Source organism: Bacillus sp. D48C (genome assembly GCF_053345735.1).
Genome location: NZ_JBKFAQ010000001.1, coordinates 420,466 through 478,136 on the forward strand (window position 1 = coordinate 420,466; position 57,671 = coordinate 478,136).

The following is a 57,671-nucleotide window of genomic DNA, read 5'->3' on the forward strand; positions in this document are numbered from 1 at the left end:
ATTGATTTATTAAGAGAAGCAAGAAAGCAAAAAGTAGAGCCGTTTGCATTTACATGGTTAAGTGTAGTTGGTATAGGATGTATTATTGCTGCATATGTACTTAGCTTCCAAGTAACGTTTCTGAATTTCATCATCCTCTTTTTACCGGTGGTAGGACTGACAATTGGCGGAACGTATTTACTATTTACACAAGGTAGTACAGTTGTATTAAAAGCATTACAAAAAAGAAAGCAATCTTTCTATACGTATCCAAATATGTTTGTTCTTAGCAACCTTATTTATAAAATGAAAGATAATGCTCGTTTTCTATTTGTAATTTCTATTATTACGGCGATTGTATCCTCGGCAGTTGGCACGCTTTACGTATATTTTGAAAATTTGAGTGCGAAAACGGTAGAACTTACACCACATGCTATCTCATATGAGGAAAAGGGGTTAAATACATATAGCCTTATTAATGAAGAAAAGGTACAGGAGCTTGTGAAGAGACACGGGTTTGAAGATGCGCGAAAAGTAACATACATAAAACTACCAGCAACACAGAAAATAACGTTGTTTAATAGTGAACATGAAGTACCGATGACGATTATTTCAGAAAAAGAATATAATGCGGAAGTGCGTAAACAAAAGAGAGAGCAACCTTCAGAAATTCATAATGCAATGGGTAGTGCAACGATGGTTATGGTTGATATGTCAAATGAACTGATGAAGATAGATCGTACGAAACCGTATGAATTTACAATTAACGGACAAAAGCAGTCTGTTCAATTAAATGCCCCAACGCAGTATTCTGTTTTTAATGATAGTGAATATCTCGTTGTAAATGATCAAGATTTTGAGAAATATGCAAAACTCGTACCAGATGAAGAAAAGAGGAAATATTACGGTTATTATATTGAGGATTGGAAAAGTACAGAAGATCTTGTATTAGATTTGAAAAATGAAATTGCACCAGAAAAGCAAGGAGAATTGAGAAATTCAGTGTTTGCGTATAAGGATATAAGAGAAGGTGGAGCAATTACAATGTTCATCGGTTTCTTCGTAGCAGTACTGTTCTTCTTCTTCGCTTGTAGTATGACATACTTTAAATGGTTTAACGATAAAGAACAAGATCGTATTCAATTTAAATCGTTAAAGAGAATCGGTATGACAGATAAAGAAATTCGCAAAATTGCGATTCGACAAATGGGAGTTATCTTCTTTATCCCAATTTTAATCGGTTCCATTCATAGTGGAGTTGCTCTTCATACGTTAGGGAAAATGCTTTATATTGATTTGTGGAAATCAGGTGCGCTTGTAATTGGAGCATACATTTTAGCTTCTGCCATTTACTTTATGATCGCGCAAAGAGGATATTTAAAACACGTAAAAAGCTAGGGGAATCTCTAGCTTTTTGCCTATGTAGTAAGTTACAGGAGGACGATAGATGAACATTCGGCAACTAGCGCTGCAAAATATAAAAGGAAATTGGCGTAATTATAAAGTGTTTTTCTTAAGTAGTTGTTTTGCAATATTTGCTTCTTACGCATATATGTCTGTCATTGTGCATCCATATATGCAAGAGACGATGTGGTATCAAAACGTACGCTGGGGACTTATCATATGTAATGTTATAATCATTTCTTTTTTCGTCATATTTATTTTGTACTCTACTTCTATTTTCATAGAAGCACGTAAGAAAGAATTAGGGTTATATATGTTAATGGGAGCAACGAAGTCTAACGTAATAGGAGTGATTATGACCGAGCAAATTTTAATTGGGGTCTTCGCGAATATTTTCGGTATTGGGCTTGGTATGATATTTTTAAAACTCTTTTTTATGGTATTTAGTATGTTACTGGGGCTTCCGAAAGAACTGCCTGTCATATTTGACGTAAGGGCGATTGGTGTAACATTTATTACATATATAGTCGTTTTTATTCTATTATCTTTTATAAGTGCTTTACGTATATGGAATATAAAAATCATTCGGTTATTGAAAGAATTTCGAACAGATAAAAAAGAGAAGAAAACATCAAAGTGGCTCTGTTTATTCGGTTTTGCTTGTTTAGTGGGCGGGTATGCGTTGGCGCTACAAGTGACGATGGCTACGATAGCGATATACTTTTTCCCTGTGTCTATACTTGTCTTTTTTGGAACGTACTTTTCTTTCGCGCATGGTGCTACCCAAGTGTTAGAAATGATAAAGCGAAATAAAAAGATTATGTATACATATCCGTATTTATTTATAGTGAATCAATTGTCACATCGAATGAAGGAAAATGGTCGCTTTTTCTTTCTGATGTCTATGGCAACGACGTTTGTAGTTACAGCAACAGGTACGGTGTTCTTATATTTTTCTAGCATGCAAGATATGTGGCGAACTGGAGGGATACACTCGTTTTCGTACATAGAAAAAGGTATTTCTACTCATGAAGTCTTTGAAGAAGGTGCGGTTGAAAAATTACTGCATCAATATGAGTATGATGATTTTCAATATATGAGTTTTATTGGAGTGTATGCATCCTTTCAGTCTAATAAGGGAGAAACAACAATAGCACCGCTTATAAAAGAAAGTGAATATAACCAAGAAGCGAGGAAACAAAAACAGAAAACGTATCGTCCTAAAAAAGGTACAGTGACACTCGTTTATTATAATAAATACAATAATTCGAATGTATATAATCAAAAAGAGATTCAATTGCGAGTAATGAATCAACCATATCAATTCGTATTTAACGGTCAGAAAGAAGGTGTTCAATTTAACCATCATCCCTCGTACATTAATGGTCTGTTCTTCGTTATGAATGATGAAGATTTTGACAGTATAGCAAATCAGGTTCCTGATTCTGAAAAAATGATATATAGAGGCTACACATTACCAAATATCGAAAAGACGAAGAAATTAAATGAAGATTTACGGAAACATATGAAACAAGATAATAATGCATTTCGAAGCAATATGGAGTTATATGTAAATATGAAAGAAGGCGGCGATATTACTCTATTTGTAGGCTCATTTATTAGTATATTATTTTTTCTTACTTCATGTAGTATCGTGTATTTTAAATGGTTCCATAATATTGCATCGGACCGAAAGCAGTATGGTGCACTCTCTAAACTTGGAATGACGAAGGAAGAAGTATGGAAAATTTCTCGTTGGCAATTATGTATGCTATTTTTTGCGCCAATTATAGTAGGGAGTATGCATAGTGCAGTTGCGTTATATACGTTTCATAATACGCTTTTTATGGATGGATCATTAAGAAAAGTAGGTTTGTTCATTCTGTTTTATATCGCAGCATGTATCATTTATTTCTTCTTCGCTCAAAGAGAATATAAGAAACATTTAGACTAGCGAAAGCTAGTCTTTTTTTAATATTCGAAATTTGCATAGAAGAATATAAAAAAGTATGGTATAACAGTAAGAAAACGAAAAAGAGGGGAAAAGACGATGATTCGAGTAGGATATTTAGGACCAGAAGCAACATTTACAAATATGGCGGTGAGTCGTTTTTTTCCGGAAGCAGAGCATGTACCGTATCGAACGATTCCAGATTGTATAGATGCAGCTGCAAATGAAAATGTAGACTTCGCAGTTGTACCGTTAGAAAATGCAATAGAAGGTTCAGTGAATATAACGGTTGATTACCTTGTACATGAGCAGCCGCTTTCCATTGTAGGAGAAATTACAGTACCAATTCAGCAGCATTTACTTGTACATCCGCAGTATGCAGAAGTGTGGGATGAAGTATATGCGGTGCATTCTCATCCGCATGCCATTGCACAGTGCCATAAATTTTTAAATGAAGAATTAAAAGGAGTAACTGTTCGAGATATGACATCCACAAGTGCCGCTGCGCAATATGTGAAAGAACATCCTGAAGAGAAAATTGCCGCTATTGCAAATGAAGCAGCTGCAGAAAAATATGGATTAACAATTGTGAGGCGTAGCATTCATACGCATAAAAATAATCACACACGTTTCCTAGTACTCCATAAGAAAAAGAAAGCAGTACTCCCGAATAACGGAGAGAACCGCGGAGAGAAAACGACGCTTATGATAACGTTACCTGCAGATTATGCAGGTGCCCTATATCAAGTGTTATCAGCTTTCGCATGGAGAAAATTAAACTTATCAAAAATCGAATCGCGTCCGATGAAAACAGGTCTTGGAAATTACTTTTTCTTAATCGATGTCGATAAAGCGTATGATGACGTATTATTGCCAGGCGTAACTATGGAACTTGAAGCACTCGGTTTTTCTGTTACTGTGCTGGGGAGTTATTCTTCTTATTGGTTGTAAAGGGAGCTGTTGTTAAACTTGTTTGAAATGAAAAGTTGTTTATCGGTTTGAGGCAGAGTAAGCTATCGATTCTATTGGAGTAAGTGATGTAATTAAGCTAGCAAAATAAAGAAGCCGTCCTAAAAGATATTTTAGGACGGCTTTCTGTTAGGAATAGGTCACTCTTTTGTCGTGTTTTTAGTACGCATCATTACAACTATTATAATAATAGGATTCATCATTGTTCGAATTACCGCAGCAAATACAATTCGTTTGTTGTATTAATAGATTAAGTGTAGATGGAGCTACAGTATCTGAGAAAGTAATACTCAAAACATCTTCTACTAAAAATGTTTTAATATCTCCTGGTGTTAAGGTAAATGTAAGTGGAGAGCGATGGTTTAATCTTGCAATTGTTAATCTAATCGTTGTTGCAAATGCAGGACTGAAACTAAATTTAATAAGTGTCTTATTATGATTTTTAGTGAAGTTTTCAAATACAGTTCGAGGAATTCCAGTTGTTATATCAAGATCTTGAGGGGTATCTTCCGTACCGAAAATAGTATAGTTCTGTATAAAACAGTTAGTTGAATCTGAATTTGAAGAATTACATGGATGATCATTTTTCTTATAATATTTTTTTCCATTTTTTAAGAAGTAATCTGCCATAACTAATCACTCCCTTCATATATAAGGGTTAAAGGTTGTCCATATATAATATGAAATATATTTTTATATGTTTGGACGTGAAGGAAGAGAAAATAAAAATACTCCCATTAGATAAACAGATTTTTATTTTTTATCTGTCTACCTAATGGGGAGCATATCAGAACTTAATACTGTTTTACCTGGTGGGATTCTTTATTTTAACTTCACAAGACGCTCTTCTAACTGACCACGCCAAATATCAGCTAGTTCTGGAACAGCAAGAATTTTTTCTATGCCATCTTTATCTTTTCTATTATGAAAATAGATTTCGTTAGAGAACAACACAGAAATATTGCTCGGTTGACGTTCTAGTAATGTAATTTTAGAATCTTTACGTACAGTACCTTCTTGAAGAACACGGCATAGGTAGCCAGTAAATCCAGTTGCTACAATGCGCGGCAAAATGCCAGGAATACCGAGGCGTTTTGAAATAGTGCTACAAGGTACTCTTGCTTGTGTCACTTGAATGATTGCTTCACCTAGTTGATATGTATCTCCGATGCAAACATCACGCTCTAACATATTTGTTACGGTAATGTTTTCGCCAAATGTGGAAGCTGGAAGCGTAGTTTGAAATTCCTCTTCCCATAGTGCGTAATGCTCGTGTGGGTATACACAAACAGCTCGATCAGGACCGCCATGATGTTTTAAATCTGCTACGTCATCGCCGAGGAATCCATCTTTTGAGAGGAAAGCTTCTTCTGTAAGTTCCTTACATATACCAGTAATCATTTCTTTATCTTCGCTATATTTCATTTGTTTCGGTTTGCCAATGCTAAAGTGAACGAGTTTAATTCCCATAAGTGATCTCCTTTACGATTGATTACAATATTATAGCATTAAAAAAGCACAGAGAATTATAAAAACTCTGTGCTTTACATTAATAAACGAGAAATCCTGCTTTATCCAGTGCCTTGCAAGCAGCATCTAACTTTTCTTTAGAATCGGCCTCAATTGTATGTAAGTGAATACCATCTGTTAGTTGCGAAAGGTAAGAAGCATTTGTGTTTTCTATTTTTTGTAAATATTGTTCTACATCAAAGCGATTACTTACCATAATAGATGCTGTTAAATCGCCGTATACAGGATGCTCAACTTTTACGTCTTTAATCGTAACACCGTGATCAACAAGCATTGTAAGTTCTTGACGTACTTCTGCTGGTTTGTGCTGGCATACGATTACGCGTTCAAAAGCTTGTTGTTTCTCTTGTGGCTTTAAATATAAATAGCCTTGAGCAGTCGCAATAATTGGTTCGTTTCGTGCTTTAAGTAAGGAAATATCTTGCACGATAACTTGCCTACTTACGTTTGTCTTCTTCGATAGTTCATTTCCAGATAACGGCTCATTTGCAGCGAGAAGCCACTGGAGGATAAGCTGTCGTCTTTCTTCACCTAAAATCTTTTTTTGTTCATTTTGTTTCATTATGATTTAACACCTCTATAAAATTGATTTCCAATTGTGTGTAGTGCATGAATAGTAGTATCAATTTGATCTTTCGTTGTTTGTTGTCCGAAAGAGAAGCGGACATATTGTTTGGCCTCTTCATACGTTTTTCCAATTGCAAGCATGGTTTTCGAAGGTTCTTGTTTACCGACTTGGCAAGCACTTCCGGTGGAAATGGCAATACCATGACGATTACATTCTAGCATAGTATATTGACCTTCTATTCCTTTTATTGTAACCCCAACAATATGTGGTAAACAAGAAGTAGAATGACCTTCTACTTCAATTTCTAGCGGAAGTGTTTGTATTTGCTCTAAAAAGTAGGATCGTAACTCTTTAAAACGTAAACTTTCTTCCCATTGAGTTTTTAATATATTTTCAGCAGCTGTTAAAAAAGATGCGATGCCGGGAACGTTAACTGTACCTGGGCGAAATCCTTTTTCGTGAGAAGTTCCTGGAAATACTTGTTCCCAGCGAGATTGCGGATTTATGTAGCAAGCGCCGACACCTTTTGGTCCGTATATTTTATGTGCTGAAACAGAAAGACTATCAATCCCCATCTCAAAAACATGGATAGGCAGTTTACCAAACGTTTGCACACAATCCGTATGAAATAAAACATTATATTTTTTCAAAATTGCCCCGATTTCTGTAATGTTTTGAACGGTTCCGATTTCAGAGTTTCCATGCTGTATACTTGCTAGCACAGTATCTTCTGTAATAGATGCCTCTAAATCTACTAAACAAATGAGTCCGCTTTTATCAACAGGAATTTCAGTGATCGTATAGCCTTTTGATTTTAGAGATTGAAAATAACTTCGAATGGATGCATGTTCCATAGGTGTCGTAATAATATGCTTCTTATTTCGGGCATTTAGAAGTGATTGGATTGCAAGATAGTTTGATTCTGAGCCACCGCTTGTGAAGAATACTCCTTGTTCTTTTCCACCAATCATTTCCGCGAATGTTTTTCGGCAAACTTGTAATAAAGAAGAAGCCGTTCCTCCAATGTCATGTAAACTTTGTTCATTTCCGAAGTATTGAGAAGCTGCTTTCATATATGTTTGTAACGCTTCCTCGCTCATAGGTGTAGTAGCTGCATAGTCAAGATATATCATCATGTAAGTTCCTCTCTCTAGTAAGAGTTACATTTCTTTTACTTTTTAAATGGTAGTGAAAATAAGAATTATAAAAAAACTCTTGTCATTATTTTAAAACTATGTAAATATAGGTGTCAAGACAGTTGAAAAGTGTAAAGTAGGAGGCAACAATTATGCCAAGTGCAGATGTCTTAATTATTGGAAGTGGCGTTGCGGCACTTCGTGTTGCAAAAGAGATTTGTCACGAAAAGAATGTGATTATTATCACAAAGGAGACGAAACGTAATAATAATACACATTTAGCTCAAGGTGGAATTGCCGCAGCGGTAGCTACATATGACAATCCTAATGATCATTTTGAAGATACGTTAGTAGCAGGGTGTCATTATAATAATGAAGAAGTGGTCCGTTATTTAGTCGAGGAAGGGCCGAAAGAAATTAATAACCTTATTGAAAGAGGAATGAAATTTGATGGAGATGAAACAGGTCCTCATCTTGGAAAAGAAGGAGCGCATCGAAAACGTCGTATTTTACATGCAGGTGGCGATGCAACAGGAAAGAATTTATTAGAGCATCTTATTCAAGAAGTAGCTCCATACGTTACGGTAGTGGAACAGGAAATGGTGCTCGATTTTATTATAGAAAAAGATAAATGTGTTGGGGCTTTAACTCGTAACAATAAAGGAGAACTGAAACGTTACAATGCAGATTATACGGTGTTAGCTTCAGGCGGTATTGGCGGTTTATACGCCTTTACTTCTAATGATGAGACAATTACAGGCGATGGACTTGCAATGGTGTACCGTGCAGGCGGAGAGCTTGTAGATTTAGAGTTTATACAATTTCATCCGACGATGTTATACGCGGGTGGGCGTTGTTCCGGCCTCGTGTCCGAAGCTGTTCGCGGAGAAGGAGCTGTTCTTATAAATGGAAAAGGGCAGCGTTTTATGATGGATATACATTCCGAACAGGATCTAGCGCCTCGTGATGTAGTCGCAAGGGCTATTCATGAACAGCTACTTGTGGGTGAAAAAGTGTACTTAAACATCGAAATGATTCAAAACTTTGAACAACGCTTTCCGACCGTGTCATCGATATGTAAAACAAATGGAGTCGATATAAATAAAAAACTTATTCCAGTCGTGCCCGGTACTCATTTTCACATGGGCGGCGTGAAAACGAACTGTGATGGAGAGACGTCTATTCCGAACCTATACGCAGTCGGTGAAGTAGCTTGTAATGGGGTTCATGGTGCAAATAGATTAGCGAGTAATTCATTATTAGAAGGTCTTGTGTTTGGAAAAAGAATCGGACGACACATTTTATCTAGAGAGACAAAAGAAAAGGTGAGCATGCTAGCCGAAAAGGAAGCGAAGTTTATCGTTCTGAATCATTTACCGACGAAAGAAGAAATACAAAAATGCATGATGAAATATGTTGGGATTGTGCGAACAGAGCAAAGTTTATCTTATGCGAAGAGATGGCTTAGTAAGTACGGTGTTCGAAATATGATATTACAACATGATGTTCTTACGAATGAAGAGATAACACTTATTAATATGTTAACGGTTTGTGAGCTTATAGTTGTGTCAGCTCTGCAAAGAGAAGAAAGTATTGGTGGGCATTACCGGAGTGATTATCCAGATAGAAATGTAGGAAAGAAAGAGATTGTTCGAGTAAAGAGAAAACTACAACTTGTGTGATGAGGGGAAGAGGGGCTTTATGAACACGATAAAAGTGAAAGAAGCATTAAATCGATTTTTTTTAGAAGATATAGGAGAAAGAGATGTAACATCTCAGCTTATTTTTCCAGATAACTTGCTTTCAAAAGGAACGTTTCTTTCGAAGGATACAGGGGTCTTTGCAGGACGTTTAGTAATTGAATCGGGATTTAAATTAATAGATGAGAGAATTGAAGTAGAGCTTCATAAAAAAGATGGGGATCTTGTAGAAAAAGGCGAAATCATTGCAACTGTGCAAGGTCCAATTGCATCGTTATTAACAGCAGAGCGCGTTATATTAAATGTTATCCAGCGTATGAGCGGAATAGCGACGATGACGCGTAAAGCGGTTCTTGCTTTAGATAGCAGCCATACACGTATTTGTGATACGCGAAAAACAATGCCGGGGCTACGTATGTTTGATAAGTATGCAGTCGTGTGCGGAGGAGGATTTAATCACCGTTTCGGTTTATATGATGGTGTCATGATCAAAGACAATCATATTGCCTTTGCGGGTTCTATTACGAAAGCTGTTACATCGCTGAAAGAAAAATTAGGACATATGGTGAAAGTAGAAGTGGAAACAGAAACGGAGGAGCAAGTGAGAGAGGCTGTAGCGGCTGGTGCGGATATTATTATGTTTGATAACCGTACGCCAGATGAGATTAGAGAGTTTTCAAAGATTGTACCAAGTGCCATCGTTACGGAAGCATCAGGAGGCATTACAATTGAAGATTTATCGAAATACGGAAAAACAGGGGTAGATTATATTTCACTTGGAGCGTTAACACATTCAGTGAAAGCACTTGATATTAGTTTCAATATTGAAGGATAAGGAAAGTGGCTTAGAGGGGGGAGAAAGGAATATGAGTATTTTAGAAAAAGTGCAACCAATTGAAACGATGTTACCGGAGCGTTATCACAAGATGTCAAAAGAAGATATGGAAAAGCGTGTTCATGAAATTAAAGAAAAAATGGGAAAAATGTTATTCATTCCAGGACATCATTACCAAAAAGATGAAGTGGTACAATTTTCAGATGCAGCAGGGGATTCACTTCAGCTTGCGCAAGTTGCAGCGAGCAATAAAGACGCAAAGTATATTGTGTTTTGCGGGGTGCACTTTATGGCGGAAACAGCAGATATGTTAACGACAGATGATCAAATCGTTATTTTGCCAGATATGCGTGCAGGATGTTCGATGGCAGATATGGCAGATATTGAACAAACAGAAAGAGCGTGGAAAGAGCTCACGAAATTATTTGGAGATACGATGATTCCGTTAACGTATGTGAACTCTACAGCTGCAATTAAAGCGTTTTGTGGTCGTAACGGAGGAGCAACAGTAACTTCTTCTAATGCAAAGCAAATGGTATCTTGGGCGTTTACTCAAAAAGAACGTCTCGTCTTTTTACCGGATCAACATTTAGGAAGAAATACAGCGTACGACTTAGGTATCCCGTTAGATAAAATGGCAGTATGGGATCCGCATACTGATTCTTTAGAGTACGATGGAGATATAGAAGAAATTCAAGTGATTTTATGGAAAGGTCATTGTTCAGTTCATCAAAACTTTACAGTGAAAAACATAGAGAATGTACGAAAAAATCATCCGGATATGAATATTATTGTACATCCAGAATGTTGCTATGAAGTTGTAGCTGCTTCAGATTATGCAGGGTCAACGAAATATATTATTGATATGATTGAATCAGCGCCATCTGGTAGCAAATGGGCGATTGGTACAGAAATGAATTTAGTGAATCGAATTATTCAGCAACATCCAGATAAAGAAATTGTTTCGCTTAATCCATTTATGTGTCCATGTTTAACGATGAACCGAATTGATCTGCCTCACTTATTATGGGCACTTGAAACGATAGAAAGAGGAGAAGAAATTAATGTTATTAGTGTAGATAAACAAGTAACGGCAGAAGCGGTTCTTGCATTAAATCGTATGTTAGAGCGTGTGTAAAGCAACGGTATTCCCGTTGCTTTTTTTCATGCACATAATCATAACGAGAACGAAATGGGCATACATTGTTGTGAAGAAATCATTGCGATTTTTTTATGCTTATTCCACTTCAAATGATATTGAAAATCGAAGAAGTGATGAAAGTGAAAAGAAGTTAACGTTATTTAGAAAGAGTTACTTCATGAGATTTGTTACTTATAGATAAGTTATACAGGAGGGGGAAAATTTGAAAATTCATATCGTGCAAAAAGGGGATACCCTTTGGAAAATTGCGAAAAAGTACGGAGTGGATTTTGATACGCTGAAACAAACAAATACACAACTTAGTAATCCTGATCTAATCATGCCAGGTATGAAAATTAAAGTGCCATCAAAGAGTGTTCATATGAAACAACAGGCTGGAGCAGGCTCAGCGCCTCCAAAGCAATACGTAAAAGAAGTGCAGCAAAAAGAATTTGCAGCAACACCAACTCCGCTTGGAATAGAAGATGAAGAAGAAGTTACGTATCAATCAGCACCAATTACACAGCAGCCAGCTATGCAACAAACACAAAAAGAAGTGCAAGTAAAACCGCAGAAGGAGATGCAAGTAAAGCCGCAAAAAGAAGTACAGGTGAAACCACAGAAGGAGATGCAGGTAAAGCCGCAAAAAGAGATGCAAAAAGAACAGCCAATTCAAAAAGAAAAACCAGTTGAAAAACCGTCTGTTATTCAAAAACCACCTGTGATAGAAAAACAAAAACCGGCGGAAAAAGAAAACACGAAGTTTTCGGTAAATGTATTACCGCAGCCGCCACAACCACCAATAAAACCAAAAAAGGAATATAAAATTTCAGATGTAATAAAAAAAGGAAGCGAGTTAATTGCTCCTCAAATTAGTAAAATGAAACCTAACAATATCATTTCTCCGCAAACGAAAAAAAACAATATAGTATCGCCGCAAGTGAAGAAAGAGAATGTAGGGAATATAATATCGCCGCAAGTGAAAAAAGAAAATGTAGGGAATATAATATCACCGCAAGTGAAGAAAGAAAATGTAGGGAATATAGTGTCACCGCAAGTGAAAAAAGAAAATGTAGGGAATATAGTGTCACCACAAGTGAAGAAAGAGAATGTAGGGAATATAATATCGCCGCAAGTGAAGAAAGAGAATGTAGGGAATATAGTGTCACCACAAGTGAAGAAAGAAAACGTAGGGAATATAGTATCACCAAATGTATCGAAAGAAAATGTAGTTATTCCACAAGTCATACCGCCAAATATTCAAATGCCAAATATAATGCCAATTATGGATAACAACCAACCACCAAATATGATGCCGATTATGGATAACAACCAACCACCGAATATGATGCCAATTATGGATAATAATCAAATGCCGAATATGATGCCAATTATGGATAATAATCAAATGCCGAATATGATGCCAATTATGGATAATAATCAAATGCCGAATATAATGCCAATTATGGATAACAACCAACCACCGAATATGATGCCAATTATGGATAATAATCAAATGCCGAATATGATGCCAATCATGGATAACAATCAACCACCAAATATGATGCCAATTATGGATAATAATCAAATGCCGAATATGATGCCAATTATGGATAATAATCAAATGCCGAATATGATGCCAATCATGGATAACAATCAAATGCCGAATATGATGCCAATTATGGATAACAATCAACCACCGAATATGATGCCATATCAAATGCCGTATCAACAGCCTATGATGCCGCCGAATCCATATTATCAACAACCAAATCCATATCAAATGCCATATCAGCAAGGGGCGCCGTTTGGACCGCAATATACGTCTATGCCAAACACGAATATGATGCCAATGGATAATAATATGCCGCCGCTTGTGCAGGGTGAGGAAGATTGTGGATGCGGAGGAGAAAGTAGACTATATAGTCCACAACCAGGCGGTCCGCAATATGCGAATCCTTTATATTATCAACCAACTCAATCTGCATATGCACCACAGCCAGGAACGATGTATTATCAACCAGATCCACCAAATGTATTTGGAGAGCCCATTTCAGAAGAAGAGGCCGAAGAAGAAGTTTAAAAAGGCGGGAGTATTTCCGCCTTTTTTGCATGCGTGTTAATTAAGGAAATGAAGGGTTTTTATGAAGTGCTAGAAAATTCCCAGTGAAATATTAACAGTGTAAAAACCCTCTCTGTTACTCATCATAAGAGGGAGCTTTTCAGAAGAGAAGCTCATTCTAACAGAGGGGGTTTTTGTATTGAATACGAAAGTAAAAGTGATTGCTGCTTCTTTGTTAGTTACCAGTGCATTAGCTGCATGTGGTACACCAAAAGATAACAATGCAATGGATGGACGTAACTACAATTACGAGCGTACATCTTATAATGATACACACCAGTATCGTGATAATGTAACGCGTAATGATCGCTATACAGATTATGTAACATATAGAAATGGTCGTAACGATACAGGATATAACAATTATTACCGAGATGTAAATTACAACGGTCAAATTGCTAATCCACATCCAACACGTAATATTACAATGAATAATTCATACATTAACAATGATGGTAAAACAGCAGAAAAAATTACAAATCGTGTGAAACGTATGAATAACGTGGACCGTGTGTCTACAGTTGTATATGGAAACGATGTGGCGATTGCGGTAAAACCGCGTAATACAGTGACAAATGAAACGGCGATGGCGAACGAAATTCGTCAAGCTGTTGTAAATGAAGTTGGAAACAGAAATGTCTATGTTTCTGTAAGAAATGATATGTTTACTCGTGTCGATGCAATGAGCACACGCCTACGTAACGGTACAGTTACAAACGATTTTAATCGTGATATAGGAAATATGTTCCGAGACATTCGTTACGGTTTAACTGGTACTATGCGATAGCAAAACAAAAGAGGAAGGGATAGCCCTTCCTCTTCATTCATCGTTGTCTTGTAAACGACGTTTTTTAATAAAATAACTAACGGAGTAAGAAACTAAAAAGCATATGAGGAAAACACTACCTGTTAGAATAGCTTTAAATAGAGGTCTTTCAGGAATGAAAATGAGATAAATAATAGTAATAATAATTCCAATAAGAAGAGAGCGTAAAACAAGCTTGTAATAAGGGGTTAATTTTATTTCCTTTTCGCCTTCTTCTACATCGATTGAAACACTTAACTGTAAATAAGCAAGTAAAATACTCGTAAGCATAAATAATAGCCATAATGGAGATTTCGTAATTTGATCAATTCCTTCAGTGAATCCGATATAGCCTAAAATCTCAACTACCCCAATGTATTGAAAAAGAAAGGCCATACGTATGTTTTTTAACGTTTGAAGAATGAGACGTTCATCCTTTATTTTTTCACAATATTCATCCCCTACTTATTATGATTTCGCTTTTATATCTATTGTAATATATATTACAATTATCAATTTATAATTTACATAAAATAATTTGGATGAAAGAGGAAATAAGATATTTTTATAAACATGTTGCACTTATACTTTATTAATGTTATATTAACAAAGCGATGAGCTAATTTACGTAAGACGAGAGATATGCTTAAGTGCTAAACACGCGAATGTGGTCGCCTGGTCTCTCGCCGTAAACGCATCAAGACGCCTGCTTTGCAGGCGTCTTTCATTTTATATAAAAGTAAATGATACATGCAGATGAGGTAAATGCCTATCTGCATTTTTTATTTTTTCGAAAGAAATGTAATATGGATAAAACCCCCATTTCCGGAAAAACTACTAATGAAAGTTTGATTTTGCCTAGAAGAGGTGAACGGAAATGAAATGGATACTGATTGCGGTGCAAGCTTTCGTTATGATGTTTTGTTTCGTTTATGAAACGAATGTGAAGGCGGAAGGGCCAGTACCAGAAGTAACGAAAAAAGAACCCGAAGTTACAATTTTATTAGAGCGTATGTATGTTGATGGAGAAGTAAGTGAGGAAATACTTACAGAAAAAGTGGTGGATTTAGAAAAGTTTTTACAGCAGTATAAAGAATGGCAGCTCGTTGATCGTGATGATGTACAAATTGTATTGCAAAAGAAAGTTGATGATATTTCTCCGTTATTAAAAACGAGCGGTTATTTTGGCGTGTCAGAGGAAGGGATATTACAAATTTTCAAAGGTGTACCGAAAAGTGATAATGCGATTCACTCCTTCTTCCAAATTGATATGAAAAAGCTTGAGAGTTATGAGCGTGCGAAATTGAAGCGTGGTATTCGGATTAAATCAAAAGAAGGTTTTGTGAGAACGATTGAAAAAATGAAGCAATACGCAGTGCAAAATAAGAAAAAAAGCAGCTCATGGTGAGCTGCTTTTTCTTACTTATTCTTAGCTAAAATTTCTTTTGCGATTTCATCGATTAGCATATCTTTTCCGATTGGATTGAATGCTTTCGTATTGAAGATTTCGTTTGATACTTCATATACATGATTGTTTTTCACAGCTTTATTGTCTTTCCAAACGGCACTGTTTTTGTAGTCTTCGTAAACTTTATCAGCTTCGCCGCCAAAGTTTACAATAAACATTTGATCAGGTTGGAATGCAACAAGACCTTCTAGCGATACTTGCGCCATTGTTTGTTTTAAATCTGTACCTTTTGTTGCTGGAAGTTTTAAGTCATTAAAGATGATGTCACCGTATCCGAAGCTGCCGTATACGCGGAAGTTTTGTGGTGTAACTGCAACGAACATAAAGTTCTCATCTTTTGTTTTCTCTTTAATTTTTTTAGATAAAGAGTCTGCTTTCTTATCGTAGTCTGCAATCCATTTGTCTGCTTTCTTCTCTTCGCCAAATAGCTTACCTACTTCTTTAAATTTACCACGCCAGTCTTCTAAGTTTGTTTCTAGAACAACTGTAGGTGCAACCTTTTCTAGTTGATCATAAATTTTTAATTGACGGTTGTTTAAAATAATTAAGTCTGGTTTTAAAGCAGTAACAGCTTCTAAATCAACTTTAGGTGCCCAGTACCAACCTACTGCTTTTACTCCATCTAACTTATCTGTTAAGTGATTTTGGATTTTATCTTTATATGTATTTGCTGTACCAACAGGTTTGTGTCCAAGAAGTAATAGTTCTTCTGTTGATCCAGATAAGTCAACAATTCTCTTTGGATTTACTGGAATTGTTGCTTCACCTTTAGCATGTTTTACAACTTTTGTTTTCGGTTGTTCTTTTGCTTTCGATTCTTCTTTTTGAGAAGAGCAGCCAACGATAGAAAGAACAACAAGCATAATAGTAAATAAAATAAATAGCTTACGTTTCATCCTGATGTAACCCCTTTAATTAGTATTGATAATCATTATCGACCTCTGTATATTAAGGTGCTTTAACCTTTCTGTCAATGGAAAATAACAGAAGTTTCAAGTGGAGAACATTTGTTGGGGCAGTCTCGCTTTTCTATCATTAAATATGTTAAAATGGAATACATGATTTAAGAGGGAGAGATCGTATTTTGTTTGAATATGTTACAGGTTACGTGGAGTATGTAGGGCCGGAATATGTCGTAATTGATCATAATGGAATTGGTTATCAAATTTTCACACCGAATCCGTATGTATTTCAAAGAAGTAAGCAAGAAATCCGTGTCTATACATATCATTATGTGAGAGAAGATATTATGGCACTTTACGGGTTTAAAACACGTGAAGAGCGTTTATTATTTACAAAGTTGTTAGGCGTGTCTGGCATTGGGCCAAAAGGCGCTCTTGCAATTTTAGCTTCTGGTCAAACAGGACAGGTCGTTCAAGCGATTGAGCATGAAGATGAGAAGTTTTTAGTGAAATTCCCAGGCGTCGGAAAGAAAACAGCACGCCAAATGATTTTAGATTTAAAAGGAAAACTAGCAGATGTCGTACCAGATGCATTTGTTGATTTATTCTCAGACACAGAACGTTTTGATGAGAAGAAAGGTACATCAGCTGAGCTTGATGAGGCACTGGAAGCTCTGCGCGCACTTGGATACGCAGAACGCGAAGTTTCTCGCGTTGTACCAGAGTTATTAAAAGAATCATTAACGACGGATCAGTATATTAAAAAGGCACTTAGTCTTTTACTAAATGGTAAGAGGTGAGTATAATGGACGAACGTCTCCTTTCAGGGGAATCTGCATATGAAGATTCGGATTTAGAATATTCATTACGGCCACAGACGCTCCGTCAGTATATTGGCCAAGATAAAGCGAAACATAATTTAGAAGTATTTATTGAAGCGGCGAAAATGCGTGAAGAAACGTTAGATCATGTGCTTTTATATGGACCACCAGGTCTTGGTAAAACGACGCTTGCGAATATTATTGCTAATGAAATGGGCGTTAATGTTAGAACAACTTCAGGTCCGGCAATTGAAAGACCAGGAGATTTAGCTGCTGTATTAACAGCGCTTCAGCCAGGAGATGTATTATTTATTGATGAAATTCATCGTTTGCATAGATCAATTGAAGAAGTATTGTATCCTGCAATGGAAGACTTTTGCCTTGATATCGTAATTGGAAAAGGGCCTTCAGCACGTTCTGTACGCCTAGATTTACCGCCATTTACATTAGTTGGAGCAACGACACGCGCCGGAGCATTATCAGCGCCGCTTCGTGACCGATTCGGTGTACTTTCAAGGTTAGAGTATTACACAGTAGATCAGCTTTCTGCGATTGTTGAACGTACAGCAGAAGTATTCGAAGTTGAAATTGATTCGTTAGCTGCACTAGAAATTGCAAGGCGTGCTCGTGGTACACCTCGTATTGCAAATCGTCTTTTAAGACGTGTACGTGATTTCGCGCAAGTTCGTGGTAACGGAACGGTTACGATGGAAATTACACAAATGGCATTAGAGCTACTGCAAGTAGATAAATTAGGTTTAGATCATATTGATCATAAATTACTGCTTGGTATTATTGAGAAATTCCGTGGTGGTCCAGTTGGATTAGAAACGGTTTCAGCAACAATTGGAGAAGAATCTCATACGATTGAAGATGTGTATGAGCCGTATTTATTACAAATTGGCTTTTTACAACGAACGCCAAGGGGCCGAATTGTAACGCCGCTTGCGTATGAACATTTCGGAATGGAGATACCAAAAGTATGACGGAGATGCCAAAGCTGCTTATTACAGCGGGGATCTTACTCATTGTTGTTGGATTAGCTTGGAAGTTCATTGGAAGGCTTCCAGGCGATATTTTTGTTAAAAAAGGAAACGTTACCTTTTATTTTCCTATCATTACATGTATTGTGTTAAGTATTGTATTATCTTTTATTATGTATATAATAAATCGATTCAAATAAGAAATAGGTGGATATAGCTATGGATATAAATCTGTTTGATTTTCATTTACCAGAAGAACTTATTGCACAAGTCCCGTTAGAAGATCGTGAAACATCAAGATTAATGGTGTTAGACCGTGAAACAGGTGATATTGAGCATAAACATTTTACGGACATTCTTTCCTACTTACATGAGGGGGATTGTTTAGTTTTAAATGAAACGAAAGTTATGCCTGCTCGTTTGCATGGTGTGAAAGAAGATACAGGCGCACACATTGAAGTACTTCTTTTAAAACAAGAAGAGGGCGATAAGTGGGAAACGCTTGTAAAGCCAGCGAAACGTGTAAAAGAAGGAACTGTTATCTCTTTTGGCGAAGGGAAATTAAAAGCAACTTGCACAGGAACTGCAGATCAAGGTGGACGTCAGCTTGAATTTTCATATGACGGCATCTTCTATGAAATTTTAGATGAACTTGGGGAAATGCCACTTCCTCCATATATTAAAGAGACGCTAGAAGATCGCGATCGCTATCAAACAGTATATGCGAAAGAAATTGGTTCAGCAGCAGCGCCGACTGCGGGACTTCACTTTACAGAAGAGTTACTTGAGAAGTTAAAGCAAAAAGGCGTTCAGTTAGCATTCATTACACTTCACGTAGGACTTGGAACATTTAGACCAGTTTCTGCAGATACGATTGAAGAACACCATATGCACGCAGAATATTACCATATGTCTGAAGAGACAGCGGCATTATTAAATCGTGTAAAAGAGAATGGTGGACGTATTATTACTGTAGGTACGACATCAACTCGTACGTTAGAAACAATTGCAACAGATCATAACGGTAAGCTTTGCGCCGCTTCTGGATGGACAGATATTTTCATGTATCCGGGATATGAATTTAAAGCAATTGATGGTTTAATTACAAACTTCCACTTGCCGAAATCAACATTAATCATGCTTGTAAGTGCATTTGCAAATAGAGATAATGTACTTCATGCTTACAATGAAGCAGTAAAAGAAAAATATCGTTTCTTTAGCTTCGGTGATGCAATGTTCGTTGCATCTCACGCTAAAATGAGAAACAAATAAAAGGAGTAAGTTATGACAGCAATTCGTTATGAATTTATTAAGACATGTAAACAAACGGGTGCCCGTTTAGGTCGTGTGCATACACCGCACGGTTCATTTGATACACCAACATTTATGCCAGTTGGTACACTTGCGACAGTTAAGACAATGTCACCAGAAGAATTAAAAGCAATGGATTCTGGCATTATTTTAAGTAATACGTATCATTTATGGCTACGTCCAGGTCATGAAATTATTCGTGAAGCAGGCGGCTTGCATAAATTTATGAACTGGGATCGTGCAATCTTAACAGACTCTGGTGGTTTCCAAGTATTCAGTTTAAGTGACTTCCGTCGTATTGAAGAGGAAGGCGTTCACTTCCGTAACCACTTAAATGGAGATAAATTATTCTTATCACCAGAAAAAGCGATGGAAATTCAAAATGCATTAGGTTCAGATATTATGATGGCATTTGATGAGTGTCCACCATTCCCAGCTACTTTTGAATATATGAAGAAGTCTGTAGAACGTACAAGCCGTTGGGCAGAACGTTGCTTAAAAGCGCATGAACGTCCACAAGATCAAGGTTTATTCGGTATTGTACAGGGCGGGGAGTACGAAGAGCTTCGTCGTCAAAGTGCAAAAGACCTTGTTTCAATGGACTTCCCTGGTTACGCTGTAGGTGGTTTATCTGTAGGTGAGCCGAAAGATATTATGAACCGTGTACTTGAGTTTACAACACCACTTCTTCCAGATAATAAGCCACGTTACTTAATGGGAGTAGGTTCTCCTGACTCATTAATCGATGGTGCAATTCGTGGTATTGATATGTTTGACTGCGTACTTCCAACTCGTATCGCTCGAAATGGTACATGTATGACAAGTGAAGGTCGTCTAGTTGTAAAAAATGCGAAATTTGCAAGAGACTTCGGTCCGCTTGATCCAAATTGTGATTGCTATACATGTAAAAATTACTCTCGTGCGTACATTCGTCACTTAATGAAATGTGATGAAACGTTCGGAATTCGTTTAACGTCTTATCACAACCTTCATTTTCTGTTAAACTTAATGGAGCAGGTGAGACAAGCTATTCGTGAAGACCGTCTTGGCGATTTCCGCGAAGAATTCTTTGAACAGTATGGCTTTAATAAACCGAATGCTAAAAACTTCTAATACATAATTTAAAAGGAGGAACAAAAGATGAATGCAGGTATGATGAATATCGTTATGATTGTTGCGATGTTTGCGATTTTCTATTTCTTATTAATTCGCCCGCAACAAAAGCGTCAAAAAGCAGTTGCTCAAATGCAAAACGAATTAGCAAAAGGTGATGCTATCATAACAATTGGTGGCTTACACGGTACAATCGAATCAGTAGATGACACGAAAATTGTTATTAAATCTGGTGGTTCACACTTAACTTTCGATCGCAATGCGATTCGTGAAGTTGTGAAAAACTAATGTGGAAGGCCCTGCATGAAATGTGCAGGGCCTTTTTTAGTTACTTTGCTTTGACATATTTACACCGAAAATACCACCGAGTGTACTCGCCCCCATTAATGCTAATTGATAAAGTAATTGTGAGTTCGATAAAGTTTGAGAAAAGCCTAAATAGTTAACTAGAAAAACGAGTATAGTGAACGTGAGACCTGTTGTGAGACCTACCAGCCACCCTTTCCCCTGTGCTTTGTTGCCAGCAATAAAACCAGACATAAGCATAGATAAAAGAGCGAGTATAAAAATAGTAACGGCTAATGTCCCTTCGTTTATATTCGTAAACTTTAATAAAAGAGCCATAATCATGCTAGTAAGAGATGCGAGAATTAATAGTGTAGTAATACCGAATCCGATTGCAGTGGATAATTTTTTCGTTCCATCCATTTATACATTCCCCCTTTTTAATACAAGCATATTTTCCTTTTGTCTAAGTTAGACTAGTTTCTTTTTTATAGGGGAGTCTATACGTAAAAAAGGAGATGTAGAAATGGAATGGATATCAATAATTGGACGGACAATGCTTTTGTATACCATCATCTTAATTATTTTTCGTCTTATGGGTAAACGTGAGATAGGAGAGCTAAGTGTATTAGATTTAGTCGTATTTATTATGCTTGGAGAAATGGCTGTAGTAGCAATTGAAAATACCGATAAATCACTTTGGCATCAATTAATTCCGATGACTTTTCTTATGTGCATCCAAATTATTTTGTCAGTCATTTCCCTAAAGTATCAACGCTTTCGGCATTTAATAGAAGGTGAGCCGGCTATTCTTGTAAACGCGGGGAAGATTGATGAAAAGAAGATGAGAAAGCAACGTTATAATATAGATGATTTAATGATGCAATTAAGGGAGCAAGGAGTTGGAGATATTCGGGATGTAGAATATGCTATTTTGGAACCGTCTGGGAAGTTATCTGTCTTTCAAAAACAAAAAAATAAACAGGATGTATTGCAGTTTACTCTTCCTCTTATTATTGATGGAGAAATTCAATCTAGTCATTTACAAATGATTGAACATACAGATGAATGGCTTATTGAGAAATTAAAAAACTTAGGTTATAACGATGTGACACAAATTTTATACTGTAGTTTTCAAAACGGAAAATTTTTTGTTGATGTAAAAGAAAATTAGAGATTTATTCTTTGAAAGAGTAAGAATGATTAGTTTAACTAATAATCAGTGGAGATTACCCCACTGATTAAAGTTTCAACTTATTTCAAAAATGAAAGTTTACGAATGATAGGGAGACGACTTAACTCTTCTTTTCGAATGAGTTTGAAGGTGAAGAGAAGTACGATATAAACAATTGTTGTTAAAGTGATTTCCCATAATGTTTGTATGCCGAGGGAATGAGAGAAAATAATATATTTATGAATATAAAAACCGAAGGCGCCTGCGATACCGATGGCAAGTCCGCCGAAAATATAGTCTTTTGCGTAAATGGTAAATGTAATCTTTTTTAAAACAGTAGCGTAGTGAAGAAATGTTACTGTTACAATATTTGCAGCGATAGCGAGAGCAACTCCCATCATTTGAAATTCTGGCCTTGAGGCTAGTACAAAAATAACAATTAATTTCACGGTGGCGCCAATAAATGTATTCATCATTGCAGCTCTTGCTAAGTTTAAAGCTTGCAAAACAGAGGTCAGTGGACTTTGGAAATAATGAAATAAAAAGCAAGGTGCAAGAAGTTGAATGAATGCTGTTGCGCTGTCTGATCCGTACATAAGAGTTAAAACAGGAGAAGCGAATACATATAATATAACGACAGACCATCCCCCGGTAATTAATGAAATTCGAAGTGCTTGTTGTAAGCGGTGCTCCACTAATTTATGTTGTCTTTTTGCCATCGCTTCACTAATAGAAGGGACGAGCGCTGTAGAAAGAGCGTATGTAATAAAGGCGGGTAGTGATAGGAGCGGGAATGCATAACCGTTTAACATGCCGTATTGCTGGGTTGCAACAGAAGCAGCGACACCAGCGATTGCTAAGCTTTGCATAACGACAATAGGTTCAAAAAAATATGAAACGGAGCCGATTAAACGACTTCCTGTAGTGGGAAGAGCTATATCCATAAGGGAATAAAATGTTCCTTTGCTCTCCTTTACAGTAGTGAAAAATCCAGAGCGTATTGATAAATGTTTTTCGCGCTGAAATAACGTGAGTAAAAATAATAAGGATGCAACTTCACCGAGAACAGCTGATAACATAGCACCGGCTGCAGCATATTCTACGCCGTAAGGTAAAAATAATTGAATGCATATAGCGATAATGGTAATGCGGACAACTTGTTCTAGAACTTGTGCATAAGCGCTAGGTTTCATATTTTGTTTCCCTTGAAAGTAACCGCGCAAAACAGAAGAAATGGCAATAACAGGAACGACGGGCAAAATGGCTATTAATGGATAGTACGTTCTTTCGTCGGTTAATAATGTTTTTGCTAAAATAGGTGTGAGGAACATAATTCCGATTGTTAATATGATACTAATAACGGATGTAACAGCTAGTGATACAGTTAATATTTTTTTAACTCTTTGTTTATCGTTCACAGCTTCCGCTTCTGCTACAAATTTTGCGATTGCGACAGGAAGACCGATTTGTGTTAATGTAATTGCTAAAATGAATGTAGGAACGGCCATCATATAAAGACCAACGCCTTCTTCACCTAAAATACGTGCCATTACTATACGATTGATGAAACCGAGTATTTTTGTAATAAATCCGGCTATCATTAAAATAAATGCGCCTTTTAAAAAGCTTTGTCTCGTCATGTTCTTCTCCTACCTTCTCAAAATCAATGGAATGATTTACAATAATTTATATGCACGTACGAGACAAGAATGACAAGCATTTAAGAGAGTGAACTATGATAGCGCTCTTGAAAGTAGTTATTGCTGTCCATTAGAGCGGGATTAAAGCGACTTTTTCGTGCTGAAATAAGAAGGAGATGTTATAGATGTTAGATAAAGAGGCTTTGGTAGAATCATACCGCGGACAGTTACAAGTCGTTTTAGAAAGTAAAGTAGAAGAGTTTCACATGTTCGGTTACGACCGAGTGACAGATGATGATATTTGGAAGTTTCTCAAAGTGAAAAAGTGGAAAAAGATAGACAGTGATGTTAGATTATATGAATTGGTAAATGATGTATTAAGAGTAAGTGCTAATGAGTATATGACATATTTAACTGTTGAAGCGTACCAAGCGCCACTTTGGTCATTTGATGAGTACGAAAATAAATAACCGACTGCAATTGGTTTGTTCTTCCTTTTGCAGTATAATGATATGTATTGATAAAGAGGAAATAATTATGTCTAAGATTATATATAAAGGAGGTAGTGAAGAGGAAAATAAATGATGAAAGTCTAGGTAGTGTAAAAGCTTACCTATACAGCTAGTGATGAACTAGCAAAAATTATAGAAAGGAAGTCTACTAACTAGGCGTATGCACACGTATAAAAGTGAATCGTAAGAGATTTATTTAAAGTGTTAGTAGCAGAAAGAGGGTACATATGGCAAAGCGTGGTACGAGAATTGCCGCCTTTTTCCTCATCGTCTTATTAATCGGTGGAGTAATTGGTGCGGCGGGAAAAGACATAGCAAAAGGAATTAGTCTAGGACTAGACCTTCGCGGTGGTTTTGAAATTCTGTATGAAGTAAAACCAGCCAAAAAAGGTGATAAAATCGATCGAGACGTACTTGTAAGTACAGTAGGTGCTCTTGAAAATCGTGTCAATGTTCTCGGTGTAAGTGAGCCGAACATTCAAATCGAAGGGCAAGATCGAATTCGTGTACAGCTTGCTGGTGTACAAGATCAGCAAAAAGCACGTGAAATGTTATCAACACAAGCGAAATTAACATTCCGTGATGTGGATGATAACCTTCTTATGGATGGAACGGATTTAAAAGGCGGCGGAGCGAAGCAAACATTTGATGAGCAAGGCCGTGCGAGCGTAGGTCTTACACTGAAAAGCGCTGAAAAATTCCGTGCAGTAACTGAAAAAATTTCTAAAATGCCACCACCAACGAATTTAATGGTAATTTGGCTTGACTTTGAAGAAGGAAAAGATTCGTATAAAGCAGAATCTGCAAAACCGAATCCGAAGTTCTTATCAGCGGCAACAGTAAGCCAAGTATTTAACCAAGCTGAAGTATCTATCGTAGGTGGAAACTTCACAGTTGAAAGTGCGAAACAACTTTCATCTTTATTAAATGCAGGTGCACTTCCTGTTGATTTAAAAGAAATGTATTCAACATCTGTTGGAGCGAAATTTGGTCAACAAGCATTAGATCAAACAATTTTCGCTAGTGCGATTGGTATCGCTCTTATTTTCTTATTTATGCTTGTGTATTACCGTTTACCAGGGCTTGTAGCTGTAATTATGTTAGGTCTATACATTTTCGTTACATTACTTGTCTTTAACTGGATGCATGCAGTTCTTACGTTGCCAGGTATTGCGGCGTTAGTGCTCGGGGTAGGTATCGCAGTTGATGCGAATATTATTACTTACGAGAGATTGAAAGAAGAGCTGAAAATTGGTAAGTCCATGATGTCAGCATTCCGAGCTGGTAACCATCGTTCATTAGCAACAATTCTAGATGCGAACGTTACGACTCTTGCAGCTGCAGGTGTGTTATTTGTATATGGTACAAGCTCAGTCCAAGGGTTTGCAACAAGTTTAATTGTAAGTATTTTAGTCGGTTTCATTACGAACGTATTCGGTACTCGTTTCTTACTAGGTTTACTTGTAAAGAGCCGTTACTTTGATAAAAAACCAGGATATTTTGGTGTGAAACAAAAGGATATTATTCCTTTAACAAAAGGTGTAGTACATCCACCAACGAAATTTGATCGTATTAACTTCGTAAATATCGGTCATAAATTCCTTATCTTCTCAATTGTAGTTGTAATTGCAGGTGCAATTATCCTGCCAATTTTCAAGTTGAATCTTGGTATTGACTTTGCAAGTGGTACACGTATGGACTTGCAATCAAAACAAGCAGTTACTGTGGCTGATGTTCATAAAGATTTTAAAGAGTTGAACATTGATGTGAAGGAAGAAAATATTGTACCGACTGGAGATGACAATAAAGGTTTCGCAGTTCGTACATTAGGTGTTTTATCAAAAGATGAAATTGCGAAAACAAAAACATTCTTCCATGATAAATATGGTACGGATCCAAACATAAGTACAGTTTCACCGACAATCGGTAAAGAGATTGCACGAAATGCATTTATCGCTGTACTAATTGCTTCTGCAGTTATCATTTTATACGTAAGTATTCGATTCCGATTTACGTATGCGTTATCTGCAGTGCTTGCGTTACTACATGACGCATTCGTTATGGTTGTTATGTTTAGTATTTTCCAATTGGAGGTAGACTTAACGTTTATCGCTGCAGTACTAACAATCATCGGTTATTCTATTAATGACTCGATTGTTACATTTGATAGAAACCGTGAATTATACAAACAGAAAAAACGAGTGCGCGATATAAAAGACCTAGAAGAAATCGTAAATGCAAGTATTCGCCAAACGCTTGGTCGTTCGATTAACACCGTATTAACAGTGTTACTCCCAGTAATTGCACTGCTTATCTTCGGTAGTGAGTCACTACGTAACTTCTCGTTTGCGTTGCTTGTTGGATTAATTGTAGGTACGTACTCTTCTGTTTTCGTTGCCTCTCAAATTTGGTTAATGCTTGAAAACCGTCGTTTGAAAAGAGGTAAAAACAAGAAGAAGGTTGAGAAAGTAGAATCTGAACCGCAAGTATAGAAAAGATGATGTCTCTTTATGAGGCATCTCTTTTTTCGTTTGTGGATACAATAAGATAGCAACTTTTTGATGGGAAGAAGATGGAAGAAAGTGGTGGTGTTATCGCTGTTTTTGTTAAAATAAAAAGATAGGTTAAGAAAAGAAGGGATTTTAATTATGGAAAAAGATGAACGTTTTAAACAGGCCGAGTTTGGTGCTATTGTCGGGATCGTTGGTAATATTATATTAGCAATTGTAAAGGCGGTAATTGGTTATATTGGGAACAGTAAAGCACTGTTAGCAGATGCGGTGCATTCTGCATCAGATGTAATTGGTTCGCTAGCTGTACTTTTTGGATTGCGAGCGGCAAAGCAGCCACCTGATGAAGATCATCCGTATGGTCATGGTAAAGCGGAATCGATTTCAGCGATTATTGTTGCGGTATTATTATTTATTGTGGGACTCGAGATAGCGATTTCGTCTATAAAAGCTTTTTCGCAGGAACTAGAACCACCGAAAGGAATTACGATTTTTGCTGTTGTTCTTTCGATTATCGTGAAAGAAGGAATGTTCCAATATAAATTCCGATTAGGGAAGAGGGTAAATAGTGATGCAATTATTGCAAATGCATATGAGCACCGTTCGGATGTATTTTCTTCAATTGCAGCTTTAATCGGTATTTGTGCAGCTATAATCGGTGGTAAGCTTGGTATAGACTGGCTTGTATACGCTGATCCGATTGCAGGATTAGCTGTTTCACTTCTTGTTGTAAAAATGGCATGGAGCATTGGAGCGGAAGCAATTCATGCAACGCTTGACCATGTTCTTCATGAGGAGGATGTTATTCCGCTTAGAGAAGCAGTTCTTCAAGTAGATGGTGTGAAAAAAATTGGTTCTTTATATGCACGGGAGCATGGTCATTATGTTATTGTCGATATTAAAGTGTCTGTAGATCCATACATTACTGTAGAAGAAGGACACCGCATTGGAAAACATGTGAAAGAAATACTTATGAAACAAGAGAATGTACAAAATGTATTCGTGCATATAAATCCGTATTCTCCAAATTAAACATCATTAACATTTTTGTATATAGATATTGCATCGTAGTTTGCATTATATTGTCACCCCTTAATCTGTCTTGTATAATAAACAGGTTAAGGGGTGATTTCGTGTTACAACCGAAGACGCGTTGGAAAGAAAAAGAATATAATGACGAGCGAGTGAGTGAATTAGCAAGTAAATTACAGTTATCGCCACTTGTCGTTTCATTATTCCTCGGTAGAGGACTAGATACAGAAGATAAGATTTTAGATTTTTTAAATACAGAAAATCAAGAATTTCATGATCCATTTTTATTAGAAGGAATGGATAGAACGGTAGAACGTGTAAATAAGGCGATTCAAAATGGAGAGCAAATATTAATATTTGGTGATTACGATGCGGACGGAGTAAGTAGTACGACGGTTTTATATCTTGCTCTTCAAGAATTAGGTGCAGAAGTAGAATTTTACATTCCAAATCGTTTTACAGAAGGGTATGGACCGAACGAAGAAGCGTTTCGTTGGGCGCATAGCGCAGGGTTCTCACTGATTATTACTGTTGACACTGGCATCGCAGCAGTACATGAAGCGAATGTAGCAAAGGAGCTTGGAATAGATCTAATTATTACAGATCACCATGAGCCACCGCCAGAATTGCCAGAAGCACTTGCGATTATACATCCGAAATTAGAAGGTGGCCTATATCCGTTTCACTATTTAGCTGGTGTAGGTGTTGCGTTTAAAGTTGCGCATGCACTATTAGGCCGTGTACCAGAACATTTATTAGAGATTGCAGTAATCGGTACAGTAGCCGATTTAGTTTCACTTCATGGTGAAAATAGGTTGCTAGTGAAACGCGGTTTAAAACATATGCGTATGACGAAAAATATTGGTTTGAAGGCATTGTTTAAAGTTGCTAACGTTTCGCAAAGTGAAATTACAGAAGAGAGTATTGGCTTCTCAATTGCACCGCGTATTAATGCGGTCGGGCGTTTAGAAGATGCAACGCCGGCTGTACACCTTTTATTATCAGATGATCCTGAGGAAGCGAAAGAGTTGGCCGAAGAAATTGATGAGCTGAACAAACTGCGAAAAGATATTGTAAAGCAAATTACCGAAGAGGCTATCGCTGAAGTTGAAAATAACTTTCCGCCAGAAGAAAACAAAGTATTAGTACTTGCAAAAGAAGGTTGGAATCCAGGTGTAATTGGGATTGTCGCTTCTAAATTAGTTGAACGTTTTTATCGTCCGACTATTGTATTATGCATTGATCCTATAAAAGAAACAGCAAAAGGCTCAGCGCGTAGTATTGCAGGATTTGATTTGTTTGCAAATTTATCAGATTGTAGAGAGTTATTGCCACACTTCGGAGGGCATCCGATGGCAGCTGGGATGACGCTACATATGAATGATGTAGATGAATTACGCCGTCGCTTAAATGAACAGGCAGATGCAATTTTAACAGAAGAAGATTTTATTCCAATTACAGCAGTTGATGTTTTTTGTAAAGTGGAGGATGTAACGCTAGCGGCAATTGAAGATATGCAGAAGTTAGCACCATTTGGTGTTGGAAATCCGAAACCACGTATTGCAGTGAAAGATGCAGAGTTAGAAAGTATTCGCGCAATCGGATCAGATGGCTCTCATTTAAAAATGGCTCTTCGTGATGGACAAGCAACACTGGATACAATTGGATTCGGTTTCGGTGCATATGCGAAAGAAATCTCTCCAGTTGCAAAGGTATCTGTAATAGGGGAAGCATCCATCAATGAATGGAATAATTTTAAGAAGCCACAACTAATGGTACAAGATATTGCTGTAGAGGCGTGGCAATTATTTGATTGGCGTAGTATGCGTAATGCAGAAGCAAATTTAGCAGAACTTCCGAAAGAAAAAATAACAATGGTGTATTTTTCTGAAGAGGTATTGAATAAATTTTCTTTAGAGGACTATAAAGAAAAGCTTATGCATGCGTCAGAAGTAACGCATTTAGATGATCAATACATCGTGTTACTCGATTTGCCAAAAGGAACAGATGAATTACGTGAGTTATTTAAAGTAGGATTCCCAGCGCGAATTTATACGCTGTTTTATCAAGAGAATAACCATTTATTTAGTACAGTTCCTACGAGAGAACATTTTAAATGGTACTATTCTTTCTTAAACCAAAAAACACCATTTTCTTTAAGACAATATGGAGAACAACTATGTCGTCATAAAGGTTGGTCAAAAGATACAGTAAATTTCATGACACAGGTGTTTTTTGAGTTAGAATTTGTTACAATAAAAGATGGCGTCATTTTTATGGCAGACAAAAAACAAAAGCGTGATTTAATTGAATCGAACACATATCGTGAGAAAATGAACCACTTACAATTAGAAAAAGAATTGGTTTATAGCACATATCAGCAACTATATACATGGTTTGAAACGATTCGTAATCATAAAGAAGTAGAACAGTTAGGGTAAAGGATTTGTATTTACAAACCTTTTAGATCTGAGGAGGATTCAGAAATATGGATTTCAAGCAACATATCGCAATTGTACCGGATTATCCGAAAGAAGGTATTGTGTTCAAAGACATTACACCTTTAATGAATGACGGTAAAGCATACAAAGCAGCAACAGATGCAATCGTTGAGTACGCAAAAGAAAGAGATATCGATGTTGTAGTAGGACCAGAAGCTCGTGGTTTCATTATCGGTTGCCCAGTTTCTTATGCGTTAGAAGTAGGATTTGCACCAGTTCGTAAATTAGGGAAATTACCACGTGAAGTAATTACAGTTGACTACGGTAAAGAATATGGTAAAGATGTTTTAACAATCCATAAAGATGCAATTAAGCCAGGTCAACGCGTATTAATTACAGATGATCTATTAGCTACAGGTGGAACAATCGAAGCGACAATTAAGTTAGTTGAAGAGCTAGGCGGAGTTGTAGCAGGAATTGCATTCTTAGTAGAGCTTACTTACTTAGATGGTCGTAAAATGTTAGATGGTTACGATGTATTAGTATTAGAAAAATACTAATCACTATATAGGTAAAACTACGGTGATAAAAAGTACCCGTGAATCTCTTGGAGAGGAGCGGGTACTTTTGTATAATTGAACAAAAAATCATGGTGAAATGTCAGTAAAATCTTTTCCTTTTCACAATTCACAATCATTGGGTTATAATGATAGAATATAATTTATTCTATTAAATAAAGATAAAGTCAATTTTCAATAAAAGGTGATTCGATGGCAAATGAGCAGGTACTAACAGCTGAACAGGTACTCGAGAAAGCAAGTCAATATTTAGCGGATGAAGATATTGAGCTAGTGGCACGTGCCTATGAATATGCACGTGATGCGCATAGCGAACAATATAGAAAATCGGGTGAACCGTATATTATTCATCCGATTCAAGTTGCAGGTATTTTAGTTGATTTACACATGGATCCAGCTACGGTATCAGCAGGTTTCTTACATGATGTAGTGGAAGATACAGAGATTACGTTAGAAGATATTGAACGGGAATTTAACAAAGAAATTGCTATGCTTGTTGATGGTGTTACAAAGCTTGGGAAAATCAAATATAAATCTCACGAACAACAACAAGCAGAAAACCATCGCAAAATGTTTATTGCAATGGCTCAAGATATTAGAGTTATTTTAATTAAACTAGCTGATCGTCTTCATAACATGCGTACATTGAAACATTTGCCTCAAGAGAAGCAGCGTCGCATAGCGAATGAAACGTTAGAAATCTTTGCACCTTTAGCACATAGACTCGGAATTAGTACTATTAAATGGGAGCTAGAGGATACGTCACTTCGCTATTTAAATCCACAGCAATATTATCGTATTGTAAATTTAATGAAGCGTAAACGTGCAGAACGTGAAGAATATTTAGACGAAGTAATGACTGGTATTCGTGAGAAATTAAAAGAAGTTGCAATTCAACCTGAGATTTCTGGAAGACCGAAACATATTTACAGTATTTATCGTAAAATGGCACTGCAAAATAAGCAGTTCAATGAAATTTACGATTTATTAGCTGTACGTGTTGTTGTAAATAGTATTAAAGATTGTTATGCGGTGCTTGGAATTATTCATACGTGCTGGAAGCCGATGCCAGGTCGTTTTAAAGATTATATTGCAATGCCAAAAGCAAATCTATATCAATCTCTTCATACGACCGTAATTGGACCGAAAGGTGACCCACTTGAAGTGCAAATTCGTACGAAAGAAATGCACGAAATTGCAGAATTCGGGATCGCGGCACACTGGGCGTATAAAGAAGGAAAAACAGCAGAAACAACAGGTACACTAGAGAAGAAACTCACATGGTTCCGTCAAATATTAGAATGGCAAAATGAAGCTTCTAATGCAGAAGAATTTATGGAGTCATTAAAAATTGATTTATTCTCTGACATGGTATTCGTCTTTACACCGAAAGGCGATGTAATGGAATTACCACTTGGATCGGTTCCGATTGATTTCGCGTATCGTGTCCATTCGGAAATTGGGAATAAAACAATTGGTGCAAAAGTAAACGGTAAAATGGTGACGCTGGATTATAAATTAAAAACAGGCGACATCATTGAAATTTTAACGTCGAAACATTCCTATGGCCCAAGTCAAGATTGGGTAAAACTTGCTCAAACATCTCATGCAAAAAATAAAATTCGTCAATTCTTTAAGAAACAACGTAGAGACGAAAATATTGAAAAAGGCCGTGAACTTGTTGAAAAGGAAGTACGTGGTCTAGAGTATGAGATGAAAGAAGTATTAGCGCCTGATAACTTAAAACGCGTCGCTGAGAAATTTAACTTTGCAAATGAAGAAGATATGTTTGCAGCAGTTGGATATAGCGGAATTACAGCTTCGCAAATTGTTACGCGACTAACGGACAAGTTCCGCAAACAACGCGAAGAAGAAGAGATTGTTGAAGTTAAAGAAGTTCGTAAACCGATGAAAATTCGAAAATGGGATTCTGGTGTAAAAGTAAGCGGTGCTGATAATTTATTAATCCGTTTATCGAAATGCTGTAACCCAGTTCCGGGCGATGATATCGTTGGATATATTACAAAAGGCCGAGGCGTATCGATTCACCGCCGTGATTGTGTAAATGTTCATACAGAAGAAGCTGTAGAAAGATTATTAGAAGTAGAGTGGGAAGGTAGCCCTGAAAAAGAAATTGAGTATAACGTTGATATTGAAATTTCAGGTTACGATCGCCGTGGTTTATTAAATGAAGTACTGCAAGCTGTTACAGAGACGAAAACGTACATTTCAGCTGTTTCTGGTAGAAGTGACCGTAATAAGATGGCGACAATTAATATGTCAATCTCAATTCGTAACTTACAACATTTGAAAAAAGTAGTAGAACGCATTAAACGTGTTCCGGAAATTTATGCAGTACGACGCATGATGCATTAATAGGGAGTGTAGAAAGATGAGAGTTGTTTTACAACGATCAAAGAAAGCGTCTGTCACGGTAGACGGTGAGATCGTAGGACAAATTCCGTTCGGTTTAACATTACTAGTTGGCATTACGCACGAAGATACAGAAAAAGATGCAACTTACATTGCGGAAAAAATTTCAAACTTACGTATTTTTGAAGATGAGAGCGGAAAGATGAATCATTCTATACTTGATGTAGAAGGACAAGTTCTATCTATTTCGCAATTCACATTATACGGAGATTGTCGCAAGGGGAGACGTCCAAACTTTATGGATGCTGCGAAACCTGACTATGCAGAGCGTTTATACGATTTCTTTAATGAAGAAGTTCGCAAACAAGGATTGCATGTAGAAACAGGGAAATTCGGAGCAATGATGGACGTTTCTTTAATCAATGATGGTCCGGTGACCTTAATTGTAGAAAGTAAATAGTGTTGATAAAAAAGAGAGGGTTATATAATCCTCTCTTTTTTATACATTGTTGTATGTTTTGTTCATTTATCATACGATTAATTTGAAGGGGAATAAAAGGAAAAGAAGGTGTAGTATGCTTCAAGAATTTAATATAGCTTTACGTTTTATGCTAGAGTTATGTATTCTTGGGATTGTTGGATACTGGGGGTTTCGAGTAGGAACAACAACAGCTATAAAAATTACACTTGCTATTATTATTCCGATTGTTGTTGCTGCCATTTGGGGGTTATTTGGAGCTCCACATGCAGAATGGGAAGTAAAAGGTATATTACATGTATTATTAGAAATTATCGTATTTGGAGTAGGTGTTGCAGCATTATATCATTTGAAGCATCATATGCTAGCAAGCGGACTGGCTATTGTTATTGTTATAAATCGAATACTAATGTTTATTTGGTATCAATAGCAGTTTCGGTTATGTATAACTCTCTCATCAATATGGAACAATAAAAAGTAAAACATCCATATTGAATGTGAGGGATATACGTATGCGCATGAATGAAAAAGGGCATTCTGTTACAAATGGTGCAAATCAACTATTTAACGTGAATTTTCATGATTTTATTTCAAAAGAGCAAAACAATACTTCAATGGAGCTTGCTTCCGAGTTTGGGATTTCTCTTCAAGATGTAAAGCGTCTAAAGAAGCAGATTGAACGTTCTTAGAGCACTTGACAATCCTACTTAACAAACGTATAGTAATTTTATATTTACATATGAATATAACCGTTGATAGAGAAGAGTAAATGAGACACACATGGAAAGAGAAGGAATGTCTTAGGCTGAAAACATTTCTGCATGATGACTGATTGAATGACACTCTAGAGGTTTCAACTTGAACGGCATATATGCTTAGTAGGGATGAACGCATATTTAAGCGTTATTAAAAAAGTGGAAGCATACGTGCTTCAATTAGGGTGGCACCACGGGTATAATACTCTCGTCCCTACTGTTTAAACAGTAGAGGCGGGAGTTTTTTTATTTTTATTAAGATTAAAACAATTTGAGGAGGAACTGAATATGTCTATTCAAATCCCACGCGGAACGCAAGATATTCTTCCAGGCACTGTTGAGTTATGGCAGTATATCGAAGGGCAAGCACGCGAAATTTGCCGTCGTTACAATTATAAAGAAATTCGTACACCAATTTTTGAGCACACGGAGCTATTTTTACGTGGTGTTGGTGATACGACAGATATCGTACAAAAAGAAATGTACTCATTCCAAGATCGTGGAGAGCGCAGCTTAACATTACGTCCAGAAGGTACTGCACCTGTTGTACGTTCTTACGTTGAAAATAAAATGTTTGGTGATGCAACACAACCAACGAAATTATACTATATCGGTCAAATGTTCCGTTATGAAAGACCACAAGCAGGTCGCTATCGTCAATTCGTACAATTCGGTATCGAAGCAATCGGCAGTAATGATCCTGCAATTGATGCAGAAGTAATTGCACTTGCTGTTGAATTTTACCGCGGCATGGGCTTAAAAAATATTAAAGTTGTATTAAACAGTTTAGGTGATGCAGCGAGCCGTCAAGCACACCGTGATGCATTAATCGCACACTTTGAGCCACGTATCGGCGAATTCTGCTCTGACTGTCAATCTCGCTTAGAAAAGAACCCACTTCGAATTTTAGACTGTAAGAAAGACCGTAACCATGAATTAATGGGAACAGCACCATCTATTACAGAATACTTAAACGAAGATTCAGCAGTATACTACGACAAAGTTCAAGAACTATTAACGATGATGGATGTTCCATTTGAAAAAGATCCGAACTTAGTACGTGGTTTAGACTACTATCAACACACTGTTTTTGAAATTATGAGTGAGGCAGAAGGTTTCGGTGCGATCACTACATTAAGCGGTGGTGGCCGTTATAACGGACTTGTACAAGAAATCGGTGGACCAGAAATGCCAGGTATCGGTTTTGCAATGAGTATTGAACGTTTAATTATGGCGCTAAAAGCTGAAAATATTGAATTACCACTTGAACATAGCATTGATTGTTACGTTGTAGCGCTCGGTGAAAAAGCGAAAGACCATGCTGCAAAAGTTGCGTTCAATCTTCGTAAAGCTGGATTGTCAGTTGAAAAAGATTATTTAGATCGCAAAATGAAAGCACAATTTAAATCAGCAGATCGTCTAAAGGCGAAATTTGTAGCTGTATTAGGAGAAGATGAGCTGGATAAAGGTATCATTAACTTAAAAGATATGGCAACAGGTGAACAAGAAGAAGTAGCGTTAGATGTATTTGCTTCATACGTAGCAGAGAAATTAATATAGGGGGAACTTACAGTGGCTGAAAGAACACATGCATGTGGAAAAGTAACAGTAGAAGCTGTTGGACAAACAGTTCAATTAAAAGGTTGGGTACAAAAACGCCGTGACTTAGGTGGATTAATCTTTATCGATTTACGTGACCGCACAGGTATCGTACAAGTTGTATTTAACCCAGAAACATCAAAAGAAGCGTTAGAAGTAGCAGAAACAATTCGTAGTGAATACGTATTACACGTAGAAGGTACAGTTGTTGAACGTGGTGAAGGCGCAATTAATGACAATATGGCAACTGGTCGTATTGAAGTACAAGCAACAAAAGTAAATGTACTAAATGCAGCGAAAACAACGCCAATTATCATTGCTGATGATACAGATGCATCAGAAGATGTGCGTTTAAAATATCGTTATTTAGACTTACGTCGTCCTGTAATGTTCAACACATTCAAAATGCGTCACGACGTAACAAAAACAATTCGTAATTTCTTAGATACAGAAGAGTTTTTAGAAGTCGAAACACCAATTTTAACGAAAAGCACGCCAGAAGGAGCTCGTGACTATTTAGTACCAAGTCGTGTACATGATGGTGAATTCTATGCATTACCACAGTCACCACAGTTATTTAAACAGCTTCTTATGGTCGGCGGATTTGAGCGTTACTATCAAGTAGCACGTTGTTTCCGTGACGAAGATTTACGTGCGGATCGTCAACCAGAATTCACGCAAATCGATATCGAAGCTTCATTCTTAACACAAGATGAAATTTTAGATATGATGGAGCGTATGATGACGAAAGTTATGAAGGATGCAAAAGGTGTAGAAGTTAGTGCACCATTCCCTCGTATGAAATATGCTGATGCAATGGCTCGCTACGGTTCTGATAAGCCAGATACACGCTTTGAAATGGAACTAACAGACTTATCTGAGTTTGCAGCAGGTTGTGGATTTAAAGTGTTTACAAGTGCTGTAGAAAGCGGCGGACAAGTAAAAGCAATTAATGCAAAAGGTGCTGCAAGTAAATACTCTCGTAAAGACATCGATGCATTAACTGAATTTGTGAAAGTATACGGTGCAAAAGGTCTAGCTTGGCTTAAAGTTGAAGAAGACGGCCTAAAAGGACCGATTGCGAAATTCTTCGGTGAAGAAGATGCAAACGTGTTAATGACTACATTAGAAGCTACTGCTGGCGACTTATTACTATTTGTAGCAGATAAGAAGAGCGTTGTTGCAGATAGCTTAGGCGCACTTCGTTTACGTCTAGGTAAAGAGCTTGAGTTAATTGACGAAAGTAAATTTAACTTCCTATGGGTAACTGATTGGCCACTTCTTGAGTACGATGAAGATGCAGATCGTTACTTCGCAGCTCACCACCCATTCACAATGCCATTCCGTGAAGATGTTGAGCTACTAGAAACAGCACCAGAAAAAGCACGTGCACAAGCATATGACCTTGTATTAAACGGTTATGAGCTTGGTGGCGGATCACTTCGTATTTACGAGCGTGACGTACAAGAAAAAATGTTCAAAGCACTTGGATTCTCACAAGAAGAAGCGCAAGAGCAATTCGGATTCTTATTAGAAGCATTCGAATACGGTACACCACCACACGGCGGAATCGCATTAGGTTTAGATCGTCTTGTTATGTTACTTGCAGGCCGTACGAACCTTCGTGATACAATTGCATTCCCAAAAACAGCAAGCGCAAGCTGCTTATTAACAGAAGCTCCAAGCCCAGTTGCAGAAGCACAGCTTGAAGAGTTAAACTTAAAATTAAGCTTAAAAGAAGAGAAGTAAGAATAGGGTCTAGATGGTTATACTATAACCATCTAGACTTTTTTAATGGATAATTAAAAGAAGAAACAAAATCCCGGTTTACACTATGTTTTTATTATCGAAATATGTATTTTTAGGAATTCTATAACTTTTTCTATACAAATAGTCGGAAAAACGCTAGAATACATGGTAGACCATTTTTGTAATAGGAGTGTAGAGCTGAATGTTACATCAATTTTCACGTAATGAATTAGCCTTCGGTAAAGAAGGACTTGAAATATTAAAAAATAGTACAGTTGGTATTTTAGGAATTGGCGGCGTAGGTTCATTTTCAGCTGAAGCGTTAGCGCGTTCTGGAGTAGGACGTCTCGTATTAGTTGATAAAGACGTTGTAGATATTACAAACGTAAACCGTCAAATTCACGCTTTAGTATCTACTGTAGGACGTTCAAAAGTAGAATTAATGAAAGAGCGTATTGCAGACATTAATCCGGAATGTGAAGTAATTGGATTAGAAATGTTTTATACAGATGAAACATATGAAGAGTTCTTTAAACACGGTTTAGATTTCGTAGTGGATGCATCTGATACGATTACGTTCAAAATCCATTTAATTAAACAATGTTTACGTCGTAAAATTAAAATTATCTCATGTATGGGTGCAGCAAATAAAATGGACCCAACTCGTTTCCGTATTGCGGATATCTCTAAAACACATACAGATCCAATTGCGAAAGTAATTCGTACGAAGCTTCGTAAAGAGGGTATTAAAAAAGGTGTAAAAGTTGTCTTCTCTGACGAGAATCCAATCGTAATTCGTGAAGAAGTACGTAAAGAGATCGTACCAGACGAAAATGCAAAAATTCGTAAAGCGAAATTACCACCTTCATCAAATGCATTCGTACCATCTGTGGCAGGCTTAATTATGGCAAGTCACGTTGTACGTGAACGTATTAAAAACGTAGAAGTGAAACGTGTGGGGCAAGAATAAAGTGAAAGCATATATCCATTTTGGATATATGCTTTTTTATATGTATTAAAGAAATAAAAATATTTGCATTACTACTAGTTCAAATGTGAGCAAGGCTAGTAAGTAATGATTATATTTACCCAATCTATTTTGGGCGTTTCTTTGTATGACAGGGAGGAATGTTATTGTCAATCTTTGTCGTTAAATCGATATCCTTTGTCGAATCGTTGATATATTGCAAGTTGTGATAGATATATTTGAAAAATCGTTGATATATTGCAAGTTACGATAGATATATTTGAAAAATCGTTGATATAATTTCAATTACCGATATATATGGTTCACCGAAAACAAACAAGGATGTCACTTTTTTAACTAAGTGACATCCTTGTTTTTAATTCTCTGCAGAATAAATAATATCTAAATTCCCGTTTTGATCGGTTTTGAAAATCGGGGCAATTTGATCTTCTTGCTCTTCGACTGAAACAAGTTTTCGAGCACGATCCATAATTCTAACAAGCATCGCGTAATCTTCTTCGATTGCTTGTTGTTTTTTTGTGAGTACCGCTAATTTTGCTTCAAGTTCATTATTCGTTTTTTGTAGGGAAGTGAGCTGATTTTGTAATACATCATTTTCAGTTTGCAACTTTGCGATTGAAGGGTTATTATGTTCCATGTTTTGCAAAAATGAGATGACATTTTGCATTGTAAGTTCCTGTTTACTTGGCGTAATATCTTCTGAAAACTCAGCATCGATTACGAGTTGTTTCGTTTTCGTGAACTGATCTTTTTCTATTTTAGCTTCAGAACGTTTTAATTCTTTACGTTGTTTTTTTGCAATCTGCACTGCATCTTCGTAATTCGCTCGTACTTCAGCATTCCATCTAAAGCCACAAGCTGCTGAAGTGCGGTTCAACGCATCGCCGACTTCATCAAATGCTTTTATTTGTGTACTTCCGCTGCGAATATGTCGTAAAACAGTTTCTGCTAAAAGGAGATCATCTTCTTTTGTCCATGCATCTTGACGTGTTTTCATAAGCGAAGCCTCCATAATGGTGACGTTTTCGTTTATGTTACCCTTTATTTTTCGTTTTATTCGAAGTTTGTAATCTTTCATAAACAGTAGAAAGTGCTTGCTCAAATTTTCCTGTCGTTTTCGGTTTATAATATTGCTTGTTTTTTATTTTATCAGGTAAGTATTGTTGCCTTACCCAGCCGTTTGGATGGTCGTGTGGATATAAATATCCAATGCCTCTTCCAAGTGATTCTGCGCCTTTGTAATGACTATCTTTTAAATGGCTTGGAATATCACCTGTTTGATCGTTACGTAAATCATGTAGTGCTGCATCGAGTGCTTTATAAGCTGAATTTGATTTTGGTGATAAGCATAGCTCGATAACGGCATTTGCAAGTGGGATGCGTGCTTCTGGGAATCCGACTCGTTCAGCTGATTCAATTGCAGCTAGTGTACGCGGTCCAGCTTGTGGGCTAGCAAGTCCAATATCTTCATAAGCCATAATAAGAAGGCGTCTGCCAATACTTTGTAAATCACCTGCTTCAATAAGGCGTGCTAAATAATGGAGCGCTGCATTTACATCACTTCCGCGCACTGATTTTTGAAATGCTGATAATACGTCATAATGAGCATCGCCGCCTTTGTCGTGAACGAAGCTCTTCTTTTGTAAGCATTCTTCTGCAATCTCGAGTGTGATTTCAGCCGCTTGATCGTCTGTAGTAAAGCTGGATAATACAGCAAGCTCAAGTGCGTTATAAGCGGAACGCATATCACCACCAGAGGCGTTTGTAAAGTGATGTAGTGCTTCATCTGTTATCGTTACAGCATATTCTCCAAGGCCTTTTTCTTTATCTTCTAAAGCTCTTTTTAACCCAATTAAAATATCATCTTCTGTTAGTGCGTGTAATTCGAAAATTTGACATCTGCTTCGAATAGCGGAGTTTATTGCATGGAATGGATTACTTGTCGTTGCACCAATTAAAGTAAGAAGTCCGCTTTCTAAATGAGGTAATAGAAAGTCTTGCTTTGCTTTATCTAGACGGTGAACTTCATCTAAAATTAAAACGAGGTGTCGATGCATCTTCGCTTCTTGTACGACAACTTCCATATCTTTTTTATTGTGAGTAACAGCGTTTAATAGACGAAACGGGGTACCGGTACTTCCTGCAATTGCACTGGCAATGGATGTTTTTCCTGTACCTGGAGGACCGTATAAAATCATAGATTGAAAATGATTTGCTTGGACCATTCGCCATAAAATCTTTCCTTCACCAACTAAATGCTGTTGCCCAATAATTTCTTGAATATTTGTAGGGCGCATTCGATGTGCGAGTGGTTGTTTCATTTAGACCGTCTCCCTTAACATATAATCTCGTTCTATCGTATCATTTTTTTCTATGGAATTTGAAATAGTATGCTGTTTTATGGGAAAAATGAAGATGAATATTTTCATTTTTCTTTCAATTGTAATAATTCCCGAGTTTTTCAATGTGATTTTATGTTATCATTTTGATACACAAGTTGAAATTTCTTATAATACTATATTATGCTATAATTTCATAGGATTTTAAATTGTGTTCTTTTTATAAATAAGATATAACCAATAGAAGTGAAAATTTGAAAAGAGGTGCAAAATAGATGAAGATTTCAACAAAGGGCCGCTATGGCTTAACAATTATGATCGATCTTGCAAAAAAGTTTGGTGAAGGTCCGATTTCATTAAAATCAATTGCGCAGGCGCATGACTTATCGGAGCATTACTTAGAGCAATTAATTTCACCACTTCGTAACGCTCGTCTTGTGAAGAGTACGCGAGGTGCATATGGCGGATATGTATTATCTGATCAACCAGCTAACATTACAGCTGGGGATGTGATCCGTGTATTAGAGGGACCGATTAGTGTTGTAGAAATGATAGAAGAAGAAGAGCCAGCACAGCGCCAGTTATGGATGCGTGTTCGTGATGCGGTGCAAGAAGTGTTAGATAGTACAACGTTAGAAGATTTAGTACGTTATGAGGAAGAAAATCACGGGGGCTATATGTTTTACATTTAATTCCTTGTGAAACGATTTGGAAAGAAGGAGATTTAATGGAACGCATTTACTTAGATCATGCTGCGACATCTCCGACTCACCCAGAAGTGGTCGAAAAGATGATTCCATATATGACAGAAATATTCGGGAACCCGTCTAGTATTCACTTTTATGGACGTCAAACTCGTCACACAGTAGATGAGGCGAGACGAGTGTGTGCACGCAGTATTCATGCGAATCCGAATGAAATTATATTTACGAGCGGTGGTACAGAAGCTGATAATTTAGCGCTTATAGGTGTAGCACGTGCGAACCGTCATAAAGGTAATCACATTATAACGACGCAAATTGAACATCATGCGATTTTGCATACGTGCGAATTGTTAGAGCGTGAAGGGTTTGAAGTGACATATTTACCTGTCGATGAAACAGGGCGCATTCAAGTTTCTGACATACAAAAGGCATTAACCGAAGAGACGATTCTTGTATCTGTTATGTTTGGGAATAATGAAGTAGGGACAATGCAACCAATTGTAGAAATAGGAAAGCTACTAAAGGAGCATCAAGCTTATTTCCATACAGATGCGGTACAAGCTTATGGTTTGGTAGAAATTGATGTGAAAGAGTTTGGTATTGATTTATTATCCATTTCAGCCCATAAAATTAACGGACCAAAAGGTGTAGGGTTCTTATACGCTGGTGCAAATGTGAAATTTGAGCCGTTATTAATAGGCGGAGAGCAAGAAAGAAAACGCCGTGCTGGTACGGAAAATGTGCCTAGTATTGCTGGGCTTCAGCATGCAATTCTTATTGCTGAAAAAACTCGTGAGCAAAAAAATGCCCAATATGAAGAGTTTAAAGATATAATGGTATCTGTCTTCAAAAATGAAGGCATTACTTTCGAGGTAAACGGAAACTTAGAACATCGCTTACCGCATGTGCTTAATGTAAGTTTTACAGGAATGAACATTGAACCGTTTCTTGTGAACTTAGACCTAGCTGGCATTGCAGTATCAAGTGGTTCTGCTTGTACAGCTGGTTCGATTGATCCATCACATGTATTAGTAGCGATGTTTGGAAAAGACTCCGATCAAATACGTTCATCCGTACGCTTTAGTTTTGGGCTTGGAAATACGAAAGAGCAAATTGAAAAAGCGGCGTACGAAACAGTGAAAATCGTGAAGCGATTAACACAAAATTAGCATGGGAGGTGACATGATGAACAAACTACCTCACGAAACACGCGTTGTCATCGGAATGTCCGGTGGCGTCGATTCATCTGTAGCAGCACTTTTATTAAAAGAGCAAGGTTATGATGTAATCGGAATTTTTATGAAAAACTGGGATGATACAGATGAGAATGGTGTCTGCACAGCAACTGAAGATTACAATGATGTAATTGAAGTGTGTAACCAAATCGGTATTCCGTATTATGCAGTAAACTTTGAAAAACAATACTGGGATAAAGTATTTACGTACTTCTTAGATGAGTACCGAGCTGGTCGTACACCAAATCCAGATGTAATGTGTAATAAAGAAATTAAATTTAAAGCATTTTTAGAGCATGCAATTGCGCTTGGTGCTGATTATGTAGCAACAGGCCATTATGCACGCGTTGCTTATATGGACGGCGAATATAAAATGCTTCGCGGCGTTGATGACAATAAAGATCAAACATACTTCTTAAATCAATTAAGCCAAGAGCAATTATCAAAAACAATGTTCCCGTTAGGTGAATTAAAGAAACCGCAAATTCGTGAAATGGCGAAAGAAGCTGGCTTAGCGACAGCGGCGAAAAAAGATAGTACAGGTATTTGCTTCATTGGTGAGCGTAACTTTAAAGATTTCTTAAGTAACTACTTACCAGCGCAACCAGGTGTAATGCAAACATTATCTGGTGAAGTGAAAGGAAAGCATGACGGTTTAATGTACTATACAATTGGACAACGTCATGGACTTGGAATTGGTGGTAACGGTGATCCGTGGTTTGCTGTTGGGAAAAACTTGAAAGAAAACATTTTATATGTTGATCAAGGATTCCATAACGAACTTCTATATGGTGATGAAGTTATTGCTACGAATGTAGGATGGGTAAGTAACAAAGTAAAAGAAACAGAATTTAAGTGCACGGCGAAATTCCGTTATCGTCAAGAAGACAATAAAGTAACGGTTCAAATCGTTGATGAAAATACAGTTCGTATTCTTTGTGATGAGCCAATTCGTGCAATTACACCAGGACAAGCAGTTGTGTTCTATGATGGAGATGAGTGCTTAGGCGGTGCTACAATTGATGAAGTATACCGTAGTGGTAAGAAATTGGATTATTTAGGATAAATGAGAAGCCTCTGCCGATTAGCGGTTAGAGGTTTCTTTTACATAAAGCGAATTTTCGTTCGCTTGGAAAATACATTCTTTGTTATAATTTGTTGTAGAGGTGAAGGACATGTCAAACAAACTTGAAACAGGTATTCAATATATGCAAGAAGGAAATTGGGAAGAAGCAGCTAAAAATTTTACAGAAGCAATCGAAGAAAATCCAAAAGATGCGCTTGGATACATTAATTTTGCAAATTTATTAGACGTATTAGGTGATAGCGAACGAGCGATTTTATTTTATAAACGTGCACTAGAGTTAGATGATAAATCTGCAGCTGCCTATTATGGTTTAGGAAATGTATATTATGGCCAAGAGCAATTTACTGAGGCGAAAGCTGTATTTGAACAAGCAATGCAAGCTGGATTACAATCAGCTGATGTAACATTTATGTTAGGTATCACACATGTACAGCTTGGAAATGATCGTCTTGCACTACCATTCTTACAAAGAGCAACAGAATTAGATGAAAACGATGTGGAAGCTGTATTCCAGTGCGGACTTTGCTTCGCTCGACTAGAACACATTCAAGAGGCGAAACCTTATTTTGAAAAGGTATTAGAAATGGATGAAGAGCATGCAGATGCGTATTACAATTTAGGTGTTGCGTACGTATTTGAGGAAAATAATGAGAAGGCTCTCGCTTTATTTAAGAAAGCAACTGAAATTCAGCCAGATCACTTTTTAGCGGGTAATGGCGTTCGTTTATTAGAGCAAGAAGCTGAATAAGATAAAAATATAGTTTAATGGGTAGTTATCCCTCATCTAAAGAGGTGGGGGATGTACTGCTCATTAAAGTGAAAATATCGGAAAGGAGAGGAAAGATGGGAAATCAACATGCAATGGATTTGTTTGAGGAAGAGAAAAAGTTTATAAAAGCGCAAGTTCTTCATACCATTTTCCACAACGAAGAAAACCTCTATTCCGTTGTCAGTATGAAAGTCATTGAAACGAATGAAACATATGACGAAAAGAAAGTAATGATAAACGGTCATTTTCCCCGCATGCATGAAGATGAAGTGTTTACATTGACAGGTCACTTTAAGGACCATCCAAAGTATGGAAAACAATATATGGTTGAAACATTTAAAAAAGAATTGCCGCAAACAAAAGCAGGTATGGTGCAATATTTAGCGAGTGATTTATTTAAAGGGATAGGAAAGCGTACAGCGGAAAAAATTGTGGATCATCTCGGGGAACATGCTATTTCTAAAATTATGGATGACCCTGAGGCGTTAAATGGTGTTGTTAACAAACAAAAGGCTCAGGAAATATATGAGACAATTGTTGAACATCAAGGATTAGAGAAAGTAATGAGCTTTTTAAATGGTTACGGTTTTGGAACGAAACTTTCTATTAAGATTTACCAGCAATATAAAGAGATGACATTAGAAGTGATTCGTAATAATCCGTATCAACTTATTGAAGAAGTGGACGGGATTGGTTTTGGACGAGCGGATGATATAGGGCGTGCGTTAGGAATATCGGGTAATCACGACGACCGTGTACGAGCGGGATGTTTTTACACATTAGAGAATGTCTCATTGCAACTTGGTCACGTTTATATGAGGAAAGATCAACTTGTAAGAGAAACGATGTCACTTTTAAACAATCAAGAAGGAAGAGTGACTGAGGAAGATATTATAGGTTGTATTGAAACGATGCAAAGTGAAGGGAAAGTCATCATAGAAGAAGAACGAGTGTATTTAGCAACTTTATTCTACTCTGAAAAAGGTGTTGTAAAGTCTATTCGTCGATTGATGAATCAAGAGGAAACACCTTCATTTCCTGAAGCAGAAGTGTTAAAAACATTAGGTGAAATTGAAGAACAGTTAAACGTGCAGTATGCACCGTTTCAGCAAGAAGCGATTCAAACGGCACTTCATAAGCCAATGATGTTATTAACAGGTGGACCAGGAACGGGGAAAACAACTGTTATTAAAGGGATTGTTGAAATGTATGCGTCACTTCACGGATTATCGTTAAATCCGAATGAATACAGTGATGATAATCCATTTCCAATACTATTAACAGCTCCAACAGGAAGAGCAGCGAAGCGGATGAGTGAATCGACAGGACTTCCAGCTTGCACAATTCACCGTTTGCTTGGCTGGACGCCAGAAGGATCTTTCCAGCGTAATGAAACGGATCCTGTCCAAGGTAAGCTCCTTATTATTGATGAATTTTCAATGGTTGATATTTGGCTTGCGAATCAGCTATTTAAGTCGCTACCGACGAACATTCAAGTTATCGTTGTAGGTGATGAAGATCAGTTGCCATCTGTAGGACCTGGACAAGTATTAAAAGATTTATTAAATGCAGGCGCAGTTCCGACAGTGAAGCTTACTGAAATTTATCGTCAAGCAGAAGGCTCATCTGTTATTCAACTTGCCCATGCAATCAAAGACGGCACGCTCCCGCCAGATTTAGCACAAAATAAAAAAGATCGTTCATTTATCAGCTGTACAGGGGCTCAAATTGTTGAGGTTGTGAAAAAAGTTTGCGAAAATGCTAAAACAAAAGGATTTAGTGCAAGGGATGTCCAAGTATTAGCGCCGATGTACCGCGGGCCTGCTGGTATTAATGTATTAAACGAAGCATTGCAACAAGTATTTAATCCGAAGAGGGAAAAGAGTAAAGAAATTGCTTACGGTGATGTTGTATACCGAAGAGGCGATAAAGTACTGCAACTCGTTAATCAGCCAGAGAGCCAGGTGTTTAATGGTGATATTGGAGAAATTGTTTCGGTGTTTTATGCGAAAGAAAACGTTGAGCAACAAGATATGATTATCGTTTCATTTGATGGAATTGAGGTAACGTATACAAAGCCCGATTTAAATCAAATTACGCATGCATATTGTTGTTCCATTCATAAATCACAAGGTAGTGAATTTCCGATTGTTATTATGCCGATCGTGAAAAGTTACAATCGTATGTTACGTCGTAATTTAATTTACACGGGCATTACAAGAAGTAAGAAGTTCCTTATTATTTGCGGGGAGGAAGCAGCTTTCAAATCCGGTGTAAATCGCCTTGATGATGCAATGCGTCAAACAACTTTGGCTAGTCGCTTGCAGGAATCACAAGGAGAAGTACAGATGGTCACAGTTAATGGCGAAGAAATGGACGTGGAAAACATTTCACCGTATGATTTCATGTAACAAGGTGAAATTATATAGTGAAACTTTCAAACGCATAGCGTTGAAAGGCTCCAGCGATGTATAAACGAATGCAGTTTGGACATAATGGCGAATAGAATCTGGGAGTCTGTAAGGAGATGAAAGCCATATGTTCATTTGTCCAAATTGCAAAGGGAAAGACATTGGAAAAATAGGTGTCAACCAATTTTATTGCTGGAATTGTTATATCGAATTATCGGTTTCAAAGGGGAAAATCCATACGCATCAAGTTGAGGAAGATGGTTCATTAAGCTCTCTTGATGATTTATTTGATGAGAATGAAAGAACGATCGGATAACGAAAAGGGGGATTTACTTTGAATCTACGCAATTCATTAATCGCATTAGGTGTTGGAGCTGCAGCATATCAATATGCTCGTAAGCAAGATGTATTTTCAAAACGCAATATGAAAAAAGCACGTAAGATGATTAAGTCTTACTTATAATCATTTCGATAAAGTGAAAAACTCCCTTATTGACGAGGGAGTTTTTTTATGCGCTCATATGCAAATAAAAAAGTCCGATTTCTGAGAAAAGATAAGATAGACCGTAGCAGCCAACGCCGAGTATTCCATACTGCCATAATTGCTTCGCTTTTTCTTTACGTGAGGAACGAATAAAGAACCCCTTCCAAATACCAAACCCGATACAAATCCATTCAAGAATCATAAAAAGTGCTGATAATCCAAGCATAAACAAAACCATAATTAGCCCTCCTGATTATATTAATTCATGCTGTATTCTCAGGGGTGGTTGTCCTTGTTATGTTATTTATATGTACGTCTTTAAAAAACAGTATGGTCCGTATGAAAAGATTTTAAAAGTTTCGCACATAACCTACCCCATTTATTTTCAAAATAAAGGTGGAGGAGGTTTTTCATGTGAAGAATCTTAAAATCATTTGGATATATCGTTTAGGATTATTATTACTTGTTTTTCTTTGTTTGCTCGTCTTTTTAAAAATTAAGCCACTATGGGCACCGATTATTTTTGTATTTAAAGTAGCAATCACGCCATTTTTTATCGCTTGTTTTATTGCGTATTTATTGCATCCTTTAATTGAAAAAATCCATAAGGAAGGGATGCCCCGTACACTTGCCATTTTGCTTATTTATATCCTTTTCTTTGGCGGAATTGGTTATGGGATTTATAAAGGAACGCCAGTCGTTATTAAACAGTTACAAGAGATTAATGAACAATTTCCGCAGTTTACAAAGATGTACGATTCGTGGATGGATGGCGTTACAGAACAAACAGCGAATTTCCCTTCGTTCATTCATGAAAAGGTGAAACAACTTTTTGTGGGTGTGGAAACGAAGATTCAAGCGCTTTTAAATAAAGTGATGAGTACAGCTCGTGGTGTACTCGATTCATTGCTCATTATTTTCTTAATACCGTTCATTGTATTTTACATATTAAAAGATTATGGTGAGTTTTATCATATCTTTTGGAAACTAGTCCCAAGTAAATGGCGAGGTACGGGGCAAATGCTTGCGAAAGAAATTGATAAGTCACTTGGAAGTTATATTCGAGGACAGTTATTTGTTTGTTTGGTATTAGGGGGAGTATCAGCTCTTTCTTTTTGGTTTATCGGTATGAAATATCCATTATTGCTTGGTATTATTATTGGGGTAACGGATATAATCCCGTACTTCGGCCCTATTTTAGGAGCGATCCCGACGTTAATGATTGCAGCAACAGTATCAACGAGCCTACTTATTAAGGCGGGTATTACGATTGCTATTTTGCAATTTGTGGAAAGTAACATTTTATCGCCTTACATTGTTGGTAAGTCACTTCGTATGCATCCCGTTATTATTATGCTTGCATTACTAGTTGGAGGGGAAGTAGCTGGTATTGTAGGGTTACTAATATCGGTTCCCATCTTAGCAGTTATTCGCACCGTCATTGTTCATGTGAAGCCTCTCTTGAAAAAAGAAGATGTGTAAGTATAGAAGCCCTCTATGTAAGAAATAGAGGGCTAATCGTATATTTATTTAGAAATCTGCTCGTGTATCTTTTGAGCGAGGGAGCTCACATCATTTGTTTGAATATGTTTTATTTTTTTCCATTCGTTATCATACATAAATACAATTTGATTGTTGAAAAGACGCTTTTGTTCTTTTAGATTAGAAATTTTTGCGAAAGAGTACTCTTCAAATATTGGATTGTTACTTACATCTGGTCCATAAAAGAATAGCCTTTTGTTCGTTAAAATCAATAGGCCTGGTCTCGCGACGGAACGATAAATAAATATGTCTAATGAACATGCTGCGTAAAGTAATATTGTTTCGTTAGTCGCTAATATGTTTTTAGCTTTGCTAAGTAAGGTTGTCATTGTGATCGCTCCTTTATTTTATTAACAATAATTTAATTATAGCAAAAAAGGTAATATTTATAATTTTTTATAAATTATTCTTGTAAGGAGATTCCGATTTGTTAATAAACGCATAATATATGAAAAGGCTGTTAAGAATGAATAGTAGAATACCTATGATAAATAAGCAATTAATACAATATAAATGATTATCTACATTGACAAACTTAAGAGAATTCTATTATATTTAGTCATATAATACATTAAATCAATGACGGAACAAGTACGTTACAGTCCATTTATAGAGAGAAGCTTCCATATGGCTGAAAGAAGCTTTAAATGAAGGGTAACAGAAAGCTAATCCTGAGAGCAGCTAATCACTGCCGTCTTGCCACGTTACGGCACCATGAGGTGATGAATTGATTGTTATTGTAATCAATTCATAATTAGGGTGGTATCGCGAGTTAACTCTCGTCCCTTTTATAGGGACGGGAGTTTTTTATATTTAAGGAGGAAAATACAATGAAACAACTAACAGGCGCACAAATTCGTCAAATGTTTTTAGACTTTTTCCAAGAAAAAGGACATGCAGTAGAACCTAGTGCATCACTAGTTCCACATGAAGATCCATCTCTTCTATGGATTAATAGTGGTGTAGCTACATTAAAAAAATATTTTGATGGACGTGTAATCCCACAAAATCCACGTATTACAAATGCTCAAAAATCAATTCGTACAAACGATATTGAAAACGTAGGGAAAACAGCTCGTCACCATACATTCTTTGAAATGTTAGGAAACTTCTCAATCGGTGATTACTTCAAAGAAGAAGCAATTACATGGGCTTGGGAATTCTTAACGAGCGACAAATGGATCGGATTCGATAAAGAATTACTATCAGTTACAATCCATCCAGAAGATGAAGAAGCATTCACAATTTGGAATGAAAAAATGGGCGTTCCAAAAGAGCGTATTATCCGCTTAGAAGAAAACTTCTGGGATATTGGTGAAGGACCAAGTGGACCGAATACAGAGATTTTCTATGACCGCGGGGAAGCTTACGGTAATGACTTTAGTGACCCAGAATTATATCCAGGCGGAGAAAACGAGCGTTACTTAGAAGTATGGAACCTTGTATTCTCTCAATTTAACCATAATCCAGACGGTTCATATACACCACTTCCTAAGAAAAACATTGATACAGGGATGGGTCTAGAACGTATGACATCTATCGTTCAAGATGTGCCTACAAACTTTGATACAGACCTATTCATGCCGATGATTGGTGCAACAGAATCAATTTCTGGTGAGAAATATCGTAATGGCGATTTAGAAAAAGATATGGCATTCAAAGTAATTGCTGACCATATCCGTACAGTAACATTCGCTGTTGGTGACGGTGCTCTTCCATCTAACGAAGGTCGTGGTTATGTATTACGTCGCTTATTACGCCGCGCTGTTCGTTATTCGAAGAAATTAAACATTAACCGTCCATTCATGTTTGAATTGGTACCGGTTGTTGGAGAAGTAATGAAAGACTTCTATCCAGAAGTACTTGAAAAGAAAGATTTCATTGCGAAAGTTGTGAAAAATGAAGAAGAGCGTTTCCATGAAACACTTCATGATGGTGAAGCAATTTTAGCTGAAGTTATTGCAAAAGCAAAAGAAGAAAAAACAACTGTTATTTCTGGAGTAGATGCGTTCCGTCTATATGACACATACGGTTTCCCAATCGAATTAACAGAAGAATATGCAGAAGAAGCTGGTATGACAGTTGACCAAGAAGGCTTCGAAAATGAAATGGAAAAACAACGTGAGCGTGCACGTGCTGCTCGTCAAGACGTTGACTCAATGCAAGTTCAAGGCGGTGTACTTGGAGAAGTTAAAGTAGCGAGTGAGTTCGTTGGTTACGGTACAGTTGCAACGGAAAGTAACGTTGTTGCACTTGTGAAAAACGGTGAGTACACAGATAGCTTACAAGCAGGGGAAGAAGGACAGTTAATTCTTGACGTAACACCATTCTACGCTGAGAGCGGTGGACAAATTGCTGACCGTGGTTACCTTCTTGCTGACGGCGTGAAAGTTCTTGTAAAAGACGTACAAAAAGCACCAAATGGTCAAAACTTACACAAAGTAGCTGTGGAAGAAGGCACGTTAACGAAAGATGCAGCTGTGAAAGCTGTTATCGATACGAAAAACCGTAGTAGCGTTGTGAAAAATCATACAGCAACTCACTTACTACACCAAGCATTAAAAGACGTACTTGGAACGCATGTTAATCAAGCAGGTTCTCTTGTAACTTCTGAACGTCTACGCTTTGACTTCTCTCACTTCGGTCAAGTGCAAGCTGACGAATTAGAAAAAATTGAGCGTATGGTAAACGAGAAAATTTGGGAAAGTATTAACGTTGAGATTTCTCAAAAATCAATCGGAGAAGCAAAAGAAATGGGCGCAATGGCATTATTCGGTGAAAAATACGGTGATGTTGTACGCGTTGTACAAGTTGGCGATTACAGCTTAGAGCTTTGCGGTGGTTGTCACGTTGATAATACAGCTTCTATCGGTATTTTCAAAATCGTTGCTGAGTCTGGTATCGGTGCAGGAACTCGTCGTATTGAGGCGGTAACTGGTAAGTCTGCATACGAATTAATGAACGATCAAGTAGGTTTATTAAAAGAAGCAGCAGGAAAAATGAAAACAAATCCGAAAGATATTTTAACAAGAGTTGATGGTCTATTTGCTGAAGTGAAACAACTTCAAAAAGAAAACGAATCTCTTGCTGCGAAATTAAGCAATATTGAAGCTGGAAACTTAACTGATTCTGTAATGACAGTTGATGGTGTGAATGTATTAGCAGCGAAAGTAAATGTTGCAGATATGAACAACTTACGTACGATGATGGATGATCTAAAAAATAAATTAGAGTCAGCAGTTGTTGTATTAGCGTCTGTTAATGACGATAAAGTAAACATCCTAGCAGGTGTAACGAAAGACTTAATTAGCCAAGGTTACCATGCTGGTAAACTTGTGAAAGAAGTAGCTTCTCGTTGCGGCGGTGGCGGTGGTGGCCGTCCTGATATGGCACAAGCAGGTGGTAAAAACCCAGCTCAAGTCGAAGAAGCTTTAGCATTTGTACAAGAGTACGTTAAATCTGTTTCAAAATAAAGAGATAGTAGTGTACAATGGTAGGGAGAGGAGAAGTTCTTCTCCCTATACTTACTATATAAGTGAGGTGCTTGAAATGGACGGTTTTGATAAAACAATGAAGTTTAGCATTCAAGATGAAAAACAGAGTGTCCATGTAAATGATGTACTTTTAACTGTGTATGATGCACTTCAAGAAAAAGGCTATAATCCGATTAACCAAATCGTCGGTTATTTATTAAGTGGAGACCCAGCATACATACCTCGCCATAAAGATGCACGAAGCATCGTTCGTAAGCTTGAACGTGATGAGATCATTGAAGAGCTTGTGAAGTCTTACTTGAAACATCATCGTGAGGAGTAGTTTATGCGGATATTAGGTTTAGATGTAGGTACAAAAACAGTCGGAGTTGCAATGAGCGACGAAATGGGCTGGACAGCACAAGGATTAGAAACAATTAAGATTAACGAAGAACGAGGTCACTTTGGTTTTGATCGTATTTCTGAGTTAGTAAAGCAGTACAATGTGGACAAAATAGTAGTAGGTTTACCTAAAAATATGAATGGTACAATTGGCCCACGTGGTGAAGCGTGCCAACAATTTGCAGAAAACCTACGAGAGCTGTTACAATTAGACGTTGTAATGTGGGACGAGCGTTTGTCGACGATGGCAGCGGAACGTCTACTCATTTCAGCGGATGTAAGCCGTAAGAAGCGAAAACAAGTAATCGATAAGATGGCTGCAGTCGTAATCTTACAAGGATTTTTAGATAGTAAATAAGAGGTGACCAAAATGGAAGAAAATCAAATTACAATTGTAGACGAAAAAGGTAACGAACATTTATGTGAAATTATTTTCACTTTTGATGCTGAAAAATTTGGTAAAAAATCATACGTAGTCTTCTCTCCAATCGGTGAAGTAGACGAAGATGGAGACCAAATTTATGATGCAATGGCTTATGAGCAAAATGAAGAAGAGGGCGGAAGTTTACTTCCAATCGAATCTGAAGAAGAGTGGGAAATGGTACAAGAAATGTTCAACACTCTTGCTGATGAGCAAGAAGCTGAATAATAAGTACTGAAAAGATGGACGACATACAGTCCATCTTTTTTTTGTATTTATATGTAAAATGAAAGATTTTTTGTCGAAACTGTGTAATCCTTTGTAGTATAATGAGACGGATTGTAGAAAAATAAAATGGATACTAAAAAAGATAGGCGAATTTGTTGTGGCTTTCCATCATGCTGTATAGAAACATATACATATGGTCTACAATTGAATAAGGAGGAAGAGTTTTGATAGAGAATCAAGTGAAAAAGAAGCGTAGACGCATCTTTTTATTTTCGATTATTGCACTGCTTTTAGTTTGTGGTTCAGTCTATGCGTATATTTCATCCGCATTAGGACCAGTTGATAGCGGGAATAAAAAAGAGATTGAAGTAGAAATTCCGAAAGGATCATCTACAAGTAAAATTGGAGAAATTTTAGAAGAAAAAGGCGCTGTGAAAAACGGTACAGTTTTTAGTTTTTATACAAAGGCTAAATCGAAAAGTTTACAAGCAGGTACATATTTATTAAATCCTTCGATGAATGCTAAAGATGTTATCGAACAAATGTCATCTGGCAACGTGCATCGTCCAGCTCTTTATAAAGTGACGATCAAAGAAGGAGCTCAAGTAACTGAAATTGCAGAAACGATTGCGGCAGAACTAAAGTGGAATAAAGATGATGTTACGCGTCAATTAAACGATAAAGCATTTATTCAAAAAATGCAGCAAAAGTATCCGAAGTTATTAACGGATAAAATCTTTGATAGTAATATTAAATACCCATTAGAAGGTTATTTATATCCTGCGACGTATTCATTTTATAAGAAAGATACGACGTTAGAAGAAATCGTAATTCCGATGCTTGAGAAAACAAATGCAATCATTGTTCAAAATGAGGCAAAAATGAAAGCAAAGAACTGGGATGTTCATCAGCTTTTAACATTATCTTCACTTATTGAAGAAGAGGCAACTGGTTTTACAGATCGTCAAAAGATCTCTAGTGTCTTTTATAATCGTTTAGAGAAAGGTATGCCGCTTCAAACGGATCCAACGGTATTATATGCACTTGGAAAGCATAAACAACGTGTATTATACGAAGATTTAAAGGTCAACTCACCGTACAATACGTATGTTGTAAAAGGATTGCCGGTAGGGCCGATCGCAAACTCTGGTAAACATTCAGTGGAAGCTGCGTTAGAACCTGCGCAAACAGATTATTATTATTTCTTAGCTGCACCAAGTGGTGAAGTGTACTATGCGAAAACATTAGAAGAGCATAATGCATTAAAGCAAAAATACATTACGAAAAAACAGTGAAATGGGGAGGGATAGCGAAAAAAGTCGCACATCCCTCTTTTTTGTGGTAAAATATATCGGGTTAAAAACTGGCAGAAGAATCGTTTTTAATATCAAAACGGGACGTACAAGCTAAGGGTAAAACTGGCTTGTATTTTTATTGCATTCTATGTGGGAAAAGACGTCATAGAGGCACTTCTCCATGTAAATAAGGAGGACCATTTATGGAGGATGCAGTTAACGAGTACCTATTATCATTTATTGATCCGAAAGATAAATTAATTCTTGAAATGGAAGAATATGCAACAGAAAATCATGTGCCGATTATGGATCGACTTGGAATGGAATTTATGCTGCAATTTTTACGTTTAATTGGACCGAAAAGCATTTTAGAACTTGGAACAGCAATCGGTTATTCTAGTATTCGTATGATGCAAGCTATTTCAAATTCACGTATTGTGACAGTTGAGCGCAATCGTGAGCGATATGAAAAAGCACTTGAATATATAGAACGTTCCCCAGTAACAGATCGTATTTCAGTTATTTACGGTGATGCGTTAGAGACAGGTGAACAAGTAAAAGAACACGGGACATTTGACGTTATTTTTATTGATGCAGCAAAAGGACAGTATCGTCGCTTTTTTGACTTATATGAACCGTTATTAAATCCTGGTGGCGTAATTATTTCAGATAATGTTATGTACCATGGTCTTGTAACGACAAAAGAGAAAATTGAAAACAGACGTACACGTGGTTTAATCCGTCGTATTAAGACGTACAATGAGTGGCTTATGAACCATGAAGGATACGATACAACGATTTTCCCAATTGGTGATGGAGTAGCTGTTAGTAAAAAGAGAGGGTGACCAAGGTATGAAGAAACCTGAATTGTTAGTAACGCCAAGAGCGGTGGCGGATATCGAACTTCTTGCGAAAGCAGGAGCAGATGCGGTAATGATCGGTGAGCAAAAGTTTGGTTTACGTTTAGCAGGGGAGTTTTCACGTGAAGATGTAAAACAAACTGTGAAGATTGCACATGAAAATGGTGTGAAAGTATACGTAGCCATGAACGCTATGTTCCACAACGATAAAGTAGAAGAATTAACAGATTACGTTTCATTTTTAAATGAAGTAAATGTAGATGCAATTGTTTTCGGAGATCCAGCAGTATTAATGGCTGTTCGCGAAGTAGCGCCAAATATGCAGTTGCACTGGAATACAGAAACGACAGCAACAAACTGGTTCACTTGTAATTACTGGGGACAAAGAGGAGCGAAGCGCGCTGTATTAGCTCGTGAGCTGAGCTTAGATGAAATTGTTGATTTAAAAGAAAATGCTGAAGTGGAACTAGAAGTACAAATTCACGGTATGACTTGTATGTTCCAATCGAAGCGTTCATTAGTAGGAAATTACTTTGAGTATCAAGGACGTAATCTTGACATTGAAAAGAAAAAATATGAAGAGAATATGTTCTTATATGACCCAGAGCGTAACAATAAATATCCAATTTATGAAGATGAAAATGGTACTCATATTATGAGTCCGAACGATATTTGTTTCATCGATGAATTAGAGGAACTAATCGAAGCTGAAGTTGACAGCTTAAAAATCGATGGTGTACTAAAAAGCTCTGAATACATTATTGAAGTAACGAAGAAATATCGTCAAGCGATTGATTTATGTGTGGAAGATCGTGATGCATATTATGACTTGAAAGATGCTCTATATAAAGAAATAGAAGAAATGCAACCAGTAAATCGTCCGTTAGACACAGGATTCTTCTTTAAAGAAACGGTTTACTAAACGAGGAGGGTGTAGGAAATGACTGTACAAGAAATTTCACGAGTGATCGATGGCAAACGTGTTATTGTGAAGAAACCTGAACTGTTAATCCCTGCGGGTAACTTAGAAAAATTAAAAGTAGCTATCCATTACGGGGCAGATGCTGTATATTTAGGTGGACAAGAATTTGGTCTTCGTTCGAATGCAGGTAATTTTACGCTAGAAGAAATGGCAGAAGGCGTTGAGTTTGCAAAGAAGTATGGAGCAAAAATATACGTAACAACAAATATCTTTGCACATAATGAAAATATGGACGGGCTAGAGGAATATTTAAAAGGGATTGAAAAAGCTGGCGTAACGGGGATTATCGTTGCTGATCCGCTTATCATTGAGACTTGTAAACGTGTAGCGCCTTCTGTTGAGGTGCATTTAAGCACACAGCAATCACTATCCAACTGGAAAGCAGCACAGTATTGGAAAGAAGAGGGTTTACATCGTCTTGTATTAGCTCGTGAAGCAAGCTATGAAGAAATGAAAGAAATCAAAGAAAAAGTGGATATTGAAATTGAAGCATTCGTCCATGGTGCAATGTGTATCGCATATTCAGGAAGATGTACATTAAGTAACCATATGACAGCGCGTGACTCTAATCGTGGCGGTTGTTGCCA

At 37.0% G+C, this 57,671-nt stretch carries 55 protein-coding genes, 1 pseudogene and 2 other annotated features (2 of these 58 only partly in view); of the genes and pseudogenes, 44 read left to right on the forward strand and 12 right to left on the reverse strand.

Going from position 1 to position 57,671, the window contains the following annotated elements:
* From ACLBXA_RS02275 to pheA, 3 genes are all read left to right on the forward strand, one after another.
* Positions 1–1,377 carry the 3' portion of an ABC transporter permease gene (locus tag ACLBXA_RS02275; RefSeq protein ID WP_001011408.1) on the forward strand. Its footprint begins 546 nt before the window's first position, so only the last 1,377 of its 1,923 coding nucleotides appear in the window; the start codon falls outside the window, past its left edge; it ends in the stop codon at positions 1,375–1,377.
* Positions 1,378–1,426: 49 nt separating this feature from the next.
* Positions 1,427–3,337 (forward strand): ABC transporter permease, encoded by a 1,911-nt coding sequence (locus ACLBXA_RS02280; RefSeq protein WP_001026364.1) that lies wholly within the window; start codon positions 1,427–1,429, stop codon positions 3,335–3,337.
* Between the two features lie 96 nt (positions 3,338–3,433).
* Positions 3,434–4,285: a prephenate dehydratase gene (gene pheA / locus ACLBXA_RS02285; RefSeq protein ID WP_000621701.1), complete on the forward strand. Its 852-nt coding sequence runs from the start codon at positions 3,434–3,436 to the stop codon at positions 4,283–4,285.
* A 177-nt stretch (positions 4,286–4,462) separates the two neighbouring features.
* Here the strand turns inward: pheA and ACLBXA_RS02290 are convergent, their stop codons facing one another.
* The 4 genes from ACLBXA_RS02290 to ACLBXA_RS02305 all read right to left on the reverse strand — a co-directional run bounded on the left by ACLBXA_RS02290 (position 4,463) and on the right by ACLBXA_RS02305 (position 7,537).
* Positions 4,463–4,933 (reverse strand): hypothetical protein, encoded by a 471-nt coding sequence (locus ACLBXA_RS02290; RefSeq protein WP_000796366.1) that lies wholly within the window; start codon positions 4,931–4,933, stop codon positions 4,463–4,465.
* A 192-nt stretch (positions 4,934–5,125) separates the two neighbouring features.
* The gene (locus ACLBXA_RS02295) at positions 5,126–5,773 is read right to left on the reverse strand and encodes an MOSC domain-containing protein (RefSeq protein WP_000511662.1); all 648 of its coding nucleotides are present in this window, start codon (positions 5,771–5,773) and stop codon (positions 5,126–5,128) included.
* A gap of 79 nt (positions 5,774–5,852) precedes the next feature.
* Positions 5,853–6,395, reverse strand: a complete 543-nt coding sequence (locus ACLBXA_RS02300; protein WP_000812273.1) for a transcription repressor NadR — start codon at positions 6,393–6,395, stop codon at positions 5,853–5,855.
* Positions 6,395–7,537 carry an IscS subfamily cysteine desulfurase gene (locus ACLBXA_RS02305; protein ID WP_000973781.1) on the reverse strand — a complete coding sequence of 381 codons (1,143 nt, stop codon included), beginning with the start codon at positions 7,535–7,537 and terminating at the stop codon, positions 6,395–6,397. The genes ACLBXA_RS02300 and ACLBXA_RS02305 overlap by 1 nt, the downstream gene beginning before the upstream one ends.
* A gap of 152 nt (positions 7,538–7,689) precedes the next feature.
* Between ACLBXA_RS02305 and nadB the strand changes: the two genes are divergently transcribed.
* From nadB to ACLBXA_RS02330, 5 genes and pseudogenes are all read left to right on the forward strand, one after another.
* Positions 7,690–9,219, forward strand: a complete 1,530-nt coding sequence (gene nadB / locus ACLBXA_RS02310) for an L-aspartate oxidase (protein ID WP_001138543.1) — start codon at positions 7,690–7,692, stop codon at positions 9,217–9,219.
* Positions 9,220–9,238: 19 nt separating this feature from the next.
* Positions 9,239–10,072 carry a carboxylating nicotinate-nucleotide diphosphorylase gene (nadC, locus tag ACLBXA_RS02315; protein WP_001092241.1) on the forward strand — a complete coding sequence of 278 codons (834 nt, stop codon included), beginning with the start codon at positions 9,239–9,241 and terminating at the stop codon, positions 10,070–10,072.
* A 31-nt stretch (positions 10,073–10,103) separates the two neighbouring features.
* Positions 10,104–11,210: a quinolinate synthase NadA gene (nadA, locus tag ACLBXA_RS02320; protein ID WP_000025283.1), complete on the forward strand. Its 1,107-nt coding sequence runs from the start codon at positions 10,104–10,106 to the stop codon at positions 11,208–11,210.
* Positions 11,211–11,436: 226 nt separating this feature from the next.
* A pseudogene (gene safA, locus ACLBXA_RS02325) lies at positions 11,437–11,593 on the forward strand (SafA/ExsA family spore coat assembly protein); the annotation flags it as partial.
* Between the two features lie 1,881 nt (positions 11,594–13,474).
* Positions 13,475–14,122: a YhcN/YlaJ family sporulation lipoprotein gene (locus tag ACLBXA_RS02330; protein WP_001093530.1), complete on the forward strand. Its 648-nt coding sequence runs from the start codon at positions 13,475–13,477 to the stop codon at positions 14,120–14,122.
* A 33-nt stretch (positions 14,123–14,155) separates the two neighbouring features.
* On the opposite strand, the gene ACLBXA_RS02335 is transcribed toward ACLBXA_RS02330, so the two are convergent.
* On the reverse strand, positions 14,156–14,536 hold the full coding sequence (locus ACLBXA_RS02335) for a hypothetical protein (RefSeq protein WP_000874881.1): 381 nt from the start codon (positions 14,534–14,536) through the stop codon (positions 14,156–14,158).
* 481 nt (positions 14,537–15,017) lie between these two features.
* Here ACLBXA_RS02335 and ACLBXA_RS02340 point away from each other — a divergent pair, with 481 nt between their 5' ends.
* On the forward strand, positions 15,018–15,548 hold the full coding sequence (locus ACLBXA_RS02340) for a BofC C-terminal domain-containing protein (RefSeq protein ID WP_000871202.1): 531 nt from the start codon (positions 15,018–15,020) through the stop codon (positions 15,546–15,548).
* 11 nt (positions 15,549–15,559) lie between these two features.
* Here ACLBXA_RS02340 and ACLBXA_RS02345 read toward each other — a convergent pair whose 3' ends face one another.
* A complete protein-coding gene (locus tag ACLBXA_RS02345) occupies positions 15,560–16,504 on the reverse strand; it encodes an iron-hydroxamate ABC transporter substrate-binding protein (RefSeq protein ID WP_000823610.1) in 945 nt (314 codons plus the stop codon).
* 188 nt (positions 16,505–16,692) lie between these two features.
* On the opposite strand from ACLBXA_RS02345, the gene ruvA reads away from it, so the two are divergent.
* The 6 genes from ruvA to yajC are packed head-to-tail and all read left to right on the forward strand — an operon-like array spanning position 16,693 to position 21,026.
* Positions 16,693–17,310 (forward strand): Holliday junction DNA helicase RuvA, encoded by a 618-nt coding sequence (gene ruvA, locus ACLBXA_RS02350; protein WP_000464512.1) that lies wholly within the window; start codon positions 16,693–16,695, stop codon positions 17,308–17,310.
* Positions 17,311–17,315: 5 nt separating this feature from the next.
* On the forward strand, positions 17,316–18,317 hold the full coding sequence (gene ruvB, locus ACLBXA_RS02355; protein ID WP_000344464.1) for a Holliday junction branch migration DNA helicase RuvB: 1,002 nt from the start codon (positions 17,316–17,318) through the stop codon (positions 18,315–18,317).
* Positions 18,314–18,514: a DUF2905 domain-containing protein gene (locus ACLBXA_RS02360; protein WP_000138162.1), complete on the forward strand. Its 201-nt coding sequence runs from the start codon at positions 18,314–18,316 to the stop codon at positions 18,512–18,514. The genes ruvB and ACLBXA_RS02360 overlap by 4 nt, the downstream gene beginning before the upstream one ends.
* Before the next feature lie 19 nt (positions 18,515–18,533).
* Positions 18,534–19,586, forward strand: a complete 1,053-nt coding sequence (gene queA, locus ACLBXA_RS02365; RefSeq protein ID WP_000354016.1) for a tRNA preQ1(34) S-adenosylmethionine ribosyltransferase-isomerase QueA — start codon at positions 18,534–18,536, stop codon at positions 19,584–19,586.
* 12 nt (positions 19,587–19,598) lie between these two features.
* Positions 19,599–20,738, forward strand: coding sequence for a tRNA guanosine(34) transglycosylase Tgt (gene tgt, locus ACLBXA_RS02370; protein ID WP_000125365.1), 1,140 nt, complete (start codon positions 19,599–19,601; stop codon positions 20,736–20,738).
* 27 nt (positions 20,739–20,765) lie between these two features.
* Entirely contained in the window at positions 20,766–21,026 is a 261-nt protein-coding gene (gene yajC, locus ACLBXA_RS02375) for a preprotein translocase subunit YajC (RefSeq protein WP_000991113.1), read from the forward strand.
* 36 nt (positions 21,027–21,062) lie between these two features.
* On the opposite strand, the gene ACLBXA_RS02380 is transcribed toward yajC, so the two are convergent.
* Positions 21,063–21,446, reverse strand: coding sequence for a TIGR04086 family membrane protein (locus ACLBXA_RS02380; RefSeq protein ID WP_000349145.1), 384 nt, complete (start codon positions 21,444–21,446; stop codon positions 21,063–21,065).
* A gap of 103 nt (positions 21,447–21,549) precedes the next feature.
* On the opposite strand from ACLBXA_RS02380, the gene ACLBXA_RS02385 reads away from it, so the two are divergent.
* The gene (locus ACLBXA_RS02385; protein ID WP_000454822.1) at positions 21,550–22,197 is read left to right on the forward strand and encodes a DUF421 domain-containing protein; all 648 of its coding nucleotides are present in this window, start codon (positions 21,550–21,552) and stop codon (positions 22,195–22,197) included.
* A gap of 80 nt (positions 22,198–22,277) precedes the next feature.
* Here ACLBXA_RS02385 and spoVB read toward each other — a convergent pair whose 3' ends face one another.
* Positions 22,278–23,837, reverse strand: a complete 1,560-nt coding sequence (spoVB, locus tag ACLBXA_RS02390; protein ID WP_000198293.1) for a stage V sporulation protein B — start codon at positions 23,835–23,837, stop codon at positions 22,278–22,280.
* Positions 23,838–24,022: 185 nt separating this feature from the next.
* Between spoVB and ACLBXA_RS02395 the strand changes: the two genes are divergently transcribed.
* From ACLBXA_RS02395 to ACLBXA_RS02450, 12 genes are all read left to right on the forward strand, one after another.
* Complete coding sequence (locus tag ACLBXA_RS02395; RefSeq protein WP_000884549.1) at positions 24,023–24,307, forward strand: post-transcriptional regulator; 285 nt, start codon at positions 24,023–24,025, stop codon at positions 24,305–24,307.
* 269 nt (positions 24,308–24,576) lie between these two features.
* On the forward strand, positions 24,577–26,841 hold the full coding sequence (gene secDF / locus ACLBXA_RS02400) for a protein translocase subunit SecDF (RefSeq protein WP_016077245.1): 2,265 nt from the start codon (positions 24,577–24,579) through the stop codon (positions 26,839–26,841).
* Positions 26,842–26,997: 156 nt separating this feature from the next.
* Entirely contained in the window at positions 26,998–27,891 is an 894-nt protein-coding gene (locus ACLBXA_RS02405; protein WP_000409738.1) for a cation diffusion facilitator family transporter, read from the forward strand.
* A 101-nt stretch (positions 27,892–27,992) separates the two neighbouring features.
* The gene (gene recJ, locus ACLBXA_RS02410) at positions 27,993–30,332 is read left to right on the forward strand and encodes a single-stranded-DNA-specific exonuclease RecJ (protein WP_242298276.1); all 2,340 of its coding nucleotides are present in this window, start codon (positions 27,993–27,995) and stop codon (positions 30,330–30,332) included.
* Between the two features lie 47 nt (positions 30,333–30,379).
* Positions 30,380–30,892, forward strand: coding sequence for an adenine phosphoribosyltransferase (locus ACLBXA_RS02415; RefSeq protein ID WP_000346215.1), 513 nt, complete (start codon positions 30,380–30,382; stop codon positions 30,890–30,892).
* 210 nt (positions 30,893–31,102) lie between these two features.
* Entirely contained in the window at positions 31,103–33,286 is a 2,184-nt protein-coding gene (gene relA / locus ACLBXA_RS02420; RefSeq protein ID WP_001262795.1) for a GTP diphosphokinase, read from the forward strand.
* 16 nt (positions 33,287–33,302) lie between these two features.
* The gene (locus tag ACLBXA_RS02425) at positions 33,303–33,743 is read left to right on the forward strand and encodes a D-tyrosyl-tRNA(Tyr) deacylase (RefSeq protein ID WP_001266968.1); all 441 of its coding nucleotides are present in this window, start codon (positions 33,303–33,305) and stop codon (positions 33,741–33,743) included.
* A gap of 115 nt (positions 33,744–33,858) precedes the next feature.
* Positions 33,859–34,191: a YrdB family protein gene (locus ACLBXA_RS02430; protein WP_447617095.1), complete on the forward strand. Its 333-nt coding sequence runs from the start codon at positions 33,859–33,861 to the stop codon at positions 34,189–34,191.
* Positions 34,192–34,273: 82 nt separating this feature from the next.
* Positions 34,274–34,450, forward strand: coding sequence for a hypothetical protein (locus ACLBXA_RS02435; protein WP_001242605.1), 177 nt, complete (start codon positions 34,274–34,276; stop codon positions 34,448–34,450).
* 54 nt (positions 34,451–34,504) lie between these two features.
* Positions 34,505–34,735 (forward strand) — a binding site (T-box leader).
* Between the two features lie 69 nt (positions 34,736–34,804).
* Positions 34,805–36,076, forward strand: a complete 1,272-nt coding sequence (gene hisS / locus ACLBXA_RS02440; RefSeq protein ID WP_000027086.1) for a histidine--tRNA ligase — start codon at positions 34,805–34,807, stop codon at positions 36,074–36,076.
* Positions 36,077–36,088: 12 nt separating this feature from the next.
* Positions 36,089–37,864: an aspartate--tRNA ligase gene (gene aspS / locus ACLBXA_RS02445; protein WP_000840901.1), complete on the forward strand. Its 1,776-nt coding sequence runs from the start codon at positions 36,089–36,091 to the stop codon at positions 37,862–37,864.
* Positions 37,865–38,066: 202 nt separating this feature from the next.
* The gene (locus tag ACLBXA_RS02450; protein ID WP_000903182.1) at positions 38,067–38,834 is read left to right on the forward strand and encodes a tRNA threonylcarbamoyladenosine dehydratase; all 768 of its coding nucleotides are present in this window, start codon (positions 38,067–38,069) and stop codon (positions 38,832–38,834) included.
* Positions 38,835–39,207: 373 nt separating this feature from the next.
* Here ACLBXA_RS02450 and ACLBXA_RS02455 read toward each other — a convergent pair whose 3' ends face one another.
* Both ACLBXA_RS02455 and ACLBXA_RS02460 read right to left on the reverse strand, forming a co-directional pair.
* Positions 39,208–39,849 (reverse strand): RsfA family transcriptional regulator, encoded by a 642-nt coding sequence (locus ACLBXA_RS02455; protein WP_000857697.1) that lies wholly within the window; start codon positions 39,847–39,849, stop codon positions 39,208–39,210.
* 37 nt (positions 39,850–39,886) lie between these two features.
* The gene (locus tag ACLBXA_RS02460; RefSeq protein ID WP_000812913.1) at positions 39,887–41,173 is read right to left on the reverse strand and encodes a replication-associated recombination protein A; all 1,287 of its coding nucleotides are present in this window, start codon (positions 41,171–41,173) and stop codon (positions 39,887–39,889) included.
* Between the two features lie 293 nt (positions 41,174–41,466).
* Between ACLBXA_RS02460 and cymR the strand changes: the two genes are divergently transcribed.
* The 7 genes from cymR (at position 41,467) to ACLBXA_RS02495 (ending at position 47,860) form a co-directional block, all read left to right on the forward strand.
* Complete coding sequence (cymR, locus tag ACLBXA_RS02465) at positions 41,467–41,883, forward strand: cysteine metabolism transcriptional regulator CymR (protein ID WP_000704116.1); 417 nt, start codon at positions 41,467–41,469, stop codon at positions 41,881–41,883.
* Positions 41,884–41,918: 35 nt separating this feature from the next.
* Positions 41,919–43,064 (forward strand): cysteine desulfurase family protein, encoded by a 1,146-nt coding sequence (locus ACLBXA_RS02470; RefSeq protein WP_000439891.1) that lies wholly within the window; start codon positions 41,919–41,921, stop codon positions 43,062–43,064.
* A gap of 16 nt (positions 43,065–43,080) precedes the next feature.
* Complete coding sequence (gene mnmA / locus ACLBXA_RS02475; RefSeq protein WP_001038011.1) at positions 43,081–44,196, forward strand: tRNA 2-thiouridine(34) synthase MnmA; 1,116 nt, start codon at positions 43,081–43,083, stop codon at positions 44,194–44,196.
* 109 nt (positions 44,197–44,305) lie between these two features.
* Entirely contained in the window at positions 44,306–44,965 is a 660-nt protein-coding gene (locus tag ACLBXA_RS02480) for a tetratricopeptide repeat protein (RefSeq protein WP_000066406.1), read from the forward strand.
* 95 nt (positions 44,966–45,060) lie between these two features.
* On the forward strand, positions 45,061–47,397 hold the full coding sequence (recD2, locus tag ACLBXA_RS02485; protein WP_000528079.1) for an SF1B family DNA helicase RecD2: 2,337 nt from the start codon (positions 45,061–45,063) through the stop codon (positions 47,395–47,397).
* 127 nt (positions 47,398–47,524) lie between these two features.
* Positions 47,525–47,713, forward strand: coding sequence for a hypothetical protein (locus ACLBXA_RS02490; RefSeq protein WP_000469281.1), 189 nt, complete (start codon positions 47,525–47,527; stop codon positions 47,711–47,713).
* Positions 47,714–47,731: 18 nt separating this feature from the next.
* Positions 47,732–47,860, forward strand: a complete 129-nt coding sequence (locus ACLBXA_RS02495) for a YrzQ family protein (RefSeq protein WP_001053553.1) — start codon at positions 47,732–47,734, stop codon at positions 47,858–47,860.
* A gap of 46 nt (positions 47,861–47,906) precedes the next feature.
* On the opposite strand, the gene ACLBXA_RS02500 is transcribed toward ACLBXA_RS02495, so the two are convergent.
* The gene (locus tag ACLBXA_RS02500) at positions 47,907–48,119 is read right to left on the reverse strand and encodes a hypothetical protein (RefSeq protein WP_000242539.1); all 213 of its coding nucleotides are present in this window, start codon (positions 48,117–48,119) and stop codon (positions 47,907–47,909) included.
* Between the two features lie 176 nt (positions 48,120–48,295).
* On the opposite strand from ACLBXA_RS02500, the gene ACLBXA_RS02505 reads away from it, so the two are divergent.
* The gene (locus tag ACLBXA_RS02505; protein ID WP_017763612.1) at positions 48,296–49,363 is read left to right on the forward strand and encodes an AI-2E family transporter; all 1,068 of its coding nucleotides are present in this window, start codon (positions 48,296–48,298) and stop codon (positions 49,361–49,363) included.
* 44 nt (positions 49,364–49,407) lie between these two features.
* Here the strand turns inward: ACLBXA_RS02505 and ACLBXA_RS02510 are convergent, their stop codons facing one another.
* Positions 49,408–49,752 (reverse strand): PH domain-containing protein, encoded by a 345-nt coding sequence (locus ACLBXA_RS02510; protein ID WP_242298054.1) that lies wholly within the window; start codon positions 49,750–49,752, stop codon positions 49,408–49,410.
* A gap of 241 nt (positions 49,753–49,993) precedes the next feature.
* Positions 49,994–50,213: a binding site (T-box leader), on the forward strand.
* A gap of 40 nt (positions 50,214–50,253) precedes the next feature.
* On the opposite strand from ACLBXA_RS02510, the gene alaS reads away from it, so the two are divergent.
* The 8 genes from alaS to ACLBXA_RS02550 form a co-directional block, all read left to right on the forward strand.
* On the forward strand, positions 50,254–52,896 hold the full coding sequence (gene alaS, locus ACLBXA_RS02515; protein WP_000811809.1) for an alanine--tRNA ligase: 2,643 nt from the start codon (positions 50,254–50,256) through the stop codon (positions 52,894–52,896).
* A gap of 76 nt (positions 52,897–52,972) precedes the next feature.
* Entirely contained in the window at positions 52,973–53,239 is a 267-nt protein-coding gene (locus ACLBXA_RS02520) for an IreB family regulatory phosphoprotein (RefSeq protein WP_000348591.1), read from the forward strand.
* A 3-nt stretch (positions 53,240–53,242) separates the two neighbouring features.
* Entirely contained in the window at positions 53,243–53,656 is a 414-nt protein-coding gene (gene ruvX / locus ACLBXA_RS02525; RefSeq protein ID WP_001221202.1) for a Holliday junction resolvase RuvX, read from the forward strand.
* Positions 53,657–53,668: 12 nt separating this feature from the next.
* Complete coding sequence (locus ACLBXA_RS02530; protein WP_000392246.1) at positions 53,669–53,947, forward strand: DUF1292 domain-containing protein; 279 nt, start codon at positions 53,669–53,671, stop codon at positions 53,945–53,947.
* Positions 53,948–54,171: 224 nt separating this feature from the next.
* Complete coding sequence (mltG, locus tag ACLBXA_RS02535; protein WP_000572141.1) at positions 54,172–55,242, forward strand: endolytic transglycosylase MltG; 1,071 nt, start codon at positions 54,172–54,174, stop codon at positions 55,240–55,242.
* Between the two features lie 203 nt (positions 55,243–55,445).
* Positions 55,446–56,087, forward strand: a complete 642-nt coding sequence (locus tag ACLBXA_RS02540) for an O-methyltransferase (protein ID WP_000389103.1) — start codon at positions 55,446–55,448, stop codon at positions 56,085–56,087.
* Positions 56,088–56,094: 7 nt separating this feature from the next.
* The gene (locus ACLBXA_RS02545) at positions 56,095–57,024 is read left to right on the forward strand and encodes a peptidase U32 family protein (protein ID WP_000742792.1); all 930 of its coding nucleotides are present in this window, start codon (positions 56,095–56,097) and stop codon (positions 57,022–57,024) included.
* Between the two features lie 18 nt (positions 57,025–57,042).
* On the forward strand, positions 57,043–57,671 hold the 5' end (the start) of the coding sequence (locus ACLBXA_RS02550; RefSeq protein WP_000217970.1) for a peptidase U32 family protein. 652 nt of this gene lie beyond the right edge of the window; the window shows 629 of its 1,281 coding nt (coding positions 1–629); its start codon is at positions 57,043–57,045; its stop codon lies beyond the right edge, outside the window.

Bases quoted from the DNA above. Each gene is read 5' to 3' on its own strand.
- ACLBXA_RS02280 (WP_001026364.1), top strand. From the start codon at position 1,427: ATGAACATTCGGCAACTAGCGCTGCAAAATATAAAAGGAAATTGGCGT.
- pheA (WP_000621701.1), top strand. From the start codon at position 3,434: ATGATTCGAGTAGGATATTTAGGACCAGAAGCAACATTTACAAATATG.
- ACLBXA_RS02290 (WP_000796366.1), bottom strand. From the start codon at position 4,933: ATGGCAGATTACTTCTTAAAAAATGGAAAAAAATATTATAAGAAAAAT.
- ACLBXA_RS02295 (WP_000511662.1), bottom strand. From the start codon at position 5,773: ATGGGAATTAAACTCGTTCACTTTAGCATTGGCAAACCGAAACAAATG.
- ACLBXA_RS02300 (WP_000812273.1), bottom strand. From the start codon at position 6,395: ATGAAACAAAATGAACAAAAAAAGATTTTAGGTGAAGAAAGACGACAG.
- ACLBXA_RS02305 (WP_000973781.1), bottom strand. From the start codon at position 7,537: ATGATGATATATCTTGACTATGCAGCTACTACACCTATGAGCGAGGAA.
- nadB (WP_001138543.1), top strand. From the start codon at position 7,690: ATGCCAAGTGCAGATGTCTTAATTATTGGAAGTGGCGTTGCGGCACTT.
- nadC (WP_001092241.1), top strand. From the start codon at position 9,239: ATGAACACGATAAAAGTGAAAGAAGCATTAAATCGATTTTTTTTAGAA.
- nadA (WP_000025283.1), top strand. From the start codon at position 10,104: ATGAGTATTTTAGAAAAAGTGCAACCAATTGAAACGATGTTACCGGAG.
- ACLBXA_RS02335 (WP_000874881.1), bottom strand. From the start codon at position 14,536: ATGGCCTTTCTTTTTCAATACATTGGGGTAGTTGAGATTTTAGGCTAT.
- ACLBXA_RS02340 (WP_000871202.1), top strand. From the start codon at position 15,018: ATGAAATGGATACTGATTGCGGTGCAAGCTTTCGTTATGATGTTTTGT.
- ACLBXA_RS02345 (WP_000823610.1), bottom strand. From the start codon at position 16,504: ATGAAACGTAAGCTATTTATTTTATTTACTATTATGCTTGTTGTTCTT.
- ruvB (WP_000344464.1), top strand. From the start codon at position 17,316: ATGGACGAACGTCTCCTTTCAGGGGAATCTGCATATGAAGATTCGGAT.
- ACLBXA_RS02360 (WP_000138162.1), top strand. From the start codon at position 18,314: ATGACGGAGATGCCAAAGCTGCTTATTACAGCGGGGATCTTACTCATT.
- queA (WP_000354016.1), top strand. From the start codon at position 18,534: ATGGATATAAATCTGTTTGATTTTCATTTACCAGAAGAACTTATTGCA.
- tgt (WP_000125365.1), top strand. From the start codon at position 19,599: ATGACAGCAATTCGTTATGAATTTATTAAGACATGTAAACAAACGGGT.
- yajC (WP_000991113.1), top strand. From the start codon at position 20,766: ATGAATGCAGGTATGATGAATATCGTTATGATTGTTGCGATGTTTGCG.
- ACLBXA_RS02380 (WP_000349145.1), bottom strand. From the start codon at position 21,446: ATGGATGGAACGAAAAAATTATCCACTGCAATCGGATTCGGTATTACT.
- ACLBXA_RS02385 (WP_000454822.1), top strand. From the start codon at position 21,550: ATGGAATGGATATCAATAATTGGACGGACAATGCTTTTGTATACCATC.
- spoVB (WP_000198293.1), bottom strand. From the start codon at position 23,837: ATGACGAGACAAAGCTTTTTAAAAGGCGCATTTATTTTAATGATAGCC.
- ACLBXA_RS02395 (WP_000884549.1), top strand. From the start codon at position 24,023: ATGTTAGATAAAGAGGCTTTGGTAGAATCATACCGCGGACAGTTACAA.
- secDF (WP_016077245.1), top strand. From the start codon at position 24,577: ATGGCAAAGCGTGGTACGAGAATTGCCGCCTTTTTCCTCATCGTCTTA.
- ACLBXA_RS02405 (WP_000409738.1), top strand. From the start codon at position 26,998: ATGGAAAAAGATGAACGTTTTAAACAGGCCGAGTTTGGTGCTATTGTC.
- ACLBXA_RS02415 (WP_000346215.1), top strand. From the start codon at position 30,380: ATGGATTTCAAGCAACATATCGCAATTGTACCGGATTATCCGAAAGAA.
- relA (WP_001262795.1), top strand. From the start codon at position 31,103: ATGGCAAATGAGCAGGTACTAACAGCTGAACAGGTACTCGAGAAAGCA.
- ACLBXA_RS02425 (WP_001266968.1), top strand. From the start codon at position 33,303: ATGAGAGTTGTTTTACAACGATCAAAGAAAGCGTCTGTCACGGTAGAC.
- ACLBXA_RS02430 (WP_447617095.1), top strand. From the start codon at position 33,859: ATGCTTCAAGAATTTAATATAGCTTTACGTTTTATGCTAGAGTTATGT.
- ACLBXA_RS02435 (WP_001242605.1), top strand. From the start codon at position 34,274: ATGCGCATGAATGAAAAAGGGCATTCTGTTACAAATGGTGCAAATCAA.
- hisS (WP_000027086.1), top strand. From the start codon at position 34,805: ATGTCTATTCAAATCCCACGCGGAACGCAAGATATTCTTCCAGGCACT.
- ACLBXA_RS02450 (WP_000903182.1), top strand. From the start codon at position 38,067: ATGTTACATCAATTTTCACGTAATGAATTAGCCTTCGGTAAAGAAGGA.
- ACLBXA_RS02455 (WP_000857697.1), bottom strand. From the start codon at position 39,849: ATGAAAACACGTCAAGATGCATGGACAAAAGAAGATGATCTCCTTTTA.
- ACLBXA_RS02460 (WP_000812913.1), bottom strand. From the start codon at position 41,173: ATGAAACAACCACTCGCACATCGAATGCGCCCTACAAATATTCAAGAA.
- cymR (WP_000704116.1), top strand. From the start codon at position 41,467: ATGAAGATTTCAACAAAGGGCCGCTATGGCTTAACAATTATGATCGAT.
- ACLBXA_RS02470 (WP_000439891.1), top strand. From the start codon at position 41,919: ATGGAACGCATTTACTTAGATCATGCTGCGACATCTCCGACTCACCCA.
- mnmA (WP_001038011.1), top strand. From the start codon at position 43,081: ATGAACAAACTACCTCACGAAACACGCGTTGTCATCGGAATGTCCGGT.
- ACLBXA_RS02480 (WP_000066406.1), top strand. From the start codon at position 44,306: ATGTCAAACAAACTTGAAACAGGTATTCAATATATGCAAGAAGGAAAT.
- recD2 (WP_000528079.1), top strand. From the start codon at position 45,061: ATGGGAAATCAACATGCAATGGATTTGTTTGAGGAAGAGAAAAAGTTT.
- ACLBXA_RS02490 (WP_000469281.1), top strand. From the start codon at position 47,525: ATGTTCATTTGTCCAAATTGCAAAGGGAAAGACATTGGAAAAATAGGT.
- ACLBXA_RS02500 (WP_000242539.1), bottom strand. From the start codon at position 48,119: ATGGTTTTGTTTATGCTTGGATTATCAGCACTTTTTATGATTCTTGAA.
- ACLBXA_RS02510 (WP_242298054.1), bottom strand. From the start codon at position 49,752: ATGACAACCTTACTTAGCAAAGCTAAAAACATATTAGCGACTAACGAA.
- alaS (WP_000811809.1), top strand. From the start codon at position 50,254: ATGAAACAACTAACAGGCGCACAAATTCGTCAAATGTTTTTAGACTTT.
- ACLBXA_RS02520 (WP_000348591.1), top strand. From the start codon at position 52,973: ATGGACGGTTTTGATAAAACAATGAAGTTTAGCATTCAAGATGAAAAA.
- ruvX (WP_001221202.1), top strand. From the start codon at position 53,243: ATGCGGATATTAGGTTTAGATGTAGGTACAAAAACAGTCGGAGTTGCA.
- ACLBXA_RS02530 (WP_000392246.1), top strand. From the start codon at position 53,669: ATGGAAGAAAATCAAATTACAATTGTAGACGAAAAAGGTAACGAACAT.
- ACLBXA_RS02540 (WP_000389103.1), top strand. From the start codon at position 55,446: ATGGAGGATGCAGTTAACGAGTACCTATTATCATTTATTGATCCGAAA.
- ACLBXA_RS02545 (WP_000742792.1), top strand. From the start codon at position 56,095: ATGAAGAAACCTGAATTGTTAGTAACGCCAAGAGCGGTGGCGGATATC.